This is a genomic window from Delftia sp. WSY_12, from assembly GCF_043104645.1.
Lineage (GTDB): Bacteria > Pseudomonadota > Gammaproteobacteria > Burkholderiales > Burkholderiaceae_C > Comamonas > Comamonas tsuruhatensis.
This window is the reverse complement of record NZ_JBICKW010000060.1, coordinates 56,756-113,796: the sequence shown is the minus strand read 5'-3', so window position 1 is coordinate 113,796 and position 57,041 is coordinate 56,756. Positions and strand designations below refer to the sequence as shown.

At 67.3% G+C, this 57,041-nt stretch carries 48 protein-coding genes (2 of these 48 running past the window's edge); 25 read left to right on the top strand and 23 right to left on the bottom strand.

Features of this window, described 5'->3' with window-relative positions:
- The 5 genes from ACF8LI_RS26430 to ACF8LI_RS26410 all read right to left on the bottom strand — a co-directional run.
- Positions 1-530, bottom strand: the 5' end (the start) of a protein-coding gene (locus tag ACF8LI_RS26430; RefSeq protein WP_392414539.1) for a DUF1513 domain-containing protein. 670 nt of this gene lie to the left of the window's left edge; only the first 530 of its 1,200 coding nucleotides appear in the window; its start codon is at positions 528-530; its stop codon lies beyond the left edge, outside the window.
- Complete coding sequence (locus tag ACF8LI_RS26425) at positions 514-1,608, bottom strand: imelysin family protein (RefSeq protein ID WP_392414538.1); 1,095 nt, start codon at positions 1,606-1,608, stop codon at positions 514-516. The genes ACF8LI_RS26430 and ACF8LI_RS26425 overlap by 17 nt, the downstream gene beginning before the upstream one ends.
- Positions 1,608-3,119, bottom strand: coding sequence for a di-heme oxidoredictase family protein (locus ACF8LI_RS26420; RefSeq protein ID WP_392414537.1), 1,512 nt, complete (start codon positions 3,117-3,119; stop codon positions 1,608-1,610). Before ACF8LI_RS26420 ends, ACF8LI_RS26425 begins: the two co-directional genes overlap by 1 nt.
- Before the next feature lie 105 nt (positions 3,120-3,224).
- Complete coding sequence (locus ACF8LI_RS26415) at positions 3,225-4,421, bottom strand: imelysin family protein (protein ID WP_312840199.1); 1,197 nt, start codon at positions 4,419-4,421, stop codon at positions 3,225-3,227.
- 247 nt (positions 4,422-4,668) lie between these two features.
- Positions 4,669-6,837, bottom strand: coding sequence for a TonB-dependent siderophore receptor (locus ACF8LI_RS26410; protein WP_016447977.1), 2,169 nt, complete (start codon positions 6,835-6,837; stop codon positions 4,669-4,671).
- Positions 6,838-7,573: 736 nt separating this feature from the next.
- Between ACF8LI_RS26410 and ACF8LI_RS26405 the strand changes: the two genes are divergently transcribed.
- Positions 7,574-8,731, top strand: coding sequence for an MFS transporter (locus ACF8LI_RS26405; protein WP_259649132.1), 1,158 nt, complete (start codon positions 7,574-7,576; stop codon positions 8,729-8,731).
- Positions 8,732-8,812: 81 nt separating this feature from the next.
- On the opposite strand, the gene ACF8LI_RS26400 is transcribed toward ACF8LI_RS26405, so the two are convergent.
- The 3 genes from ACF8LI_RS26400 to ACF8LI_RS26390 all read right to left on the bottom strand — a co-directional run bounded on the left by ACF8LI_RS26400 (position 8,813) and on the right by ACF8LI_RS26390 (position 10,639).
- Entirely contained in the window at positions 8,813-9,223 is a 411-nt protein-coding gene (locus ACF8LI_RS26400) for a hypothetical protein (protein ID WP_392414536.1), read from the bottom strand.
- Positions 9,224-9,316: 93 nt separating this feature from the next.
- Complete coding sequence (locus tag ACF8LI_RS26395) at positions 9,317-9,595, bottom strand: hypothetical protein (protein WP_209798878.1); 279 nt, start codon at positions 9,593-9,595, stop codon at positions 9,317-9,319.
- A 216-nt stretch (positions 9,596-9,811) separates the two neighbouring features.
- On the bottom strand, positions 9,812-10,639 hold the full coding sequence (locus ACF8LI_RS26390) for a TOBE domain-containing protein (protein ID WP_016447981.1): 828 nt from the start codon (positions 10,637-10,639) through the stop codon (positions 9,812-9,814).
- Positions 10,640-10,742: 103 nt separating this feature from the next.
- On the opposite strand from ACF8LI_RS26390, the gene modA reads away from it, so the two are divergent.
- From modA to ACF8LI_RS26345, 9 genes are all read left to right on the top strand, one after another.
- On the top strand, positions 10,743-11,504 hold the full coding sequence (gene modA, locus ACF8LI_RS26385; RefSeq protein WP_392414535.1) for a molybdate ABC transporter substrate-binding protein: 762 nt from the start codon (positions 10,743-10,745) through the stop codon (positions 11,502-11,504).
- Positions 11,505-11,593: 89 nt separating this feature from the next.
- On the top strand, positions 11,594-12,274 hold the full coding sequence (gene modB / locus ACF8LI_RS26380; protein ID WP_016453156.1) for a molybdate ABC transporter permease subunit: 681 nt from the start codon (positions 11,594-11,596) through the stop codon (positions 12,272-12,274).
- On the top strand, positions 12,271-13,401 hold the full coding sequence (gene modC / locus ACF8LI_RS26375) for a molybdenum ABC transporter ATP-binding protein (protein WP_392414534.1): 1,131 nt from the start codon (positions 12,271-12,273) through the stop codon (positions 13,399-13,401). Before modB ends, modC begins: the two co-directional genes overlap by 4 nt.
- A 52-nt stretch (positions 13,402-13,453) precedes the next feature.
- On the top strand, positions 13,454-14,374 hold the full coding sequence (gene fdhD, locus ACF8LI_RS26370) for a formate dehydrogenase accessory sulfurtransferase FdhD (protein ID WP_392414533.1): 921 nt from the start codon (positions 13,454-13,456) through the stop codon (positions 14,372-14,374).
- 73 nt (positions 14,375-14,447) lie between these two features.
- Positions 14,448-14,849 (top strand): hypothetical protein, encoded by a 402-nt coding sequence (locus ACF8LI_RS26365; protein ID WP_016447986.1) that lies wholly within the window; start codon positions 14,448-14,450, stop codon positions 14,847-14,849.
- 156 nt (positions 14,850-15,005) lie between these two features.
- Positions 15,006-16,334 (top strand): tRNA (N6-isopentenyl adenosine(37)-C2)-methylthiotransferase MiaB, encoded by a 1,329-nt coding sequence (gene miaB / locus ACF8LI_RS26360; RefSeq protein ID WP_016447987.1) that lies wholly within the window; start codon positions 15,006-15,008, stop codon positions 16,332-16,334.
- Between the two features lie 210 nt (positions 16,335-16,544).
- On the top strand, positions 16,545-18,833 hold the full coding sequence (locus tag ACF8LI_RS26355; RefSeq protein WP_392414532.1) for a hypothetical protein: 2,289 nt from the start codon (positions 16,545-16,547) through the stop codon (positions 18,831-18,833).
- The gene (locus ACF8LI_RS26350) at positions 18,830-20,047 is read left to right on the top strand and encodes a hypothetical protein (protein WP_016447989.1); all 1,218 of its coding nucleotides are present in this window, start codon (positions 18,830-18,832) and stop codon (positions 20,045-20,047) included. Before ACF8LI_RS26355 ends, ACF8LI_RS26350 begins: the two co-directional genes overlap by 4 nt.
- The gene (locus tag ACF8LI_RS26345) at positions 20,044-20,718 is read left to right on the top strand and encodes a DUF1266 domain-containing protein (RefSeq protein ID WP_392414531.1); all 675 of its coding nucleotides are present in this window, start codon (positions 20,044-20,046) and stop codon (positions 20,716-20,718) included. The genes ACF8LI_RS26350 and ACF8LI_RS26345 overlap by 4 nt, the downstream gene beginning before the upstream one ends.
- 22 nt (positions 20,719-20,740) lie before the next feature.
- Here ACF8LI_RS26345 and ACF8LI_RS26340 read toward each other — a convergent pair whose 3' ends face one another.
- From ACF8LI_RS26340 to ffh, 3 genes are all read right to left on the bottom strand, one after another.
- A complete protein-coding gene (locus ACF8LI_RS26340; protein ID WP_016447991.1) occupies positions 20,741-21,136 on the bottom strand; it encodes a helix-turn-helix domain-containing protein in 396 nt (131 codons plus the stop codon).
- An 86-nt stretch (positions 21,137-21,222) separates the two neighbouring features.
- Positions 21,223-21,777, bottom strand: coding sequence for a C40 family peptidase (locus ACF8LI_RS26335; RefSeq protein WP_133072301.1), 555 nt, complete (start codon positions 21,775-21,777; stop codon positions 21,223-21,225).
- 93 nt (positions 21,778-21,870) lie between these two features.
- Entirely contained in the window at positions 21,871-23,265 is a 1,395-nt protein-coding gene (gene ffh, locus ACF8LI_RS26330; RefSeq protein WP_016447993.1) for a signal recognition particle protein, read from the bottom strand.
- Between the two features lie 267 nt (positions 23,266-23,532).
- Here ffh and ACF8LI_RS26325 point away from each other — a divergent pair, with 267 nt between their 5' ends.
- The 10 genes from ACF8LI_RS26325 (at position 23,533) to ACF8LI_RS26280 (ending at position 39,289) form a co-directional block, all read left to right on the top strand.
- Positions 23,533-27,441 carry a response regulator gene (locus ACF8LI_RS26325; RefSeq protein WP_392414530.1) on the top strand — a complete coding sequence of 1,303 codons (3,909 nt, stop codon included), beginning with the start codon at positions 23,533-23,535 and terminating at the stop codon, positions 27,439-27,441.
- Positions 27,434-28,360: a diguanylate cyclase gene (locus tag ACF8LI_RS26320; protein WP_016447995.1), complete on the top strand. Its 927-nt coding sequence runs from the start codon at positions 27,434-27,436 to the stop codon at positions 28,358-28,360. Before ACF8LI_RS26325 ends, ACF8LI_RS26320 begins: the two co-directional genes overlap by 8 nt.
- Before the next feature lie 86 nt (positions 28,361-28,446).
- The gene (locus tag ACF8LI_RS26315; RefSeq protein WP_017407444.1) at positions 28,447-29,262 is read left to right on the top strand and encodes an inner membrane protein YpjD; all 816 of its coding nucleotides are present in this window, start codon (positions 28,447-28,449) and stop codon (positions 29,260-29,262) included.
- Positions 29,259-29,519, top strand: coding sequence for a PP0621 family protein (locus tag ACF8LI_RS26310; RefSeq protein ID WP_061288088.1), 261 nt, complete (start codon positions 29,259-29,261; stop codon positions 29,517-29,519). Before ACF8LI_RS26315 ends, ACF8LI_RS26310 begins: the two co-directional genes overlap by 4 nt.
- A 2-nt stretch (positions 29,520-29,521) precedes the next feature.
- Positions 29,522-31,285: a PAS domain-containing sensor histidine kinase gene (locus ACF8LI_RS26305; protein WP_310042479.1), complete on the top strand. Its 1,764-nt coding sequence runs from the start codon at positions 29,522-29,524 to the stop codon at positions 31,283-31,285.
- Complete coding sequence (locus ACF8LI_RS26300; protein ID WP_392414529.1) at positions 31,285-32,799, top strand: sigma-54-dependent transcriptional regulator; 1,515 nt, start codon at positions 31,285-31,287, stop codon at positions 32,797-32,799. The genes ACF8LI_RS26305 and ACF8LI_RS26300 overlap by 1 nt, the downstream gene beginning before the upstream one ends.
- Positions 32,786-33,427, top strand: coding sequence for a 1,6-anhydro-N-acetylmuramyl-L-alanine amidase AmpD (ampD, locus tag ACF8LI_RS26295; protein ID WP_034364222.1), 642 nt, complete (start codon positions 32,786-32,788; stop codon positions 33,425-33,427). Before ACF8LI_RS26300 ends, ampD begins: the two co-directional genes overlap by 14 nt.
- 529 nt (positions 33,428-33,956) lie before the next feature.
- A complete protein-coding gene (locus ACF8LI_RS26290; RefSeq protein ID WP_016448001.1) occupies positions 33,957-36,875 on the top strand; it encodes a ribonucleoside-diphosphate reductase subunit alpha in 2,919 nt (972 codons plus the stop codon).
- 206 nt (positions 36,876-37,081) lie between these two features.
- Entirely contained in the window at positions 37,082-38,176 is a 1,095-nt protein-coding gene (locus tag ACF8LI_RS26285; protein ID WP_017407450.1) for a ribonucleotide-diphosphate reductase subunit beta, read from the top strand.
- A 177-nt stretch (positions 38,177-38,353) separates the two neighbouring features.
- Entirely contained in the window at positions 38,354-39,289 is a 936-nt protein-coding gene (locus ACF8LI_RS26280) for a hypothetical protein (protein ID WP_392414528.1), read from the top strand.
- Between the two features lie 97 nt (positions 39,290-39,386).
- Here ACF8LI_RS26280 and ACF8LI_RS26275 read toward each other — a convergent pair whose 3' ends face one another.
- From ACF8LI_RS26275 to ACF8LI_RS26245, 7 genes are all read right to left on the bottom strand, one after another.
- Entirely contained in the window at positions 39,387-40,289 is a 903-nt protein-coding gene (locus ACF8LI_RS26275; RefSeq protein ID WP_392414527.1) for a carbohydrate kinase family protein, read from the bottom strand.
- 34 nt (positions 40,290-40,323) lie between these two features.
- Positions 40,324-41,664, bottom strand: coding sequence for a zinc-ribbon and DUF3426 domain-containing protein (locus ACF8LI_RS26270; protein WP_392414526.1), 1,341 nt, complete (start codon positions 41,662-41,664; stop codon positions 40,324-40,326).
- 75 nt (positions 41,665-41,739) lie between these two features.
- Positions 41,740-42,630, bottom strand: a complete 891-nt coding sequence (gene prmA, locus ACF8LI_RS26265) for a 50S ribosomal protein L11 methyltransferase (RefSeq protein WP_017404628.1) — start codon at positions 42,628-42,630, stop codon at positions 41,740-41,742.
- Positions 42,631-42,715: 85 nt separating this feature from the next.
- Positions 42,716-44,080 (bottom strand): acetyl-CoA carboxylase biotin carboxylase subunit, encoded by a 1,365-nt coding sequence (accC, locus tag ACF8LI_RS26260; protein WP_016448007.1) that lies wholly within the window; start codon positions 44,078-44,080, stop codon positions 42,716-42,718.
- Between the two features lie 132 nt (positions 44,081-44,212).
- Entirely contained in the window at positions 44,213-44,677 is a 465-nt protein-coding gene (gene accB / locus ACF8LI_RS26255) for an acetyl-CoA carboxylase biotin carboxyl carrier protein (RefSeq protein ID WP_016448008.1), read from the bottom strand.
- A 145-nt stretch (positions 44,678-44,822) separates the two neighbouring features.
- The gene (locus ACF8LI_RS26250; RefSeq protein ID WP_016448009.1) at positions 44,823-45,323 is read right to left on the bottom strand and encodes a TlpA disulfide reductase family protein; all 501 of its coding nucleotides are present in this window, start codon (positions 45,321-45,323) and stop codon (positions 44,823-44,825) included.
- 46 nt (positions 45,324-45,369) lie between these two features.
- Entirely contained in the window at positions 45,370-45,978 is a 609-nt protein-coding gene (locus ACF8LI_RS26245; protein WP_016448010.1) for a hypothetical protein, read from the bottom strand.
- A gap of 244 nt (positions 45,979-46,222) precedes the next feature.
- Here ACF8LI_RS26245 and mpl point away from each other — a divergent pair, with 244 nt between their 5' ends.
- Positions 46,223-47,662 carry a UDP-N-acetylmuramate:L-alanyl-gamma-D-glutamyl-meso-diaminopimelate ligase gene (mpl, locus tag ACF8LI_RS26240; protein ID WP_392414525.1) on the top strand — a complete coding sequence of 480 codons (1,440 nt, stop codon included), beginning with the start codon at positions 46,223-46,225 and terminating at the stop codon, positions 47,660-47,662.
- 83 nt (positions 47,663-47,745) lie between these two features.
- On the opposite strand, the gene ACF8LI_RS26235 is transcribed toward mpl, so the two are convergent.
- Complete coding sequence (locus ACF8LI_RS26235) at positions 47,746-48,063, bottom strand: hypothetical protein (RefSeq protein WP_016448012.1); 318 nt, start codon at positions 48,061-48,063, stop codon at positions 47,746-47,748.
- 247 nt (positions 48,064-48,310) lie between these two features.
- Between ACF8LI_RS26235 and ACF8LI_RS26230 the strand changes: the two genes are divergently transcribed.
- Positions 48,311-48,679 carry a YqcC family protein gene (locus tag ACF8LI_RS26230; protein ID WP_016453140.1) on the top strand — a complete coding sequence of 123 codons (369 nt, stop codon included), beginning with the start codon at positions 48,311-48,313 and terminating at the stop codon, positions 48,677-48,679.
- Positions 48,680-48,736: 57 nt separating this feature from the next.
- Here the strand turns inward: ACF8LI_RS26230 and ACF8LI_RS26225 are convergent, their stop codons facing one another.
- From ACF8LI_RS26225 to rodA, 4 genes are all read right to left on the bottom strand, one after another.
- Positions 48,737-49,894, bottom strand: coding sequence for a 3-deoxy-7-phosphoheptulonate synthase (locus tag ACF8LI_RS26225; RefSeq protein ID WP_016453139.1), 1,158 nt, complete (start codon positions 49,892-49,894; stop codon positions 48,737-48,739).
- Between the two features lie 442 nt (positions 49,895-50,336).
- Positions 50,337-50,957, bottom strand: a complete 621-nt coding sequence (locus ACF8LI_RS26220; protein ID WP_047326139.1) for a hypothetical protein — start codon at positions 50,955-50,957, stop codon at positions 50,337-50,339.
- A 97-nt stretch (positions 50,958-51,054) separates the two neighbouring features.
- Complete coding sequence (gene tldD / locus ACF8LI_RS26215) at positions 51,055-52,515, bottom strand: metalloprotease TldD (RefSeq protein ID WP_017404622.1); 1,461 nt, start codon at positions 52,513-52,515, stop codon at positions 51,055-51,057.
- 352 nt (positions 52,516-52,867) lie between these two features.
- A complete protein-coding gene (gene rodA / locus ACF8LI_RS26210) occupies positions 52,868-54,037 on the bottom strand; it encodes a rod shape-determining protein RodA (protein WP_016448017.1) in 1,170 nt (389 codons plus the stop codon).
- A gap of 212 nt (positions 54,038-54,249) precedes the next feature.
- Here rodA and ACF8LI_RS26205 point away from each other — a divergent pair, with 212 nt between their 5' ends.
- The 3 genes in view from ACF8LI_RS26205 to ACF8LI_RS26195 are tightly spaced (at most 55 nt apart) and all read left to right on the top strand, a layout consistent with a single transcriptional unit that may run on beyond the window.
- Positions 54,250-54,834, top strand: a complete 585-nt coding sequence (locus tag ACF8LI_RS26205) for a YqiA/YcfP family alpha/beta fold hydrolase (protein ID WP_392414524.1) — start codon at positions 54,250-54,252, stop codon at positions 54,832-54,834.
- Positions 54,835-54,889: 55 nt separating this feature from the next.
- Positions 54,890-56,956, top strand: coding sequence for a ribonuclease catalytic domain-containing protein (locus tag ACF8LI_RS26200; protein WP_392414523.1), 2,067 nt, complete (start codon positions 54,890-54,892; stop codon positions 56,954-56,956).
- Positions 56,957-57,004: 48 nt separating this feature from the next.
- On the top strand, positions 57,005-57,041 hold the beginning of the coding sequence (locus tag ACF8LI_RS26195) for an energy transducer TonB (RefSeq protein WP_016448020.1). The gene runs 827 nt beyond the window's last position; 37 of the gene's 864 nt are visible here — the first part of the coding sequence; its start codon is at positions 57,005-57,007; the stop codon falls past the right edge of the window.

Below are 57,041 nucleotides of genomic sequence, written 5' to 3'. Positions count from 1 at the left end.
TCCAGCAGCAACTGGTGCGGGTCCATGCCGCCCGTGCGCCATTCGGCGATCTTCTCCAAGGTGATGGCATCGCGCACGCCGATCAGGCCCTGGGCATCTTCCAGGTCGGTCTCGGTGGTGTAGAGATGGCGGCCGTCGGCACTTTCGATGACATGGCCGTTGAAGAAGCGGTCGGGCTCTATCCACTGCCACTGCGCATCCTCGGCGGCCTGTCCCGGCTTCAGACGCACCAGCCAGTCGCCGGGGCGGCGGCTGGCGAAGACCACGGAGCCGTCGCGCAGCGCGGCCATGCCATGGGCGCGCGTGGGCACATCCAGGGCCTGCAGCACCTGCAGCGGCCTGTCCACCTGCGCACTGGCCTGCACGATGCCGACACGCATCTGCTCGCCCTGCATCCAGGCCGCAGCCAGCGACCGTGCCGGTCCAGACGGCCTGGCCGCATGGGAGGTTGCCAGCGGCATGGCAGCCAGCAGACCCAGGCCCTGCAGCCAGCGGCGGCGATTCAGCGCCTGCTCAATCCCCGTCGGCATCCGAGAACCCGATGTTGACTTCCAGCGCAGGCGCCACCTCGCCTTCCATGAGGCGCTTGAGGCGCGAAAGCGGCTTGGTCGCGGCATCGACGGCCTTGGCACTCGGCTCGGTCAGGGCACGCATGCCGGCATCGGCCTCGTTGACGGCCTTGAGCCAGCGGTCGGCCAGCGGGTTGAGGCCACGGCCGCGCAGGTAGGACTCGATGGGCACGATGTCCACGCCGGGCCGGGGCACCTTGCGGTCCACGCTCACGGCCAGCGTGCGCAGGCCCTGCCAGTGCGCGCGCCAGACCTCGACGGTGCTGCCGCTGGCCAGGTGCTCCCAGGCGGGGGGCTTGCTGCCTGCACTGCCCGCACTGCGCAAGGGCTTTTCCATGTCCGCCCAGCGCAGGCGCTCCAGGCCGCCCACCCACTGGTTGATGAACTCGGCCATGGCTTCGGTGGTGGCATCGCCGTCCTCGGACCAGTCCTGGGCGGCAAGCTTGGCAAAGCCATTGCGGAGGATGCCCATCTCGGCGCCGATTTCCTCGGACACCAGGGTGGCATAGGCGCAGGCCGGCGTCTGCGGCTCCACGGGCTGGGTCCACAGCAGGTTCTCGAGCGCCGGGTATCCCTTGGCGGGTGCGCCGATGCGCTCCATGGCAGCCAGATCGGCGGGGGCCGACTGTATGGCCTTCTTGAGCAGGGCCGGGCGCATGGGGCGGAAGTCCACCAGGCGTGCCGAGCGGCGCTCCACCAGCGGCCCCAGGGCCACGGCCGAGAGGCTGCTCCACTGCCGCGACGATTGCACATAGGCCTGGCGCGCCGTCTGCAGCGTGGCGGCAGCCGATCCCGCAGGTGCCGCAGGTGCTGCGCAGTGCGCGCGCAGCGCCTGGCTCAGCGCCTGGGCGGATTCCTGCGCGGCCTTGGCCTGGGGCGAGAACCATTGGCCATACAGCCCCTGCACGGCATGGGCCGTGTTGTAGAAGGGGATGGCCATGTTGGCCTCCACTTCCTGGGCCTGGGCCGGGGTGGTGGCCAGCAGCGCCAGCGCGGCGGCACAAAGGATTTGGCGAGGGGTCATGCGCATGTCTTGCATCAGAGGGACTCCACAAATTTGACCAGGGCTTCACGGTCTTCGGCGCTGAACTGGCGCACCTGTTCGCGCGCGGCTTCGGCCTCGCCGCCGTGCCAGAGGATGGCTTCGAGCACGCCGCGCGCACGGCCGTCGTGCAGCAGGCGCTGGTGGTTGTTGACATCGGGCAGCAGGCCTATGCCCCACAGCGGCGGCGTGCGCCACTGGCGGCCTGAGGCCTTGAAGTCGGGCCGGCCATCGGCCAGGGCCTCGCCCATGTCGTGCAGCAGCAGGTCGGTGTAGGGCGCAATGGTCTGGCCCGACAACCCCTGGCTGCTGAGTGCCGGCGACAGCGCGGGGAACAGCGCCCCGCCCGTCTTGTACGAGGGCCGGTGGCACTGCGCACACTGGGCCTGGTGGAACAGTGCCTCGCCACGGCGCACGGCAGGGTCGCTGGCGTTGCGCCGTGCAGGCGGCGCCAGCGTGGCCTGGTAGAAGATCACGTCGTCCAGCACGCGGTCCTCGATCTCCACGCCCTCGGCGCCGTTGCCGTTGGGCGCGGCCAGGCAGTCCTTTTGCGCGGGCGTGCAGGTCTGGTGCGGGAAACGCTTCGATGTGATGCCGATATCGCCCAGGAAGGCCGAAGCCGTCTGGTGGGCAATGGAGGCCACGTTGGCCTTCCAGCCGAAGCGGCCCAGCATCATGCGTTCGCCGTAGGCATCCCAGACATAGTTGGGCTGGCCCTTGATGGGGCCGCCCAGGGCCGCCTGGGCGGCAGCGTTGGCCAGGATCTCGGACTCCGGGATGTGCTCCAGCAGGCCCAGGCCGATGACCTGGGGCGCAATGCGCGGGCTGGTCATCAGGTTGGCAGCCAGGGGGCCGTAGTTGAGCGCAGCCAGCTCGTAGACCGGCTTTTCCAGCGTGTAGGCCGTGCCGTCGGCAAAGCGGCCATGCACCTGTTCATAGCGGATGCGAAGCTGGCCCTCGCCCTTGACGCCCAGCACGCCCTCGGTGTTGAACTGGTCGCCATAGACCGGGTCCGGCACCGGGCTGCCGTGCGGGCCTTCGCCCGGAATGGACAGCCGCATGAGCAGGCCCGCGAACGGCTGGGGCTTGAGCGGGTTATGGAAGTCGGGCGGCTGGGCGCGGCCATCCTGCACATGGCAGCCGCCGCAGGAGCGCGCCAGGAAGTGCGGGCCCAGGCCATCGCGCGCCGTGGTGGAGGCCGGCGCCTGCACCCAGTTGCGCTTGAAGAAGGAGTTGCCGATGACGAAGCGCGTGCGCTCGGCATCGTCCAGGTTGGCGGCAGGCAGCGAGAAGGCGTTGCGGCCCGTGGCGTGGACCGTGGTCTGGCCGCCCGGGGGCAGGGGCTCGCCGGGTGCCGCGAACAAAAGAACTGGATCGGGAGCTGGATCGGGAGCAGGCTGCGGTGCTGGCGCGCGCGCTGGAGCGGCAGCCACCGTGTCCTGCTGTTGGGCCGAGCAGCCCATCAGGACCAGGGAGGCAGCGACCAGCAGCGAGGGGGAGAGATTCATGGGTGGGGACGTCCCTGGAAAAGCCAGGGCCGCCGAACCCTTTCGGGGGCGGCGGCCTTGGCGCATGGGCGAGAGAGGGGTTGGACGCTTGGGGTGAATGCTCTTTTAGTTGGCCTTGGGGTCCACCAGGTTGAGCTGGGTGATGCCGACGGCATTGGCCGCCTCCACCAGGTCCTTGCTCTGCTGGACCAGGCTGTCGATGGTGGCCTGGATCTTGGCGCGCGAGGCCGAGTCGCGCGCGCCCTGGATGGCCTGGTCGAACGGCGCGGGAATGGCCTGGGCCGCCTGCACCGACTGCGTGATCTGGCGCGTGGTCCTGTCGGCCAGCGCGCTGTCCTTGGAGGCCACCCAGTCCCTGATGCCCGGGCCTTGCAGCTCGCTGCCGTCCAGGCGCTTGTAGCTGCCCTGCCAGACGTTGAGGATGCCCTGGGCATTGGTCACGGCATCGCGGTGCGTGTTGTCCGAGAAGCAGGAGTGCTCGTCTTCCTGGTCGCGGCTGGCCAGCGCCACTTCCAGGCGCTCGCCGGCCAGCTCGCCGCGCGACAGCGAACCCAGGCCCACGAAGATGCGGCGCAGCGCGTCGTCGGGCTTTTTCTCGAACTGGGCGCGGAAATTCTTGGGCGAGCCGGGCTTCCACTGGTCGGCCACCGACTGCAGATCCTCGATCAGCAACTCGGTCACCACCTTCAGGTACTCACGGCGGCGGTCGGCATTGGATTTCTTGCCATCGACGAAGTCGGTGTAGGGACGCGCGCCCGGTCCCTTGTCATTCAGGTCCTGGCCCCAGAGCATGAACTCGATGGCGTGCCAGCCGGTGGAAACGTTCTCCTCGCCGTCATGCTCGTTGAGTTCGGCCAGGCGCTTCTTGGTGATGGCTTCCTTGCGGTTGTTGATGATGCCGGCATTGGGGTTGCCTTCCACATAGTCCACATAGGACTCGTCCATGGGCCAGGCGTTGATCTGGCCTTCGGGTCCTTCATCGTTGTCGATGGGACCGGCGTAGAAGCGGAAGGCCTCGGTCTGGCCGTAGTACTCGCGTGCATCCAGCCAGGCCTTGCGCGCATTGTTCAGGCCCTGTTCGCTGGGTGATGCGAGAAAGGCCCCGATGGCTTTCTGCATGGTCTTGGCCGAGCTGATGGAATCCGAGTAATTGGCGTGCACCAGGGTGCCGTAATGCTTGACCACCTCTGCAACGGAGAGGTTCTTCTTCACGGGCTGTTGAACGGTGCCGGCGGCTGCGGCCTGGCTCATCGGGGCGGCCGCGCCCAAAGCGAGGGCGGCTGCAATCAGGATGGGATGCATGGCAGAAAGGATCGGAGGTTGGAGAACTCGGAATGCCAAACTGTAATGAGAATTGTTTTTATTGGCAAAACCTGCGAGATATCGCCGCACTGCACCGCAAGGTCATAGACGGACCCGGGCGGCCAACGGGCAGTGAACGGACGGCAATGGGAGCGCTTGCGGCGCACGGGCCGCAGCGGGCGCCAGCCTAGCACGGCGCCCTTGGCGCCAGGGCCAAAGACCCCGCGCTGGCGCCAAGGGCCCGGCCTCAGAACTTGTAGTTCAGGCTGACATTCACCGAGCGCGGCTCGCCCCAGGTGTAGGTGCTGTAGTAGCTGAAGATGGTGTAGTACTTCTTGTCCAGCAGGTTGCGCACGTTGACGGTGGCCGACAGCTGTTTGCTGAACTCGTAGCGCGCCATCATGTCCAGCAGCCAGTAGCCCTTGACGGTGTGAACGGCCGTGCCGCCCGATGGCGTGGAGATGTCGCCCCAGGTCTTGTCCTGCCAGCGCGCGCCGCCGCCCACCGTCAGGCCGGAAAGCGGGCCGTCCAGCCTGTAGCTGGTGTGCAGGCTGAACTGGTTGGAGGGCGTGAGCGTGGCCACGCGCTTGCCTTGGTCGCGCGAAATGGCATGCGAGAAACCGGCCTGCAGTTGCCAGGCGGGCGTGATCTGGCCGGATATCTCCGCCTCGAAGCCGCGCGTCCTGACGCCATCGACGGCCCGGTAGGCCGTGGCGCCGCCGGGCGTCAGGCCGCCGGTCTCGATACCGAAGTTGTCTTGCTGAAGCTGGAACAGCGCCGCCGATGCATTGAGGCGGCCGTCCATGAAGGCCGCCTTGACGCCGACCTCGGCGTTGTTGCCGCGCAGCGGGTCCAGCGCCTTGCCGCTCTCGTTTTGCTTGGACTGCGGGCTGAAGATGCTGGTGTAGCTGGCGTAGACCGAATAGTTGCCATTGAGGTCGTAGATCGCGCCCACATAGGGCACGAAAACGCCGGTCTCGCGCTGACCCTGCACCTGGTTGCGATAGTTGGACCAGCGCCCGCCCGTGATCAGCTTGAGGTCGGCCGCCAGGTTCCAGCGCGCCGCCGTGTACAAGCCCTGCTCCTTGGTCACTTCGCTGTTCACGTAGTCGGGTGAGGCGCCCCACACCGGCAGGCGCGAATCGCCATTCCAGTGGTAGTAGTCATTGACCGTGGACACATAGTCGGCGGGCAGCTGCCAGTAGCCATCGTTCTTCCAGTGGCGCCTCGCTACGCTGGCGCCCAGCACCAGTTCGTGCTCGCGCCCGCCCAGCGAGAAGGGCCCGCTGGCGTAGGCATCGAGCGCATTGCTGGTGGTGCGGCCTATGTACTGGCCGCGCCACAGCGACACGCCGGAGCCATCGGCCGGGTTGGGGAAGCCCGCAGCCGCCGCGCCCAGGTTGGCGTTGTAGCCGTTGATCTGGTGGTTGAACTGCGCCTTGGCCACCCAGCCGTTGCCGAAGCTGTGCTCCAGCGTGGCAAAGGCCGTGCGCGTGTACTGGTCCCAACGGCTCCAGCGCGTGCCGTTGTTGTGCGAGCGCGGCATGTCATTGAATTGGCCATCGGCATTGAGCAGCGGAATGCCGCCCCAGGTGGAGTTGACCGGACGGTTGTTCTGCGCATCGCCGCCCAGCGTCAGCAAAGTGCGTGGCGTCAGGTCCATTTCCACAATGCCGTAGAGCGTCGCGGTCTTGCGCGAATAGCGGTCCATGAACGAGTCCTTGTCCTGGTAGGCGGCCACGCCACGCGCGCGCACGCTGCCGCTTGCATTGAGTGCGCCGCCCACATCCACCTCGGTGCGGTAGTTGCTCCAGCTGCCCGCAGAGATGGACGCATGCCCGCGGAAATCGCGCGTGGGCTTCTTGCGGATCAGGTTGATGGTCGCGCCCGGAGTGCCGCTGCCCGTGAGCAGGCCGGTTGCGCCCTTGAGCACCTCGACGCGGTCATAGATCGCCATGTCGCTGAGGGTGTTGCCGGCCGAGTACGCGGAGTCGCGCATCATCGGAATGCCGTCGTACTGGAAGTTCTGGATGGCGAAGCCGCGGGCGTAGTACTCGGTGCGCTCGCTGTCATAGGTGACGATGCTGATGCCGGGCGTGTGCTCCATCACCTGGTCGATGGAGGTGAGGTTGAAGTCATCCATCTTCTGGCGTGTGACCACGCTGATGGACTGCGGCGTCTCGCGCGGCGTCAGCACCATGCGCGTGGCTGTGGCAATGGTGCCCGGCGTATAGGAGCCCGAGCCTTCGGTCACCTCGCCCAACTGGTTGGAGATCACGTTGACCGTGGGCAGCGTGGCCGGGTTCTGCGTGTCCGGCAATGCCTGAGCCTGAGCGGACAGGGCGCCGATGGCAAGGGAGATGGCCAGCGCAAGAGGCGCAGGGCGATGGCCGGGTTGAAGGCGATGCAGTGGCATGAAATGCTCCGGGAGAACAGCAATACGGCAATAAAAAAACTTCCTCGCCATGCCCTCCGATGGGTCGAAGGGCATGAAGAGAAAGCGAATGCGATTTGTTCTCATTATCGTTTCTTCAATTGTCTGGGCCATCGGCAGCACAGGGGCTGCTGCATCCGCGCAACACCCGAATCCGTCCCGCGCCCGCCGGGCAGTACCAGCCGCCCATGCCGTAGAAGCTGTCTGGCAAGCCTGCCCTACTTGCCTTGTCCGGCCACTTCCCTTACCATTGCGCCCGCCCGCATGGGAGCGCCCTTTTCACCGGGCCTGCCCGCAGCCTCCAAGCCCTGATCGCCCAGCCGATTCAGGGCTTTCGCTTTTTGCAGAAGCGGTCTTTTGGCGCTGCACCTTGCGCTCTGTCTTTGCGCGCAGCCCCTGCCATGCTCCGGCATGCCGGCCGCCCAGCTTGTTTTCCCACCAGGACTCCCGTGCCCATCGCCTTCCCAGGATGCAGCACACGCGCAGCGTGCCCGCACGCCGGCTCAGCCGGCGGCGCAGGCGTTTTGCGCGGTGCCACACCCCAGTGAGAGCGCGCGCCGTCCTGGCTTTCAAGGATCTTCACGTGACCACCACTTCCTCCGGGGCGCTCGCAGCCAATGCTGCCGGCGCCAGCACAGACACGCATGCCGGCGCCCATGCCACCCAGGTCAATGGCTACAGCTGGAAGGCCCTGGCCGGCTCGGCCGTCGGCTATGCCATGGACGGCTTCGACCTGCTGATCCTGGGCTTCATGCTGTCGGCCATCTCGGCCGACCTGCACCTCACGCCGGGCCAGGCCGGCTCGCTGGTGACCTGGACGCTGATCGGTGCCGTGTTCGGCGGCATCTTCTTCGGCCTGCTCAGCGACCGCTACGGGCGCATCCGCGTGCTGACCTGGACCATCATGCTGTTCGCAGTCTTCACGGGCCTGTGCGCCTTCGCGCAGGGCTACTGGGACCTGCTGGCCTACCGCACGATTGCGGGCATCGGCCTGGGCGGCGAGTTCGGCATCGGCATGGCACTGGCCGCCGAGGCCTGGCCTGCCCGCCACCGCGCGCGCGTCTCGTCCTATGTGGCCCTGGGCTGGCAGATGGGCGTGCTGGGTGCGGCGCTGCTGACGCCGCTGCTGCTGCCCCTCATCGGCTGGCGCGGCATGTTCCTGGTGGGCGTGATCCCGGCCGTGGTGGCCTGGGTGATCCGCAACAAGCTGCACGAGCCCGAGGTCTTCGTGAAGCGCCAGCAGTCCGCCACGCCGTCGGCCCGCGTGCCGGTGCTGCAAAGCCTGAAGCTGCTGGTGAAGGACCGCGCCACGGCCAAGGTCAGCCTGGGTGTGATCGTGCTGACCTCGGTCCAGAACTTCGGCTACTACGGCATCATGATCTGGATGCCCAGCTTCCTGTCCAAGCAACTGGGCTTCAGCCTGACCAAGTCCTCGATCTGGACTGCCGTGACCGTGGTGGGAATGATGGTCGGCATCTGGGTCTTCGGCCAGCTGGCCGACCGCATCGGCCGCAAGCCCAGCTTCCTGATCTTCCAGCTGGGCTCGGTCATCATGGTCGTGCTCTATTCACAGCTGTCCGACCCTACGGCCATGCTCTGGGCGGGGGCCCTCATGGGCCTGTTCGTCAACGGAATGATGGGCGGCTACGGCGCCGTGATGAGCGAGGCCTATCCCACCGAGGCGCGCGCCACCGCGCAGAACGTGCTGTTCAACATCGGCCGCGCCGTGGGCGGACTGGGCCCGGTGGTGATCGGTGCGCTGGCCATGAGCTATTCGTTCCAGGTGGCCATCGCCCTGCTGGCGGCCATCTATGTGCTGGACATGCTGGCCACGGCCTTTCTGATCCCCGAACTCAAGGGTCGCGAGCTGTCCTGAGCGGTGCGGGCCACGGCCCTGCCATGCAAAGAGCTGCCGATGGCAGCTCTTTTTTTGTCCCGGGACCGGCCGGCCCGGGGCTCAGCCGCCCTCGCTGCATTCCAGGTTTTCGATGCGGTCTGCCGCCTGGCGGATGTCTTCCTGGAACTTCTGGTCTCCCAGCATCACGGAAACCTGGCCCTCAAAGCCGCGCAGCTTGACCAGCGCTGCCTCGTAGCCGCCGCTGCCCATGCGCTTGAGCCCGCACAGCGCATAGAGCTTGGCCACGGGCGAGCTTCGCGGATCGTCGATCACCGACAGCAGGACGGCATTGGCCTCGGGCCGCCTGAGCATGGCCTCCAGATGCCGCTCCGCTGGCGAAATCTCGCCGGCAAGGCCGGCCAGTCCCAGGTTGAACTGCGAGGCATCCAGCGGCGCCGGGTCCAGCGGACGGGCCAGGGCCGGGGCAGACAGGAACAGGCAGATCAGGGCGGCGGACAGGGTGGTCTTCATGGCAGGGGCAAGGCCGTGTGAGGCCTGGGAGGCAGTCGCAAAGGCTCTTCGACGCAAAGCATTGCGGCAGGTTCCCCTTCGGCACCATCGCGATCATCGACCGCCAAACAGCCAGCCTGCGACCAGCGTGCCGCCATAGAACAGGAGCAGGGTGACCGGCACCAGGTGCCAGCCCCAGACTCTGAACCACCAGTGATTGAACAGGGTCACCACGGCGCTGATGACGATGCAGATGGCCAGCGCACCCAGCCGCTGCTCCAGACTGTCCGCCACGTCCTTGGACGCGAAGAAGATGAACGCCGCGACGGACGAACACAGCAAGGCGGTGTAGAACGCCACTTTCTCTTGCCTGCGCAATTTCAGGATGCTCATGGGGGCCAGGGAGGTTTCGATGGATCGGTCGCCGGGAAAGCCTGCGCCACCGGAGCGCGCAGGTTGCGCTGCGGCACAATTTTTCGTATCCCGCCCGGGATGCGCCATAAGACCCGTCCGAATCTGCAGCCACTGCAGCGCACGCGCAACGCGCTGCGGCCTTCTCGACGCCCAATCGGCCCAATCAGCTCAATCGACCCTGTCAGGTCAGTCGTGTCAGTCGGCCACGGCCAGCACCACGGCGGACTCCGGCACCGACAGCCAGACCTTGCGTCCTGTGCGCAGCGTCCAGGGCTCGCCTTGCGCCTGCTGCGCCGCATACCCCACGCCGCTGCCGCCCCAGGGCAGCCTGGCCACCACTTCGCGCGGTCCGTCCCCCTCGGCACGGGCCAGGCGTTGCACCTTGGCAGGCCAGGCATTGGCCAGGCCCTGCGCACCGGCCAGCGGCGCCACTGGCAGCACCTGGACGGCAGTGGCCTTGCACAGCGCCATCACGGGCAGGCCAGGGGCCAGGCCCAGCAACTGGGCGCTTTCGGCGGTGATGCGTGCGGCAATGCCTGGTGCATCGCCACCGCCATCGGGCAGCATCCAGACGCGGACCTGGGCACCCTGCGCCTGCAGGGCCCCGACCCGGCAAGGCCACAGATTGCGCATGCTGGTGCGCAGGCCCAGCCCCAGTCCAGGAGCCGCCGAGGAAACGCCGGCCGGCCCGCCAAAGCGCTGCAGCACCTGTGCACGGGCCTGCTCCAGCGCATCGGCCATGGCCAGCAGGGACTGCCCGGCTGCGGTGATGCGCGCGCCGCCGCCGCCGGCGCCGCCGACCGAGCGCTCCACCAGGGCACAGCCCGCGAGATTGGTCAGCACATCCAGCGCCTGCCATGCCGCCTTGTAGCTGACGCCGGCCTCGCGCGCCGCCTGTGAAATCGAATGCCCTGCTGCGATATGGCGCAGGATGGCGAGGCGGCGGTCAGCCAGGTCATGGCCCAGCGCGGGCGCCAGATCGGAGGGTGAAGCAGGAGCGTCGGCAGTCATGCGCGACATCATGCCCGCCAAGCGTTATTTCCCACGAAGCAAAACGCCTGCACCCTGCATGCGCATTTTCAGGTCGCTACACTGCGCTATTCACCAACGGAATAGCGAGAGACCCATGAACGTGAACCAGCCCCTGCGTGCCACCGCCTTTGCCGCCCTTGCCCTGTTGGGCGGTGTCGCTGCGCAGGCTGCCGAAGTGTCGGTGGCCGTTGCCGCCAACTTCACGGCGCCCATGCAGAAGATCGCCGCCGAGTTCGAGAAGGACACCGGCCACAAGGCCCTGCTGTCCTTCGGCGCCACGGGCAAGTTCTATGCGCAGATCGTCAACGGCGCGCCCTTCCAGATCCTGCTGGCCGCCGACGACACCACGCCCGGAAAGATCGCCAAGGAAGGCCGTGGCCTGCCCGACTCGCGCTTCACCTACGCCATCGGCCAGCTCGTGCTGTGGAGCCCCAAGCCCGGCTATGTGGACGACAAGGGCGAGGTCCTCAAGACCGGCGACTACAAGCACATCGCCGTGGCCAATCCCAAGCTGGCGCCCTACGGCACGGCAGCCATGGAAGTGCTGGACAAGCTGGGCATCACGGCCCAGGTGCAGCCGCGCATCGTCATGGGCGAGAACATCGCCCAGACCTACCAGTTCGCGGCCACGGGCAATGCCCAGCTGGGCTTCGTGGCCCTGTCGCAGGTGATGGAAAACGGCAAGCTGCGCGAAGGCTCGGCCTGGCAGGTGCCCGGCTCCATGCACGAGCCCATCCGCCAGGACGCCATCGTGCTCAATAGCGGCAAGGACAACGAAGCCGCCACCGAGCTGATGAAGTACCTGCGTGCTGATAAAGCGCGTGCCATCATCCGCTCCTACGGCTACGGGCTCTAGGCTCCCCCTGAGGCGCTGACGCGCCTTCCCCCTCTCGCTGCGCGGTAGGGAGACGACACCAGCGCTGCGAACCACTGAATTCCTCCAGCATGATTCTTACCGCCGACGACTACGCCGCCATACGTCTGACGCTGAAACTTGCCAGCGTGACCACGGTGCTGCTGCTGGCGCTGTGCACGCCGCTGGCCTGGTGGCTGGCCCATACGCGCTCGCGCTGGCGCGGCCCGATTGGCGCCGTGGTGGCGCTGCCCCTGGTGCTGCCACCCACGGTGATCGGCTTCTACCTGCTGGTGACCATGGGGCCCAATGGCCCCGTGGGCCAGTTGACGCAGGCGCTGGGGCTGGGCACCCTGCCCTTCACCTTTGCAGGCCTGGTCATCGGGTCCCTGGTGTATTCCCTGCCGTTCACGGTGCAGCCGCTGCAGCGCGCCTTCGAGTCGCTGGGCACGCGCCCCATGGAGGCCGCGGCCAGCCTGGGCGCGGGGCCGCTGGACCGCTTCTTCACCGTGGCGCTGCCGTTGGCGCGCCCGGGCTTCATCACCGCAGCCGTGCTGACCTTCGCGCACACCGTGGGCGAGTTCGGCGTGGTGCTGATGCTGGGCGGCAATATCCCCGGCGTGACGCGCGTGGTCTCGGTGCAGATCTACGACCATGTGGAAGCCATGGAGTACGCCCACGCCCACTGGCTGGCCGGCGGCATGGTGGTGTTCTCCTTCCTGGTGCTGCTGGCCCTGCACCTGTTGCAGCCGCGCGAGGAGCGCCGCGCATGATGACTGACTTCTCTCCCGTTGCTTCGGCCGGCGCCGTGCCCGCCGCGAGCCCTTCGCAAATCCTTGCTGCGCTGGCGCTGGAGCGTGCCGACTTCCGCCTCGATGTGCAGCTGCAGCTGCCCGGGCGCGGCGTCACCGCCCTGTTCGGCCCCTCGGGCTGCGGCAAGACCACCTGCCTGCGCGCGCTGGCAGGGCTGGAGCGCGCACGGGGCCGTGTCGCCGTCAATGGCGAGGTCTGGCAGGACGATGCGGCCAGCCAGTGGCTGCCCACGCACCGCCGCGCCCTGGGCTATGTGTTCCAGGAAGCCAGCCTGTTCCCGCACCTGAGCGTGCAGCGCAACATCGACTACGGCATGCAGCGCACGCCCGCCGAGCGGCGCAAGGTGTCCCAGGAGCAGGCCGTGTCCCTGCTGGGCATAGGCCATTTGATGGACCGCATGCCCTCCACCCTGTCGGGCGGCGAGCGCCAGCGCGTGGCCATTGCGCGCGCCCTGGCCACCAGCCCCCGCGTGCTGCTCATGGACGAACCGCTGGCCGCGCTGGACGCCCAGCGCAAGGCCGAGGTCCTGCCCTACCTGGACCAGCTGCGCCGTGAACTCGACATTCCCGTGGTCTATGTCAGCCACTCCATCGACGAGGTAGCGCGCCTGGCCCAGCACCTGGTGCTGCTCAAGGCAGGCGGCATCGTCGCGGCCGGCGCCACCAGCGAACTGCTGGCACGGCTGGACCTGCCGCTGAGCATGGGCGACACGGCAGCGGCCATGCTCAGTGCGCAGATCCGGCAGCACGATCCGGATGCCCACCTGAGCACGCTGTCCTTCGACGGCGGGCGCCTTCGCCTTGTCATGGCCCGCCCGCGCCCCATCGGCGAGAGCGTGCAGCTGCGCGTGCAGGCGCGCGATGTGAGCCTGAGCCTGCAGCACCCGCAAGACAGCAGCATCCTCAACATCCTGGCGGCCACCGTGCAGGATCTGCGCGAGGACGGCCCGGGCCAGGTCATGGTCTCGCTGCAGCTGGGCCCGTCCCGCCTGCTGGCGCGCATCACCCTGCATTCCGCCCGGCAGCTGGGCATTGCGCCGGGCATGCATGTCTTCGCCCAAATCAAGGGCATGGCATTGCTGGACTGAAGCTGCGCGGCGGCACCGATATCATGCGCAGGCCGCCTGCGCGGCCCACGCCATGAACGCCACCACCGAACACGCTCCCGCACCCGCCCCGGACTCGGGCCCGGCAGATGCTGCCTGCGCCACCACGCCCGCCATTGCCGCACTGCGCACGCATGCGGTGGTGCGCCACCGGATCGCCGATGGCGGCGCCGTCAGCCTCCAGCCCGAACCCCAGGTGCTGGCCAGCGAAGTCCCCATCGCCCTGGTGTTCAATGGCATCTCGCATGCCGTGATGATGGGTACGCCCTCGGACCTGGAAGACTTTGCGCTGGGCTTTGCGCTTACCGAAGGCATTCTGGACAACGCTGCCGACTGCTACGGCATCGAGGTGCGCACCGTGGCTGCACAGGCCGCAGGCCTGCCGGCCGGCATGGACGGCATCGAGGTGCAGCTGGACGTGGCCTCGCGCTGCTTCGCGCGCCTCAAGGACCGGCGCCGCAGCATGAGCGGGCGCACAGGCTGCGGCGTCTGCGGCGTGGACAGCTTCGCGGCGCTGGACCTGTCCTTCGACCCGCTGCCCGCGCACGACTGGATCGCCCGTGTCGATGCCGACACCGTCTGCGCAGCCATCGCGGCACTGCCGCCGCTGCAGTTGCTCAACGCCGAAGCCGGCGCCGTGCATGCCGCAGGCTGGGCAGGGCTGGACGGGCAACTGACGGATGTGCTCGAGGACGTGGGCCGCCACAACGCGCTGGACAAGCTGGTCGGCCGCCTCTCCCGCACCGGCCGCCTGGGCGAGGCCGGTTTTGTCGTGCTCTCCAGCCGGGGCAGCCATGAGCTGGTGCGCAAATGCGCCAGGGTCGGCATGGCCGCCCTGGCCACCATCTCCGCCCCCACGGCCATGGGCGTGCAGATGGCCGAGCTGACCGGCCTGCGCTTCTGGGGCCTGTGCCGCCCGCCCAAGGCGGTGCTGTATGCGCCGGGCCGCACCTGACCCAATGCCCGAGTGCTGCGCCTGCGCGGCGGCAAGTTCGTAGAATCGCGGGTTCAGCCCCTGGATGTACACCATGAACCGCTGCAAGCCCCATTTCTCTGCCGTCCGCCGCCTGTGCGCCGGCGCCCTGCTCGCCGGCCTGGCCTGCGCCAGCCTGGGCGCGGCCGCGCAGGGCCTGCCCTCCAACGAGACACGCAACTTCCCGCCGCAGGCCCAGTTCGGCGAGCTGGTCGTGACCGCGCAGTTTCCCGTGGTCGAAATCGACGGCAAGACCATTCGCACCAGCCCGGGCTTTCGCCTGTTCAGCCCCGAGCGCACGCTGGTGCAGGCCATCAACTACCAGGGCAGCAAGCTCGTGGTGGGCTATGTGATCGAGCCGCAGACGCAGTGGCTGCACCAGGCCTGGATCCTGACCAAGGCCGAGGCCGACAAGCACTACAAGCCCAAGTCGATGCTGCACCGCTTCTTCAACTGAGGCCGGCGCACACCGCACGCACACGATGGATGCGGCCCGCAGCTTGCGGGGCGCAGCGGCTCGGGCCAGGGAGCACAGCGCCCGCCCTGGCCCGGCCATCTTCTTTTTTTGCGGACCGCCGCTTGCAGTGCGGCGGCTGCCTGACGGAACCCCACCATGTCCAAGAAAGTCTTTATCAAAACCTTCGGCTGCCAGATGAACGAGTACGACTCGGACAAGATGGCCGATGTGCTGGGCGCAGCCCAGGGCTACGAGTCCACCGACGACCCGGAGCAGGCCGACCTGATCCTGTTCAACACCTGCTCGGTGCGCGAGAAGGCGCAGGAGAAGGTGTTCAGCGACCTGGGCCGCTACAAGCACCTGAAGGAACGCGGCGTGCTCATCGGCGTGGGCGGCTGCGTGGCCAGCCAGGAGGGCGAGGAAATCATCAAGCGCGCGCCCTATGTGGACGTGGTCTTCGGCCCGCAGACCCTGCACCGCCTGCCCGAGCTGCTCAATGCACGCGCCGCCAGGCACAAGCCCCAGGTCGATATCAGCTTTCCCGAGATCGAGAAATTCGACCACCTGCCACCGGCGCGCGTGGAAGGCTCCTCGGCCTTTGTCTCCATCATGGAAGGCTGCTCCAAGTACTGCAGCTACTGCGTCGTGCCCTATACGCGCGGCGAGGAAGTCAGCCGCCCGTTCGAGGACGTGCTGGTCGAGGTCGCGGGCCTGGCCGACCAGGGCGTGAAGGAGGTCACGCTGCTGGGCCAGAACGTGAACGCCTACCTGGGCAAGATGGGTGACACGGCCGAGATCGCCGACTTTGCCCTGCTGCTGGAATACGTGTCCGAGATCCCCGGCATCGAGCGCATCCGCTACACCACCAGCCATCCCAACGAATTCACGCCGCGCCTGATCGAGGCCTACGCTCGGCTGCCCAAGCTGGTCAGCCACCTGCACCTGCCCGTGCAGCACGGCAGCGACAAGATCCTCATGGCCATGAAGCGCGGCTACACGGCCATGGAATACAAGAGCACCATCCGCAAGCTGCGCGCCATCCGGCCCGAGATGGCCATGAGCAGCGACTTCATCGTGGGCTTCCCCGGCGAGACCGAGGAAGACTTCCAGAAGATGATGAAGCTCATCCACGACGTGCGCTTCGACAACAGCTTCAGCTTCATCTTCAGCCCCCGCCCCGGCACGCCGGCCGCCAACCTGCACGACGACACGCCGCACGAGGTCAAGCTGCGCCGCCTGCAGGAGCTGCAGGCCGTGATCAACAACAACATCAAGGACATCAGCGACGAGCGCGTGGGCACGGTGCAGCGCCTGCTGGTGGAAGGACTGTCCAAGCGCGATGGCAGCGAACTCATGGGCCGCACCGAGTGCAACCGCGTGGTCAACTTCCCGGGCAACGAACGCCTGATCGGCCAGATGATCGATGTGAAGATCACCGAGGCACGCACCTTCACGCTGCGCGGCGAAGTCGTGGTGCGCCACTGATCCCAACCCGATCCCTGCGGCTCCGGTGGCCCAGCGACCTCTTGCGTAACGAAAGCCCGGCAATGCCGGGCTTTTTGCGTGTAACAGGACGTGAAAATATCCCGGCCACACTGGCCTGGCGCGGGCCGGCCCGCTAGCATCGCGGGTTGCCGCCCTGAGGTCTGTCGGCCTGCATGGCTTTTCCAGCTTCGCTTGCTTGCTATCGATTCCATGAACACCTCCCAGCCCGCCAACGCCCAGGCCATCCTTGAGGGCGAAGCCCTGCATGCCTTCATGGACCAGGCGCACGACCTGCTGCAACAGGAAGATGAAACCAGCCCCATCGCCCCGGCCGAACGCCAGGCGGCCGTCATGGAGCTGCTCTCGCAGCAGCGCTTCGCGCCGGCCACGGTGAGCGAACTGGAGCGTCTGCACGATCTCTGGCTCGACCTGGAACGGCCCGAGACCGCCAACGCCCTGCTGCGCGAGCACCGCGATGCCACGCTGCAGCACCTGCAGGGTGACAACCACCTGCTGGCCACGGCCAGCCTGGCGCTCAGCGACATCCAGAGCCGGCTGCGCTTTGACCGCGAAGGCGGCGTGGCCCTGCTCGCGCCTGCCGCCGATCTCATGGGCCGGCTGCCGCACACCGGCGAGCCCTATCGCTACTGGAATGGCTGGCACTACCTGGCCCGCGAGGCCCAGGCCTGGGAACTGGCCGAGCAAGGCGTGGACCTGCAGCGCAGCCACGAGCGCAGCGACCCCGACGGCGAGGCATCCCCTGCGCGCCGCGACGCGCGTGCCAGCCTGCGCAAGGCCGAGCTGGCCCGCCTGCGCGGCGATGTGCCGGCCACCGTGCGCCATGTGCAGGCCGCCACGGCGCAGTTGGCCCTGGCAGACGCCGACCAGAACGTGGACTTCGACGACTGGCTGCACCTTGCGCGCGAAGTGCTGCCGCTGGCCCCGCAAAGCGTTCCGGCCGTGCTGATGGCGGCGCAGCAGCACCTGGCCCGCACGGAAAGCCCCGCCGCATCGCAGGCGGTGCGCGCGCACCGCAAGGTCCATGAGGCACGGCTGCAGGCCATGGCCTGCCATGCCATGGGCCAGCCAGAGGCCGCGCTGCAGCTGGCCGAGCTGGGCCGCTTCGGCCTGGTGGACGACTCCGACGACGCCTTCAGCGGCCTGGTGCTGCAATGGCTGCAAGAGGCGGGCCGCCTGGCCGATGCAGCGGACCTGGCGCTGGAGAGCGTGTTGCACAGCCGCCCCGGATCGGCCCGCCAGGGCTATGAGCTGGCACTGCGCATGGTGGACAGCGACACCGCCCACGCCCCCGCCTGGGCGCTGATCCTGGCCTGGGCGGGACTGGATTCCGACATGCAGGAGATCCTGGAAGACAGCCCGGCTGCTGCGCGCAGCGCCGACGACTACCTGGCCCTGGCGCGTGCCCAGGCGCCCGGCCATCCGCTGCTGGACATGATCGACGGCTGGCGCCTGGCCAGGAACCACCAATGGGAACAGGCCCTGCCGCTGCTCGAGCGCGGCGTGGGCGAGCAGCCCCGGCACGCCAACTCCGAACTGCTGCCCATGCTCTGGGCCGCGCGCTTTGCCGCGCTGCCGGCCGCACAGGCGCTGCAGCGGCCCTTTCCCCAGGGCTTCGGCGCCCACTGGTGCTATGCGGCGGGCGTGACGCTGGATGACGAGGACGACCTGGCCGCCCTCATGGGCGAAGGCCGTCAGGTGCCGGACGACGAGGTGCGTGAGCCGCTGGTGCAGCGCTACTACGAAGAGGGCCTGGCCCGCTTCGAAGCCTTCTGGGCCAGCGGCCAGGGCAGGTACAAGGACGCGCACCTGCACGTCTACTCCATGCTCTGCAACAACCTTGCCATCAAGTACCGCTCGCAGCAGCGCTATGAAGAGGCTGCAGCCCTGCACCACAAGGGACTGTCCAGCAGCCCCTTCGCCGAGCACCATGACGGCCTGCTGTGGTGTGCCATCCGCCGTGACGACCGACCCGGCATCGTCACGGCGGCAGAGCAGCTGTGGCACTTCACCCAGGACTACGGCTACAGCCGCCACTGCCCCACCGACTACTTCCCCAGCGTGGCGCTGGCGCTCTACCAGCTCGGCCGCGCGGGCGAGATCGGCATCTGGCTGGAACGCCTGGACCAGTGGTTCGAGGAACTGGACGCAGACGAGCAGCGCGAACAGCGGCGCGACTACCTGGCGGCCCTGATGTCCCTGCTCGACTTCTTCTCCGAAAGCCATGGCGACGTGGTGCGCCCCCGCCTGGAGGCCCTGCTGCCCGAAGTGCGCGCCCTGGGCGAGTGCTACACGCTGCGCCGCCTGGCCTGCGCCATGGAAAGCTGCGGCCCCATCGATCAGGCCGTGGCCCTGCACCGCGAGGCCATCGCCAAGCTCACCCCCGATGACAGCGAGGCCGAGCACAAGATGGCCAGGGACGGCCTCCAGCGCTGCCTCAAGCTGCACTCGGACAGCAAGCCCTGGTGGAAGCTGTGGTGAACCCGGGAGCCGCCACGGCAGCCAGCGCCTACCGCCCGCGCGACGTAGTCAATGCGCCGGACATCAAGCAGCGCATCCGCGAGCGCAGCGCGGCGCGCGGCGACAGTCAGGAGATCGCGGCCTGGCTGGCCAACCACTTCTACCGCCACGTGATCGGCAACCTCGACGCCGATCCGCCGGCCGTTCAGCCCATCTCCACGCAGGCCGAGCTGCTGCGCCTGCACCGGCGCACCGAGCCTGCCGCCTGGGCGCTGGAGCGCCTGCGCGCGCATGCGGCCCGCCAGCCACCGCCACATGAAAGCCCTGCGGCCGGCGCCAGCGCACCGCTGTGGTGGGTGGAGCCTGACAGCGCCCCGCTGCTGGCGCTGGAAAGCCGGCTGCTGGAGTTCCTGTCCACCCGGCGCGGCACGGCGCTTGAGGGCAAGCTGCAGCGCATCAACTGCCCGCAGGCCCTGGCGCGCTGGACGCTGGAGCACCTGGCCTTCGCCAGAAAAAGCGAAAGCGGCTGGGCCGAGCACCGACCCGGCGCCGTGCGCCCGCTGCTGCGTGGCCAGCTGGGTGTCTTCGTCGAATTCGATGCCCAAAGCCCGGACCTGCGCGCCGAAATGGCCTATGAAAGCCAGATGATGCGGCACTGCCTGGGCCAGTTCAGCGCGCGCGGCGCGCTGCGCGGCGGCTATGGCGAGCACTACGCCGAAGCCTGCGAGCAGGGCCGGCTGCGGCTGTTCAGCTACCGCACGGGCACGGCCCAGCCGCGCATCACCGTCAGCGCCCAGGTGCTTGACGGCGGGCGGCTGCGCATCGACCAGATCAAGGGCAAGCAGAACCGCCCGCCGATTGCGCGCTACCTGGCCGACGTGCTGGCCCTGCTCAACCACCTCGATGCCGATGGCGAGGCGCCAGCGGATGCCCTGGCCATGGGCATCGTGCGCCGTCCGGCGCATCTGCTGGCCTCGGGCCACACCGGCGCCTGGTGCGCGGCCAGCGAGCTGCACACCGAAGCCGAGCAATTGTGGCTGCTCCAGGCCCACCCGGCGCTGCTGGAGCAGCTGGATATCCGGTCGCCCCTGATGCAATGGCTGGTCGCGGCACGCCGCGACACCGTGCCCGTGCCCGCCTTCGAGCGCATGCCGCGCAGCGCGGCCCTGCAGCAGTCGCTGGAGCTGGCGCGGCGCCGGGCAGGATCGCCGGGCAGGACAGGAAATCCGCGATGAACGCCTTCACTCTTGTTGTGCTGTCTGCATTGGTCTGGTGGGCAGTGCGCGCCGGCCTGCGCCGCAGGCGTGCGGCGCGCCAGCGCGGCGACTTCAGCAGCTACCGCAGCGGCGATGCGGCGCTGGACTGGGCCCTGGCCCTGGCCCATCCCATGGCCTTTCACGCCATCCAGGGCGGCTTTGCAGACCGGCAGCTCCATGGTGCCGACGACGCCCTGACCACCCAGCTGCGCCCCATGGTGCTGCACCACCTGGGCCTGCGCACCGACCTGGACGATGCCCAGATCGCACGCCAGTTGCCCGACGGCCTGCGCCAGCGCTGGTTCACGCTGGACCTGCAGCGCCTGCAGTCCGGCGACGATCCCCATGCCGCCATGGCCTTTGCCTGCGCGCGCGTGGCCTTCCACGTGCGATGTGCCTGGCTGCTGGGCTGGCTGGACGAGGCCTTGCACCAGCAGATCCTTCACCTGAACGCATGCCGCGCGCGGGATTGCTTTGACAGCTGGCAGGCCTTCGGCCAGGCCTATGCGCGGGGCCGCAGCCAATGGCTGGCCCGTGGCCGGGCCGACGTGCTGGGCCGCAGCGTGACGCCCGAGGAGGTGCAGCAATGGGTGGCCGATCCGCGCCATCCCTGGCATGCCATGCCCTGGCAGCCGCAGGCGGTGCGGTGACGGCTGCCAGGTGGCCCGGCCCTCAGCCTTCGCCGTGCACCTTGGCGAAGGTCAGGATCACCTCCCGCACCACCTGGCGTTGCGGCGCGGGCAGCCTCAGAAAGGCGTCGAAGGTTTCGCGTTCAAGATAGCCCACGCCCGGTTCCTGGCATTCGTGCTGAGGCGGCAGTGACCGCTGGGCAGGGTCGCCAAAGCGCAGCACTTCAGGCTCGATCCTGAGCAGCTCGGCCAGCAGCACCAGCTTGTCCTGCTCGGGCACGGCCTCGCCGTTGAGCCAGCGCGCAACCGCCTGGAACGAAATCGGCCGACCCCAGTAACTGGAATTGAACAGATTCAGCAGCACGCTGGGCCGCGGCTCCAGACCCGCAGCCTCGATGGCCTGGCGCAGGCGCTGTGCGAATTCGAGCTTGTTATCCATTCCGAAACCCTGGATTTCTATGGAGCTCTCATTGGACCATCGATTCAAGAGCCGGCGCCAAGCCCGGCGCCTTGCCTGGCAGGCGCTCAGGCGAAGATGCTGCGCGCCTCGGTGAAGCGCCTGGCGAAATAGGGGTTGTCCATGCGCACGCGCTGCACCGTGCCGCCGCTGGACGGCGCATGCACGAACTGGCCGTTGCCCACAAAGATGCCCATGTGCGAGTAGCGCGCACCCAGGGTATTGAAGAACACGAAGTCGCCGCGCTGCAAGCTGCGGCTGCCCACGGGATTGCTGAACTGCGCCCACTGGGCCGTGGTGCGCGGCAGGCGGCTTTCGGTAATGCCGCCCACAGCCCACTGGATCAGGCCGCTGCAGTCGAAACCGCCGTCGGGCGAATTGCCGCCGTAGGTATACGGCGTGTTGACCACGAGCATGGTGCGCGCCAGCAGGGCCTCGCGCAACTCGCCATCCAGGTTCAGGGCCTGCGGCGAAGGAGCAGGCCCGGGACCCGCGCCCTTGCGGGGAGCAGACGAGCAGCCGGCCAGCAGCGCAGCCGCCGCCAGCAGGCCCCAGTCACGGCGAGACAGCCGCGATGCAGTCACGCGGGAAGCCGCAAGGGAAGTCGAAACGCCAGCCTTCATGGCGCCGCATGTTCTCACAAAGCCCCGCAGCGGCCAAAGAAAAGCCGCAGGCTGTGCTGCGGCTTGACTGTCCATCGGCGGGGCCCGGCCCGCTCAGAACGGCAGCTTGGGCATGCCGCCGCCACCGCCCATCATTCCCTTCATGGCCTTCATGCCGCCCATGCGCTTCATCATCTTCATGAGGCCGCCGCCCTTCATCTTCTTCATCATCTCCTGCATCTGCTCGAACTCCTTGAGCAGGCGGTTGACTTCCTGGACCTGCACGCCCGCGCCGTCGGCAATGCGCTTCTTGCGCGTGGCCTTGATGATCTCGGGCTTCTTGCGCTCCTTGGCGGTCATCGAGCAGATGATGCCTTCCTTGCGGCGGATCTCGCGCTCGGCCTTGTCCATGTCCACCTGGCCGGCCTTGGCGGTGAGCTGTGCCGGCAGCTTGTCCATGAGGTTGGACAGGCCGCCCATCTGCTTCATCTGCTGGATCTGGGCCAGGAAGTCGTTGAGGTCGAAGCCGTCACCGCTCTTGACCTTCTCGGCCAGCTTCTGGGCGGCCTCCATGTCCACGCCCTTGGTGACCTGCTCGACCAGGGCCACGATGTCGCCCATGCCCAGCACGCGCTGCGCGTGGCGGTCGGCGTCGAAGACTTCCAGGCCGTCGATCTTCTCGGACACGCCGGCGAACTTGATGGGCGCGCCCGTGATCTGGCGCACCGACAGCGCCGCGCCGCCGCGCGAGTCACCATCGAGCTTGGTGAGCACGATGCCGGTCAGGGGCAGGGCCTCCTTGAAGGCCTTGGCCGTGTTGATCGCATCCTGGCCCTGCATGGCATCGACGACGAACAGGGTCTCGACCGGCTTGAGCGTGGCGTGCAGATCCTTGATCTCAGCCATCAGCAGCTCGTCGATGGCCAGGCGGCCGGCCGTATCGACCAGCAGCACGTCAAAGAAGTGGCGCTTGGCGTAGTCCAGCGCGGCCACGGCAATGTCGTGGGGCTTCTGGTCTGGCGTGGAGGGGAACCACTCGGCGCCAGCCTGGCCGGTCACGGTCTTGAGCTGCTCGATGGCGGCCGGGCGGTACACGTCGCCCGACACGGTCAGCACCTTTTTCTTGCGCTTTTCAATCAAGTGCTTGGCCAGCTTGGCCGTGGTCGTGGTCTTGCCGGCGCCCTGCAGGCCGGCCATGAGGATGACGGCAGGCGGCTGGGCGTTGAGATTGATGTCGGCCACGCCCTCGCCCATGGTGGCGGCCAGTTCCTTGTTGACGATGGACACCAGCAGCTGGCCGGGCTGCAGGGAGCCCAGCACCTCCTGGCCCAGCGCTTTTTCCTTGACGCGCGCAACGAAGTCGCGCACCACGGGCAGGGCCACGTCGGCCTCGAGCAGGGCCATGCGCACTTCGCGCAGCATGTCCTGTACGTTGGATTCGGTGATGCGGGCCTGGCCGCGCATCTCCTTGACGAGTCGCGAAAGTTTGTCGGTCAGAGCGGAGGCCATAAGCGGGGAGGAACTGGAGTCGTCGGAAAGGAAAAGGTGTGCTGCAGCGAGCCAGCCGGGGCCAGGTTGCCGAATGGGGCCAGGCGGGGCCGGGTCGCGGCACGGACCCTGCAGATCCCGACGATTCTACCCGCTGCCCCTGCAGGGGTAAGTACCGGCCTTCCCTGCCGCGCAGCGGGCACCGGCCGGCAGTAACATCCACACTGTTTCCATAGATTATGGCTATCGCCTTGTGCAGTGCCGGCTTGCTACCGCCTAGGAGTCTTCATGCCCGATACGCCGTATGGCCAGTTCCTGGACCGTGTGCCCGACGGTTTTCTTCTGTTTGACGAGCAGGGCTGCCTGCTCGATGCCAATGCCCATGCCTGCGCCAGCCTGGGCCATCACAAGGCCGCCATGCTGGGGCTGGGCATCATGGACGTGTGGCCCGACGCGGACGGACTGAGGCGCGGTCCCTGGCAGGACATGGCCGTGGACAGCCAGGCCCATCTCTGCGGCCGACTGATCCGCCGCGACGGCACCAGCTTCCCCGCCGAGCTCCATATCTATTGCCAGTCGCTGTCGGGCAGGCGGCTTTTCTTCACCACCTGGCACGAGCTCAGCGAGCGCACCGGCCAGGACGAGCCGATCGGCCAGCCCGATGCGCAGCTGGAGCCGCTCCTGCGAAAAAGCACCGGGCCGTGGCAGGATTCGACGCGCCTGCTGGAAGCCGTGATGCACGAAACGCCCGACCTGGTCTTCGCCAAGGACCGGCAGGGCCGCTACACCTTCGTCAACCCCGCCGCCGCGCGCTTTTCCGGGCGCACGCCCGAAGACATCGTGGGCAAGACCGACCAGGAACTGTTCCCCGACAGCAGCTTCACCCACAGCGACCGCCGGGTGCTGGACAGCGACGCCCCCGTGGTGTCGGAGGATCATTTGCTGGTCAACGGGCAGCGCCGCCTCTTCCAGTCCACCAAAATTCCTTACCGCAATGACGAGGGCCGGACCGTGGGCGTGCTGGGCATTGCGCGCGACATCACCCTCATGCGCCAGACCGAGTCCCAGCTGCAAAAAAGCTACGACGTGCTGCGCCAGGCCGAACAGCTGGCGCGCCTGGGCAGCTGGACATGGGAGCTGGACACCGAACACTTCCAGGCCTCGGAGATGATGTATGTGATGAACGGCCTGGACCCCCAGGGTCCGCCGCTGACGCGCCATGCCCTGCGCGCCATGCTCGGACCGCAGGATCTTGCCCGGCTCACCGCTGCCGTGCAGCTGTGCATCGGCACCGGCCAGTCCTACAGCCTCGATGTCGTGCACCACTGCCCGGACGGACGGAGGTTCGCGGCCCGCCTCATGGGCCGCGCCCTGCGCGACGAGCAAGGCCGCATCGTCGCGCTCAGCGGCACGCTGCAGGACCTGTCCGAACGCGAGGACGCACGCATGCGCCTCGAAGCCCTGGCCGACAACCTGCCCAGCGGCGCCATCTACCGCCTGGAAGGCGGCCTGGCGCAACTGCGGCTCAGCTACATCAGTGCCGGCATAGAGAACCTGATCGGCGTGCCGGCCCACGCCATCATGGCCGACCGTCAGGCCTACCTGAATGCCATCCATCCCGAGGACCTGCCGCATTACCAGCAGATGCTGCAGTGCTCGGTCGATACGCTGCGGGTCTTCGACTGCCGCTTCCGCGTGATCAGGCCCGATGGTGAGGTCCGCTGGCTGCGCTGCCGATCGGCCCCCCGGAGCAGCCACGAGGGCATGGTCTGGGACGGCATCATGCTGGACATCACCCGCGAGCGCGAGGCCGAGCAGGCGCTGCAGCAGGCCAAGGAGGCCGCAGAAGCGGCCGAACGGGCCAAGTCGGATTTCCTGGCCATCATGAGCCACGAAATCCGCACCCCCATGAACACCGTCATCGGCATGACGCGCCTGGTACAGCAGACCGCGCTGACATCACGCCAGCGCGGCTACCTGGAGAAGGTGGAGCGCTCGGCCAGCGCCCTGCTGGCCGTGATCAACGACGTCCTCGACTTTTCCAAGATAGAGGCGGGCATGCTGGCGCTGGAGGAAGTGGATTTCGCCCTTGACGATGTGCTGGAGACCGTCTCGGCCTCCACGGCGCTGCGCGCAGAGGAAAAGGGGCTGGAAGTGGTCTATGCGCTGGACCCGCACCTGCCGCCCCGGTTGCGCGGCGACCCGCTGCGCCTGGGCCAGGTGCTGACCAACCTGGTCGGCAATGCCATCAAGTTCACCGAGCATGGCGAGGTGGTGATCTCCCTGCATCTGGAGCCGCCGCTGGCGTGCGCGCCGGTGGAGGCCGACGCGCACGCCACGGCAGCGCCCCTGCACCACCTGTGCGTGAACGTGCGCGACACCGGCATAGGCCTGGATGCATCGCGGGCCGAACGGCTGTTCCAGCCTTTCACCCAGGCCGACATCCAGACCACGCGCCGCCACGGCGGCACCGGCCTGGGCCTGGCCATCTGCCACAGGCTGGTGCAGCTCATGGGCGGCGAGATCAGCGTCTGCAGCCAGCCCGGCCAGGGCAGCAACTTCCGCTTCACGGCCAAGGTCCGGCCTGCCACGGATGCGCCGCTGGACGGCCACGACAACCTGGGCAGCACCGGCGTTCTCATCGTCGATGACAACGCCAGCGCGCGCGAGGCCCTGGCCGCCATGGTGCGCAAACTGGGCATGCGCTGCGATACGGCGGCGGACGGCATGCAGGCGCTGCACATGCTGCAAGAGGCCGCACGCCAGGAATCCCCCTACGGCCTGGCCCTGCTGGACTGGCGCATGCCCGGCATGGACGGGCTGGACCTGGCACGCCGCATGCGCGAGCAGCAGGACCTGGCCAAGACCCCGGCTGCGCTCATGGTCACGGCCTTCGGGCGCGACGAAGTGCAGCTGCAGGCCGCGCAGTTGGGCCCGCGGGGCCTGCTGATCAAGCCCTTGACCGCATCGGCACTGCGCTCGTGCATCCGGGAGGCACTGCGGGACCCCGAATCGCCCCCGCCGGAAAGCCCGGCGGCCGGCCCCTCGCCACAGCAGCGCTACCCGGGCCTGCCTGGGCGCAGGGTGCTGGTGGTGGATGACAACGTACTCAACCGCGAGGTGGCCACCGAGCTGCTGGAGCAGGCCGGCATATCGGTACAGACTGCGCAGGACGGTCTGCAGGCGCTGCAGCTGCTGGACACCCAGCCTTTCGATGCCGTGCTCATGGACGTGCACATGCCCGGCATGGACGGCCTCAGTGTCACGCGCACCATCCGCACGCGCAGCGCGCTGCGGCATCTTCCGGTGATCGCGCTGACTGCGCAGGCCTATGTCGAGGAGCGCGCCCGGATCGAGGCCGCAGGCATGAATGCCCATCTGACCAAACCCGTTGACGATGTGCTGCTGTACGAGACACTGCAGCGCTGCCTGCGCGCGGGCCCTCCTCCAACGGCAGCGCTTGCGCCGGCCGCGCCCTTGCAGCCGACGCCGTCAAGCCCTGCCCAGGCCTGGGATCCGGCACGGCTGCGGCAACGCCTTGCCGGCCAATCGCCGCGCATGCTCCACGCCATCGAAGGCTTTGCCCAGGACTTTGCCGATGCGCCGCAACGGCTGCGCGATGCCGTGCGCAGCGGCCATTGGGACACCGTGGCATCGCTGGTGCACACCTTCAAGGGCAGTCTGGGCTACCTGGGCGCGGACCTGCTGGAGCAATGGTCGGCCATGGCCGAGACCGGTGCGCAAGCCTGCCTGTCAGGCGACGGCAATGGCGGCAACGCCCGGCCCGGCGGCGATCTGCAATCCCTGGTCCAGGCGCTGGCCGATGGACTGCAGGGCCTGCTGGCGGAAATCGCCCGGCGGTCCGGGCAGACGGCCGTAGTGGCCGTGGCGTCCGCGGCCGCCGTGACCGCCGTGACCACTGCCGCGCCCCCCCCGCAGCGGCAGCCGATGACCGCGGAAGAAGTCTCGTCCACCCTGGCTCGGCTGCGGCTGCAGATTGCCGACAGCGACTATGCCGCCATGGCCGAACTGGATCGGCTGCGGCCCCTGGTCGACGGGCGCCATGCGTCCGTGCTGCAGCGCATCCAGCGCTGCACCGAGTCCCTGGAAACCGAGGCGGCGCTGCAGGCGCTCGAACAGCTGGCGCGGAGCATGGCCGTGAACCGGACGGTCCTACCGGGAGCTGCAGATGTTTGAAGCCTTGACCGGGCCGGAACTGCCCACGGTCCTCATCGTTGACGACGAACGGCTGAACCGCAGCATGCTGGCCGAGCTGCTGAGCCCCCACTACCGTGTGCTGCTGGCCAAGGACGGCCCGGGTGCGCTGGTGATCGCCCAGCGCGAAGCCCACCGGCTGCAGCTGATCCTGCTGGACCTGGCCATGCCCGGCATGAACGGCTACGAGGTGCTGGGTGCGTTGCGCGCCCAGGAGCGCACCGCCCATATCGCCGTCATCTTCATCACCGGCCAGAGCAATGCCCAGGCCGAGGAATACGGCCTGCGCCTGGGCGCGGCCGACTATGTCTCCAAGCCCATACGTCCCGCCGTGGTCGAGGTGCGCGTGCGCAACCAGATACGCCTGGCCCTGCAGCGCCAGGCCCTGGAGCGCCTGGCCATGGTGGACGGACTGACAGGGCTGGCCAACCGCCGCCACTTCGACGACATGCTGGAGCGCTCCCACCGCCGCAGCCTGCGCACGGGCGAGTCCGTGGGCCTGGCTCTCATTGATATAGACCACTTCAAGCAATACAACGACTGCTATGGCCATGTGCAGGGGGACGAGGCGCTCAAGGCAGTGGCCGCCACGCTGCAGCGCCATGCGCGCCGGCCCTACGACCTGGCAGCGCGCTTTGGCGGCGAGGAATTCGCGCTCATCCTCCCCGGCGAAAGCGACGCCCAGGTCATGGCCGAGAATTTCCGCCAGGAAGTGCTGCGCCTGTCCATCGCCCACGCCGCCTCTCCCACGGCGCCGCTGCTCACCGTCAGTTGCGGCGTACTCACCGTGCGGCAGCCGTCTGCCGCGCCTTTGGAAACCTGGCTGCAGAAGGTGGACGGCCTGCTCTACCAGGCCAAGGCCCTGGGGCGCAATCGCATCGAGGCAGCCATCGAGCCCTGAAGAAAATGCGCTCCGAACCACGGCACGGCGCCCGGATTCTGAGCCTGCACAACCGGCGGCAGGAAAGCCACAGCTATCATAGAAAGATGCTCTCCGTCCCCCTGATTTCCGCCAACGCATCGCCCCTGGGCTGGATGCTGGCGCTTGCCGCAGCCGTGGCCTATGCCGTGCCGGCCGCCGGTGCCCGACGCATCAGCCATGCTGGCGCCCGCGCCGCATTGCGCCTGGCCTGGGTGCTCCACGCCCTGGCCCTGGCCTGGGGCCTGCTCGGGGAACAGCCGCACTTCGGGTTCGCGCCAGCACTGTCCATGACGGCCTGGCTGGTGCTCACCGTCTATGGGGTCGAACAGCAGTTGTTCCCCAAGATGCGCGCGCAATTGGCGCTGTCAGCGCTGGGCACGGCCGCCGTGCTCCTGGCCGCGCTGTTTCCGGGAACGCCCCTGCATGTCAACGCCTCGCCCTGGCTGCCGCTGCACCTGGCGCTGGGCATTGCCTCCTACGGACTGTTCGCCGCCGCCGTGGTCCATGCCTCGCTGATGACACGCGCCGAGCAGCACATGCGGCTGGGCGGCGGCGGGCATGACAGCGGCCTGCCCCTTCTCACGCTGGAGCGCCTGACCTTCCGCTTCGTGTCCGCAGGCTTTGTGCTGCTCACGGCCACGCTGGCCGCAGGCTGGCTGTTCGGCGAACAGCTCTACGGCAAGGCCTGGGTCTGGAACCACAAGTCGGTGTTCTCGCTGCTGTCGTGGCTGACCTTTGCCGTGCTGCTGATCGGCCGTGCGCGCTTTGGCTGGCGTGGCCGCAGCGCCGTGCGCGTGCTCTACGCAGGCGCCGCGCTGCTGCTGCTGGCCTATGCGGGATCACGCTTCGTGATGGAAGTGCTGCTGGAGCGCGCCGCATGAAGTACCTGCTGGTCCTGATCGTCATCGTCATTGCCGTCGGCGTCTGGCGCAGCCAGCGCCGTGCCGAGGCCCGCGAGCGGCGCCAGGCGGCTGCGCCGCGCAACCCGGCCAACCCGGCCAACGCGCCGCTGGCGGCACCGCAGGACATGGTCGAATGCGCGCACTGCGGACTGCACCTGCCGCGCAGCGAAGCCATCGAGGCCGCAGGCCGCAGCTATTGCAGCGCCGAGCACCGGGCCCTGGCGCAACGGCGCTGAGCATGCAGGACGCCGCCCGCTCCCAGCCGCCCACCATCGACGAGGCCACGGCGCAGTCGCCGCACGACGCCAACGCCCCCTTCGTCCGGCTGTGGCAGGGATTTCTGACGGGCCGTGTTCTCATCGCCACTGCGCTGCTGCTGCTGCAGCTGGCGCTGCTCAGCGTGCAGCCCGGCGGCAATCCCCTGGTCTGGCTGGTCTGCCTGGGCTACCTGGGGCTGACGCTGCTGGTGCGGCTGACCGCACGCGAGCAGCCGCCCTCTGCCCGCGCCGGAGTGCACTGGCTGCCCGTGATCGGCGTGGACATCGCGGCCATCTGCCTGCTGCAGGTGTTGCAGACAGGCCCGCTCAACTACTCGGCCCTGCTGGCCATCCCCATCCTGATTTCGGCCGTGCTGGGCAATCTGACGCTGGCGCTGGCCACCACGGCCAGCGTCACGCTGCTGACCCTGGGCTGGGTCGCATGGCAGGACCTAGCGGGCCGCATAGAAAGTACCCAGGCCTACTACCAGGCCAGCTTTGCCTGCGCAGGCTATTTCGCCGTGGCCTATCTGACGCACGAGCTGGCGCGCCGCGTGCGGCGCGAGCGGCACCTGGCACAGCACAGCAGCCGCAAGGCCCAGGCCCAGGAGCAGGTCAATGCCCTGGTGATCCGCCACCTGGGCGAAGGCGTGCTGGTGGTTGATCCCCAATTCCGCGTGCAGCAGGCCAACCCGGCCGCGCTGCACCTGCTGGGACTGGCCGACGCGCATGCCCTGCCCTTCGCCCTCAAGGAACACGCCGGCTGGCAGCGGCTGCAGGATGCCGTGGCCCAGAGCTTTGCCCAGAACCTGCCGATATCGGCCGCCATCCATCTGCAGTCCATCGGCCAGGAAGGCATGACGGGACTGCATCTGCGAACCTGGCTGACCGAGGTCGCCACCCCGTCCGACGCCACCGATGCCGCCGAGCCCGCGCTGCTGCAGCAGCTGTGCGTGGTCTTTCTGCACGACCTGCGCGAAATGGAGGCGCGGCTGCGCACGGAAAAGCTGGCCTCCATGGGCCGCATGTCCGCCGCCGTGGCCCATGAGATCCGCAATCCGCTGGCCGCCATCACCCAGGCCAACGCCCTGCTGGCAGAAGATCTGGCGCAGAACCCGGCCCAGCAGCAGCTGTGCCGCATCGTGGGCCAGAACGCCGAGCGGCTGGCGCGCACCGTCGAGGACGTGCTCAACATCGCGCGGGCCCAGCAGCACATTGGCGAGGCCCACGCCGGCCTGCTGGACCTGGACCAGCATGTGGCCCAGGCCTGCCAGGAGTGGCAGGCCCAGGGCCAGCCTGCGCGCAGCGTCCAGCTGCTGCTGGACGCGCGCGCAAGGACCGTGGTGTTCGACGGCGAGCACCTGCGCCGCATCCTGGTGAACCTGCTGGACAACGCCCAGCGCTACCGCAGCAACGCCCAGCAGCCGCATACGCTGCAGGTGCTGACCGGCGCGCCGGCCGCAGGCCAGATCTGGCTGCAGGTCTGGAGCGACGGCGCCGCACTGGAGCCCACGGTGCAGCGCCATCTGTTCGAGCCCTTCTTCTCGTCGGAAAGCCGCTCCAGCGGCCTGGGCCTGTACATCTGCCGCGAGCTGTGCCAGCGCTACGATGCAGGCATCAGCTACCAGCGGCTGTCGCGGCCCGCGCCGCACGGCCCTGTCGAGGGCAATGCCTTCAGCATCGTGTTCCGCGCCGGCGCCGCATCGGCTCTGCCGGCCTCCCTGTTTGACCAGATTGTGGTGTGATGCCCTTGAACTCCCTGCCCGCTGCCGCATCGATTCTTGTCGTGGACGACGAGCCGGATCTGCGCACCCTCTATGAACTGACCCTGCTGCGCGAAGGCTACCGCGTGGAAACCGCCGCCAGCGTGGGCGAGGCGCGCGAACAGCTGCAGACCCAGCGCTTCGACGTGGTCATCACCGACATGCGCCTGCCCGACGGCATGGGAATGGAGCTGCTGCAGGACCTGCGCAACCAGCAGCGGCGAGAACGCTGCGTGGTCATGACCGCCTACGGTTCGGCCGAAAATGCCGTCGAAGCCCTGCGCTCGGGCGCCTTCGACTATCTGACCAAGCCCGTGGACCTCAAGCAGTTCCGCCTGGTCGTGGCCTCGGCCGCCCAGGGCGTGGGCGGCGTGCCGCCCCCCGGCGTGATGCCGGCGCGCAGCCCCTCGGCGGCGTCGGCCGCAAGCCCCGTGCTCAGCGGCGGCGGGGCGCTCGACGCCATGGTTGGGGAGTCGCCCGCCATGCAGGCCGTCAAGCAGCGCATTGCCAAGGTGGCGCGCGGCATGGCGCCGGTGCTGGTGCACGGCGAGTCGGGCACGGGCAAGGAGCTGGTGGCGCGCGCCCTGCACGCCTGCAGCCAGCGCGCCCACGGCCCCATGGTGGCCGTGAACTGCGGCGCCATCCCCGAAAACCTGCTGGAGGCCGAGTTCTTCGGCGCCCGCAAGGGCTCCTATACCGGAGCCACCCAGGACCGCGACGGCTATTTCCAGGCGGCACGCGGCGGCACCCTGTTCCTCGACGAAATCGGCGACCTGCCGCTGCCCATGCAGGCCAAGCTGCTGCGCGCCATCCAGGAACGCCGCGTGCGCCCCCTGGGCTCGGCGCAGGAGGAAGCAGCCGACGTGCGCATCGTCAGCGCCACCCACCGCGACCTGGCCGCCGACGTGCAGGCAGGACGTTTTCGCCAGGACCTGTACTACCGCCTCAACGTCATCGAAGTACTTCTTCCGCCGCTGCGCGAGCGCCGCGAGGACCTGCCCGCGCTGTGCCGTGCATTGCTGGCACGGCTGTCGCAGGAGTCGGGCCTGCCCATGCCCGAGATCGACGAGCGTTCCCTGGAGCAGATCGCCCGCCTGCCCCTGCCCGGCAATGTGCGTGAACTGGAGAACCTGCTGCACCGCGCCATCACGCTGGGCGAGGAAGGGCCGCTGCGCATAGACCCCGAGATGCAGCTGCCCTGCGGCACTCCGCCGGCTCCACCCGCATCGGCGCAGACCCAGGCGCACGACGGCGCCGCACCGCCGCCGGAGCCTGCCGACATGGAGCTGCCCCGCGACCTGCAGGCCTGGCTGGACGAGCGCGAGCGCAGCATCCTGGTGCAGGCGCTGCAGGAAAACGGCTTCAACCGCACGGCCACGGCCGCGCGCCTGGGGCTGAGCCTGCGCCAGATCCGCTACCGCATCGACCGGCTGAACATCGCCCTGCCCGGCGACGCCAGCGCCGAGGCGGACGGAGGCGGCCATGGCGAAGCCTGATCCGCAGGCACCAGCTACCACGACCACGGCCCCGGCCTGGACCTGGCAAGGCGGCTGGCTGCAACAGGCACGCCACCTGCCCTCGCCCAACTTCGGCGAGCGCCCGGCCCAGGCCCTGGTCGATCTGGTCGTCGTGCACTCCATCAGCCTGCCCCCCGGCGAGTACGGCACGGGGGCGGTCCAGCAACTGTTCACCAACCAGCTCGACTGGGACGCCCATCCTTACTACCAGGGCATACGCGGCCTGGAGGTGTCGGCGCATTTCTTCGTCACGCGCCTGGGCGAGGTCTGGCAATTTGTGGACTGTGACGCGCGCGCCTGGCATGCGGGCGCCTCCAGCTGGCGCGGCAAGGATCGCTGCAACGACGACTCCATCGGCATAGAGCTGGAGGGCCTGGAGGGACTGCCGTTCGAGCCGGCGCAATATGCGGCCCTGGAGAACCTGTGCGAAGCCATCGCCGCACGCTACCCCGTCGCCCATCTCGCAGGCCATGAGCACATTGCGCCCGGCCGCAAACGCGATCCCGGCCCCGGCTTCGACTGGCCCCGGCTGCGCGGGCTGCTGTCCCGTCACCAGGCCACGGCGAACTGGCAGCTGCCGCCCCGCGCCGGCCAGCCCTCCACGTAAGCACACACCCTCCTGCCGGACTGCGCCAGGCCTTGCACGCAGGCCGGCTTGTCCACAGGCCCAGGAAAAGTGCGCTGTCAATCCAGAAAGCAACCCATGTGGCGCGCAGGCGCACGCCGGGCCGGCCTGATCTTTTTTTACAAATTCACGCATGTGTCGCAGCCCCACTGTTCATGGGGCTTTCGGCGGTCCGACCGGCGCAGCGGCAAGGCTGTAGCGGCTTGCGACAGGCCATCGCCCGCCAGCCACCGCGCAGCGGTGATCTGCTGCTATGGGCTTGCATGCTGGGCACTGTTTTGGCGCAGCGCAAACAGCGGTTTTCCGGCCGTGAGTACCCCGTGTACATGAGACGGCGATACACTACAGGTAGTGCCTGAGAGCACGCCGGACACCATATCTAGTGTTCACAAGCTGTGCACACCCTGTGAAAACGGTGTGCACATCCGGCCATCGATTCCATCTCCCAGCAAGCCTGCCCCCAGTGCAGGTCCGCGTCCGTTCTATCCACAAACACCCGTTGAGGAAACTCATGCAAGAAGCACTGAATTCTTTGGCTCCCGCTGCGCACGGTGATGCTGCCAATCCTTCCTCCGCCCATCACCTGTCCGTGCAGGACGGCTACCAGATCATCCGCCGCAGCGGCGACGTGGTGCCCTTCACCCCGCAAAAGATCGCCGTCGCGCTGACCAAGGCCTTCCTGGCCGTGCGCGGCGCCCAGGGCGCTGCCTCCGCCAGCGTGCGCGAGACCGTGGACGAGCTCACCCAGGCCGTGGTGCGCGCCCTGCTGCGCTCGCGTCCGGGCGGCGGCACCTTCCATATTGAAGACGTGCAGGACCAGGTCGAGCTGGGCCTGATGCGCGGCGGCCACCACGACGTGGCGCGCGCCTACGTGCTGTACCGCGACCGCCGCAACCAGGAGCGTGCCGAGCAGAAGAAGGCCGCCGAGGCCGCTGCCGCCGCTGCGGCCGCGCCCGCCCCCGTGCTGCATGTGACCGACAACGGCCAGCGCGTTCCTCTGGACCAGGCCCGCCTGCTGGCCCTGATCGAGGCCTCCTGCCGCAACCTCAATGCCGACATCCAGGCCGCGCCCATCGTTGCCGAGACGCTGCGCAACCTGTACGACGGCGTGCCGATCGAAGAAGTCTTCAAGGCCTCCATCCTGGCCGCGCGCACGCTGATCGAAAAGGACCCCGACTACACCTACGTCACCGCCCGCCTGCTGCTGCACACCATCGTGCGCGAGGTCATGGGCCATGACGTGCAGCCTGCCGACATCCAGTCGGCCTACGCCGCCTACTTCCCCGGCTTCATCCAGAAGGGCGTGGACAACGAGCTGCTCAACCCCGAGCTGCTGAACTACGACCTGCCCCGCCTGGCTGCCGCCCTCAAGGCCGAACGCGACCAGCAGTTCGACTACCTGGGCCTGCAGACCCTGTATGACCGCTACTTCCTGCACGTGCGCAAGACGCGCATCGAGCTGCCCCAGTCCTTCTTCATGCGCGTGGCCATGGGCCTGGCGCTGCAGGAAGAGGACCGCAACGCGCGCGCCATCGAGTTCTACGAACTGCTGTCTTCCTTCGACTTCATGAGCAGCACGCCCACGCTGTTCAACAGCGGCACGCTGCGCTCGCAGCTGTCTTCGTGCTACCTGACCACGGTGCCCGACGATCTGGACGGCATCTATGAGTCGATCAAGGAAAACGCCCTCCTGTCCAAGTTCGCCGGCGGCCTGGGCAACGACTGGACGCGCGTGCGCGCCCTGGGTTCGCGCATCAAGGGCACGAACGGCGAGTCGCAGGGCGTGGTGCCCTTCCTCAAGGTGGTCAACGACACGGCCGTGGCCGTGAACCAGGGCGGCAAGCGCAAGGGCGCCGTCTGCACGTACCTGGAGACCTGGCACCTGGACATCGAGGAATTCCTCGAGCTGCGCAAGAACACGGGTGACGACCGCCGCCGCACGCACGACATGAACACGGCGAACTGGATTCCCGACCTGTTCATGAAGCGCGTCATGGAAAAGGGCCAGTGGACCCTGTTCTCGCCCTCCGATGTCGGCGACCTGCACGACCTCTTCGGCGCAGCCTTCGAGCGCGCCTACACGGCCTACGAAACCAAGGCCGACACCGGCGAACTCAAGCTGTTCAAGCGCATCCCGGCCGTGGACCTGTGGCGCAAGATGCTGTCCATGCTGTTCGAGACCGGCCACCCCTGGGTCACCTTCAAGGACCCCTGCAACGTGCGCTCGCCCCAGCAGCACGCCGGCGTGGTGCACTCGTCCAACCTGTGCACCGAGATCACGCTGAACACCAGCGACACCGAGACCGCCGTCTGCAACCTGGGCTCGGTCAACCTGGCGCGCCACATCACCAACGGCGCCATCGACCACGGCAAGCTGCGCAAGACCATCACCACGGCCATGCGCATGCTGGACAACGTGATCGACATCAACTACTACGCCGTGCAGAAGGCCAAGGACTCCAACCTGCGCCATCGCCCCGTGGGCCTGGGCCTGATGGGCTTCCAGGATGCGCTCTATGAAATGCGCATCGCCTACGCCAGCGACGCGGCCGTCGAGTTCGCCGACCAGTCGATGGAAGCCATCTGCTACTACGCCTACTGGGCCTCCACCGAACTGGCCAGGGAACGCGGCCAGTACTCCAGCTACAAGGGCTCGCTGTGGGACCAGGGCATCCTGCCGCTGGACACGCTGAACCTGCTGGAGAAGGCCCGCGGCGGCTACGTGGAAGTGGACCGTTCCTCGCGCCTGGACTGGGATGCGCTGCGCGCCAAGATCGGCCAGCACGGCATGCGCAACTCCAACTGCGTGGCCATCGCGCCCACGGCGACCATCTCCAACATCGTCGGCGTCGATGCCTCCATCGAGCCTTCGTTCGGCAACCTGTCGGTCAAGTCCAACCTGTCCGGCGAGTTCACCGTCATCAACCAGTACCTGGTGCGCGACCTGAAGCGCCTGGGCCTGTGGGACGACGTGATGGTCATGGACCTCAAGCATTTCGACGGCTCGCTGCGCCCCATCGACCGCGTGCCCCAGGACGTCAAGAACCTGTACGCCACCGCCTTCGAGGTCGAGCCCACCTGGCTGGTCGAGGCCGCTGCACGCCGCCAGAAGTGGATCGACCAGGCCCAGAGCCTGAACATCTACATGGCCGGCGCCTCGGGCAAGAAGCTGGACGACACCTACAAGCTGGCCTGGCTGCGTGGTCTGAAGACCACCTACTACCTGCGCACCACCAGCGCCACCAACATCGAGAAGTCCACGGTGCAAAGCCGCGTGCTCAACGCAGTGCCCACGGCTGCCGCCCAGCCCGCTGCCGTGAGCACCTCCAGCGCCCTGGAAGCCGCGGCAGCCGCCGCACGCGCCCAGGCCCCGGCGACGGACATCAAGTTCTGCGCCATCGACGATCCCGGCTGCGAAGCCTGCCAGTAAGCCGCGCAGCGCGGGGCCTCGCCACGGCGCAGTCCCCGCGCCCTGCCCGCCAGCCAGCGCCATGCGCAGGATCTTCGCCATGGACCTTGGGCCTGCTCAACATGCCAGGCCACCCATGGTCCTACATTGACCGGAGCAGAAAGAGAGGCCTCTTTCGCACCGAATGAACTGAACATATGCCTCAGGGCATGCCGGAGAAAATTGCAATGCTGACCTTTGACGACGACGCCACCCTCTCGAACACGCCGACCGGCGCAGGAACTGCCCCCGCCACCGGCACACACCAGCGCGTCAACGCCGCCGACAAGCGAATCATCAACGCCAAGACCGACGTCAACCAGCTGGTGCCCTTCAAGTACAAGTGGGCCTGGGAAAAGTACCTGGCCACCTGCGCCAACCACTGGATGCCCCAGGAAGTGAACATGAACCGCGACATCGCCCTGTGGAAGGACCCCAACGGCCTGACCGAGGACGAGCGCCGCATCGTCAAGCGCAACCTGGGCTTCTTCGTGACGGCCGACTCGCTGGCTGCCAACAACATCGTGCTGGGCACCTACCGCCACATCACCGCACCCGAGTGCCGCCAGTTCCTGCTGCGCCAGGCCTTCGAGGAAGCCATCCACACCCACGCCTACCAGTACATCGTGGAGTCGCTGGGTCTGGATGAAGGCGAGATCTTCAACGCCTATCTCGAGGTTCCCTCCATCCGCGACAAGGACGAATTCCTGATCCCCTTCATCGAGGCGATCATGGACCCCAGCTTCAAGACCGGCACCTTCGAGACCGACCAGACGCTGCTGAAGTCGCTCATCGTTTTCGCCTGCCTGATGGAGGGCCTGTTCTTCTACGTGGGCTTCACGCAGATCCTGGCCCTGGGCCGTCAGAACAAGATGACCGGCGCTGCCGAGCAGTACCAGTACATCCTGCGCGACGAGTCCATGCACTGCAACTTCGGCATCGACCTGATCAACCAGCTCAAGCTCGAAAATCCGCAGCTGTGGACACCCGAATTCAAGGAAGAAATCACGGCGCTTTTCGTCAAGGCCGTCGAGCTGGAATACCGCTACGCAGAGGACACCATGCCGCGCGGCGTGCTGGGCATGAACGCATCGATGTTCAAGGGCTACCTGCGCTACATCGCCAACCGCCGCGCCACGCAGATCGGCCTGGAGGCCCTGTTCCCCAACGAGGAAAACCCGTTCCCCTGGATGAGCGAGATGATCGATTTGAAGAAGGAACGTAACTTCTTTGAGACACGCGTCATCGAGTATCAAACCGGAGGCGCACTTTCCTGGGATTAATCGCTTCTCTGCAGGCACAATGCGAACCATGACGCGCTTCACGCTTTTGCAATACCGATGGTGTTGCGGCGTGGGGCGTCTCCGTGTTCATTGCGATGCGTCACTCCACATCGCATTGAATCGCTTCGGAGCCCCGTACCCCGAAGTGTTTTGTGCAAATCAACGAAGGAGAAGATGATGGCAACTGCGAAGAAGACGGCCTCTACCAAGGCCCCCACCGACAAGAAGACCACCGCCAAAAAGGCGGCCGCCCCCAAGGCTGAAGCCGTGAAGAAAGCCACGGCCACTGCCAAGGCAGCGCCCGCCAAGAAGGCTGCGGCTCCTGCTGCAAAGAAGGCTGCCGCTCCCGCCAAGAAGGCTGCTGCTCCTGCTGCCAAGAAGGCTGCTGCGCCTGCTGCGAAGAAGGCCGCTGCTCCCGCCAAGAAGGCTGCAGCTCCTGCTGCCAAGAAGGCCGCCGCTCCTGCCAAGAAGGCTGCTGCTCCTGCTGCAAAGAAGGCCGCTGCTCCCGCCAAGAAGGCTGCTGCTCCTGCTGCAAAGAAGGCCGCTGCTCCCGCCAAGAAGGCTGCTGCTCCTGCTGCCAAGAAGGCCGCCGCTCCCGCCAAGAAGGCTGCTGCGCCTGCTGCAAAGAAGGCCGCCGCTCCTGCCAAGAAGGCTGCTGCTCCTGCTGCAAAGAAGGCCGCAGCTCCCGCCAAGAAGGCTGCTGCGCCTGCTGCAAAGAAGGCCGCTGCGCCTGCTGCCAAGAAGGCCGCAGCGCCCGCCAAGAAGGCTGCTGCGCCTGCTGCAAAGAAGGCTGCCGCTCCTGCCAAGAAGGCTGCTGCTCCTGCCGCCAAGAAGGCCGCAGCTCCCGCCAAGAAGGCTGCAGCTCCTGCGGCCAAGAAGCCCGCCGCTGCACCGGCTGCCAAGCCCGCAGCAGCACCCGCCAAGGCTGCAGCAGCTCCTGCCGCTCCCGCCAAGAAGGCTGCAGCGCCGAAGAAGGCCGCTGCTCCCAAGAAGGCCGCAGCAGCTCCCGCCGCTGCCGCGCCTGCAGCTCCCGCTGCCGCACCCGCGCCCATCGCGCAAACCCGCCTGGCACCCCAAGCCGCATGGCCCTTCCCCACAGGCAGCAAGCCCTGAGACTTCTCCGGTCTCAAAGCAAAAAGCCCGGCTCTTTCGAGTCGGGCTTTTTTCATTGCGACGATGGCGGCTGTACCGCCACCCGGCGATCACCGCCTCAGGGCTTGGCGAAGTCCAGCACGTAGTTCTGCGGGCCGCGGCTGGCAATCTTGAGCGCACCCAGGCGGTTGCCCAGTTCTGCACAACGCACCAGATCCCAGCCACGCTCCAGGCCGAACAGCAGGGCGCCACGCCACGCGTCGCCACAGCCCGTGGGGTCGACCACGGCAGCGGGCTGCACAGGCGCCACCGGGGTCTTGGTGCCTTGCACCCAGACCTCGCAGCCTTGCGCGCCCAGCGTCACCACCAGGCCCTGCACCTGCCCTGAAATCTGCTCCAGGCTCCAGCCCGTGCGCTCGCTGAGCATGCGGGCTTCATAGTCGTTCACGGCCACCCAGTCGGCCTGCTCGATGAAGCGACGCAGATCCTGCCCGTCGAACATGGGCAGGCCCTGGCCCGGATCGAAGACGAAGGGAATGCCTGCAGCCTTGAACTGCTGGGCATGCTCGATCATGGCCTCGCGGCCATCGGGAGCGATGATGCCCACGCGCACCTGCTCCCTGAGTTCGGGCGTGATGCGGTTGCCGTGGGCCTGCATCATGGCACCCGGGTGGAAGGCCGTGATCTGGTTGTTGTCGCGGTCGGTCATGATCATGCACTGGGCCGTGTGCGTGTCCTGCAACTGGCCGATGTGCGCCGTGTGCACGCCCAGCTCCTGCAGGCGCTGCACATATTCGGCACCGTCACTGCCCACCATGGCCATGGGCCAGGCATCGCCCCCCAGCAGCCTCAGCGCATAGGCGATGTTGCCCGCGCACCCGCCGAAATCGCGGCGCAGCGTGGGCACCAGGAAGGACACATTGAGGATGTGCAACTGGTCAGGCAGGATCTGGTCGGCAAACCTTCCGTCGAAGGTCATGATGTTGTCGAACGCAAGCGATCCGCAGATGAGAGCGGCCATGGTGTGTCTCGGCTTTCTTGAAGAGTCAGGGGAATCAGGGATAAAAAACCAGGGCGCGGTAACCGGCAACGGCGGACTCCAGGCCCTGCACTTCGACCGGGGCGGTCACGCTCCATTCGCCATGGCCCTCGATCTGCGCGGGGGCACCGAACTGGTCGAGCCGGATCACGCGCCGCAGCAGCAGCTTGTCCTGCGCATCGGTGAGCGTGAGTTCGACAGCGGGCATGGCCACGGGGAAGTCGGAACGGTTCTCCAGGCTCAGGCTCCATTGGTACTGGCCGTTGCGCGGCAGCTGCCGAAAACCCGAACTGCCGATCACCACATCGCCGATCTGTCGGCGCGGCTGCAGCTCGCAGCCCGCCATGGCGCACAGGGTCTGCAGCGTGGGCGCCAGCGAAGGATGCTGCACGGCCAGCGCATCGCGCTGGCCCCACATCACCTGGCCTGCCAAAGCGCCCGCGCCCAGCAGGCAGCCCAGCACAAGGGCCACGCGTACGGCAGGCCGGCGCCAGAAGGCCTTGCGCCGCGCCTGACGCACAAAGCCGGGCTCGGCCTCGGGCAGCGCAGGCTGGTCGTCGCTGCCACCCTCGCCGTCGCTGTCGGGCCAGCGGGAGAACTCCGGCGAAGGCACGGATACCTGCGCCTGCCGCTCCGATTCACGGACCAGGCCCGTCGGGACGGACAGCGAAGGCGCATCGGCTTTCTGGGACGGCACGGCACCATCCACCTTGTGCGGCGATGGCGCGGAAACAGGCTTGTGTTCAGGCTCGGGCTGGGGTTCAGGCTCGGGTTCGGGCTCCAGGCTGGGCGGGGACGCCACCGCCGGCCCATGCCGCGCGTCAGGCTGGGGCTGCGCCGCTGGTGCAGCCACGGACGCCGCCAGGATCTCGTCCACCAGCGACGCGCCAGGCAGCTCGCGGCCCGGATCGTCGGCGGCAGAAGCCGAAGGGGTCTGCGCAGGCGGTGCCGTGGACGTGGACGCGGGCGCCTGCGGAGCCGCAGCTTCGGCAAGCGGCACGGCAGGCGAAGGCTCGACCCTGGCAGCAGGCGCCGTGCTTGCAGCAGTTGCCGTGGCTGCAGCCGGTGCCGGAGCACCCCGCCCCGGCAGCCCCACGGGCGCCGTCGGCAGCCACATGGACTCCCGGAATTCGCGGATGTCATCGTCCTCGAATTCCGGCCCATCGAGCGATGCCCCGCCCGCCACGGGATTGCCGGCGGCATGCGCAGGCGTGGCCGGCAGGGGCTGCAGATCCTCGGAGGCATCGAACACTTCATGGCAGACGCCGCAGCGCACCCACCCCTGCGAAATTCGCAGCTGGTCGGCCACCACTTTGAAACGGGTTCCACAGGCAGGACAGCGGGTGACTTGGCTCATCAGCGATCGATTGTAGGCAGCTGCTCGCGGCACGCGCCATGAAGGCGGCAGCCGCGCAGGGACTCGTGGCGCAAATCAGGCCGCGCGGCGCGCGGTCATCAGGATCCAGCCATCTTCGCTGTCGGCGACTTCGAGTGCCAGGTACGGCGCGTAGGCCTGCTTGAGTTCGTCGGCCTGGCGCTCCAGGATGCCGGCCAGCACCAGGCTTCCACCCTCCGCCACGCGGGCGCACAGCAGCGGCGCCAGCACCTTGAGCGGCGTGGCCAGGATGTTGGCCAGCACGGTGCGGTATTCACCCGTCACGGCATCGGGCAGGCCGGCCTTCAACTGCACGGCGTTGGCATCGGCGTTGTAGCGCGTGGACTCCACGGCAGCCGGGTCGATGTCCACCGCGTCGATGTCGGTGGCACCGAACTTGGCCGCACCGATGGCCAGGATGCCGGAGCCGCAGCCGTAGTCCAGCGTGCGCCCCAGGCTGCCCTCGGGCTGGCGTGCGATCCAGCGCAGGCACATGCGCGTGGTCGGGTGCGTACCCGTGCCGAAGGCCAGGCCCGGGTCCAGGCGGATGCTCACGCGCGCCTGCGGCGGCAGTTCGTGCCAGGTGGGAACAATCCAGAATTCGGGGGTGATGTCCACGGGGGCGAACTGCGACTGCGTCAGGCGCACCCAGTCCTGCTCGGGCACCTGCTTGACGGCGATGATGCTGCAGCCCTCGAAGAAGTCCTGGGGCAGCAGCAGATCACGTGCCTCTTCGGCCGCTTGCTGCGTGGGGAACAGCGCCACCAGGCGGCTGCGCTGCCAGCCGTCCTTGGGTGGCGGCATGCCGGGCTCGCCGAACAGGGCCTGCTCGGCCTCGGTCTGCGCGTCGGCGTCCTCGACCGATACGCTCAGGGCGTCCAGCGCATCCAGTGCATCGCTGATGGTTTCGACCCGGTCTTCCGGGCACAGCAGGCTCAACTCGAACATGGGCCCATCCTTTTCTAAGCAATCAATGAAAAATGCCGGCCGCCGTCGCCGGGGGCCAGCATGCATGGTCGATCGGGTGACCCGCTCAACGCTTGTTGGCGTTGCGGTGCGCCAGCCACTCTTCCAGGTAGTGGATGTTGGTGCCGCCTTCCATGAACTTGGCGTCCACCATCAGGTCCTGGTGCAGCGGGATGTTGGTCTTGATGCCTTCGACCACGGTCTCCAGCAGCGCAGTGCGCATGCGTGCCAGCGCCTGCTCGCGCGTGTCGCCGTGAACGATGATCTTGCCGATCATGGAGTCGTAGTTCGGCGGCACGAAGTAGTTGTTGTAGACGTGCGAGTCCACGCGCACGCCCGGGCCACCGGGCGCATGCCACATGGTGATGCGGCCTGGCGAAGGCATGAAGTTGTAGGGGTCCTCGGCATTCACGCGGCATTCGATCGCATGGCCCTTGAGCTGGGCATTGATCTGGCGCTGGGTGAAAGGCAGCTTCTCGCCTGCGGCCACCATGATCTGGGTGCGAACGATGTCCACGCCCGTGATCAGTTCCGTCACCGGATGCTCCACCTGCACGCGCGTGTTCATCTCGATGAAGTAGAACTCGCCGTTTTCGTAGAGGAACTCGAAGGTGCCTGCGCCACGGTAGCCCAGCTTCTTGCAGGCTGCAGCGCAGCGCTCGCCGATCTTCTCGACCAGGCGGCGGGGAATGCCGGGAGCCGGCGCTTCCTCGATGACCTTCTGGTGGCGGCGCTGCATGGAGCAGTCGCGCTCGCCCAGGTAGACGGCATTGCGATGGTTGTCGGCCAGGATCTGGATTTCCACATGGCGCGGGTTCTGCAGGAACTTCTCCATGTAGACGGCCGGATTGCCGAAGGCCGCACCGGCCTCGGCCTTGGTCATCTGCACGGCATTGATCAGCGCCGCCTCGGTATGCACCACGCGCATGCCACGGCCACCGCCGCCGCCTGCGGCCTTGATGATCACCGGATAGCCCACGGCCTTGGCGATGCGGCGGATCTGCACCGGATCGTCGGGCAGTTCGCCGTCCGAGCCCGGCACGCAGGGCACGCCCGCCTTGATCATGGCCTGCTTGGCCGAGACCTTGTCACCCATGGTGCGGATGTTGTCGGGCGTGGGGCCGATGAAGGTGAAGCCGCTCTTTTCCACGCGCTCGGCAAAGTCGGCGTTCTCGCTGAGAAAGCCGTAGCCAGGGTGGATCGCCTCGGCGTCGGTCACCTCGGCGGCCGAGATGATGGCCGGCATGTTGAGGTAGCTCAGCGGCGAAGGAGCGGGGCCGATGCACACGGCCTCGTCGGCCAGCTTGACGTACTTTGCGTCACGGTCGGCCTCGGAATACACCATCACCGCCTTGATGCCCAGTTCACGGCAGGCGCGCTGGATGCGCAGGGCGATCTCGCCCCGGTTGGCAACCAAAATTTTCTTAAACATGAAGGTCCTCGCGGCTTGGTGCCTGCGGCGGTACGCAGGCCGAAGCCGTCAGTTGAGCCAATTGCTCTGTCGCGCCGCGGCATGCGTTCGCGCCAGGGCGTCGTGCCGCTTGCGGCATCGCTCGCCTGCAGGTTACTCGATCACGAACAGGGGCTGGCCGTACTCGACGGCCTGGCCGTTTTCACCCAGGATGCGGGTAATGGTGCCGCTCTTGTCGGCCTCGATCTCGTTGAGAATCTTCATCGCTTCGATGATGCAGATGGTCTCGCCTTCCTTGACCTGGTTGCCCACTTCCACGAAAGGCTTGCCGCCAGGGCTGGATGCGCGGTAGAAGGTGCCGACCATGGGCGACTTCACCACATGTCCCGCGACGGCTGCCTCGGCAGGGGCTGCCACGGGCGCTGCTGCAGGAGCGGCCACAGGTGCTGCCACGGGCGCAGCCATCGGAGCCTGCATGGGCGCAGCCACGTAGTGCTGCACCACGGCGCCTTCGCTCTTGACGATCCGGACCTTGCCCTCTGCTTCGGTGATCTCCAGTTCCGACACGTTCGATTCGGACACCAGATCAATGAGGGTCTTGAGTTTTCGCAAATCCATGGGAGCTCCAGCGGCTAACAACTAAATAGGGCGCGAATTTACTCCAATTTCGCCCTTCTGCGTGCTTTGAGGCATATTTTTCATCAACGTCGCCATGGAATTCGGGGGATTTCCTGAGCCTGCACAGGCTCGGTCGCTGCGGAAATCAGCCTTTTGCGCTCCAGGAAGCCAGATCTTCGGTAGTAAGCTCACCTATTTTACGTTGCCGCACCAGGCCATCCTCGCCGAGCAGCACGGTGAAGGGCAGTCCGCCCTGCAGATTGCCGAGCGAGCGGGTCAGGCCCAGACCGCCTTCCACCGCCAGCGCCACGGGGAAACGCAGGGGTGTGCGGCCCAGAAAGCGCTGCACTGCCTCGGGCTTGTCCACGGCCAGGCCAATGACCTGAATGCCATGCTGGTCTTGGCGTGCCGAGAAGGCATCCAGCATGGGCAGTTCGCGCACGCACGGCGGGCACCAGGTGGCCCAAAAATTGACCAGCACCGGCTTGCCACGCCAGCGCGACAGCGTCATGGCCGAGCCATCCGGCGTGATGAAACGCTGCTGCCACAGCTGCTCTTCGGCGCTGGACTCCATGGCATGGGGCTGAAATCGCCACCAGGCCAATCCGGCGCCACCCAGTCCCGCAGCGGCGGCAACGCCGCCCATCAACCAGCGGCGGCGGGAAGATGTGTTTTGACCTGCATCCACGGAATCAGCCACGGTCGGCCTCCCCTTCGTCCTGGTTCAACAGTTTGCGCAATGCCTCTGCGCTGCCACGCGGGCTGCGCCCCTGTCCATCGGGCTTGAGCGCGCCGCGCAGATCGTCAAGATCATGGACCAGCAGGTGCACACCCACATCCTCGTTCAGCGGGCGGCAGAAGGCATGGATGCTCAGCGCCTCCACGCTCTGGCCGGTGAATCCCGTCACGGTGCTGGGTTCGTAGTTCACATGCTGGTTGATCAGTGCGATCTCTGCCGATTTGGGGTCGTCGCAAAACAGTTGCAGATAAATATCGGACAGGCGCGTGGCCGTGCCGCGCCAGACGGCGCCGGCCAGGTGGGGACGGAACTCGGCCAGGCGATCCATCCATTGCAGAGCCAGCTCGCGCAGGGCCTGCAGTTCCTGGGGCTGGGTGTCGGCGCAGAACAGGGCGATGTATTCGCGCACAGCCTCTTCCACCAGGTCATTGCCCGGCAGCGCAGTGCGCGAGGGCAGTCCCAGCTGGCGCACAGCGCGGTGCTTGGCAGGCCCCCATTCCAGACCTTCCTCGACCACGAGGCGGGCCGCAGTCTGGGCAATTTCGGCAGTGGCTTGGTCCATGGCTTTACGATCCGCTGTATCCCTACATATATATAAGAGGCCTTCCCTGCGGATGGCCCCAAGCCATTGTGACCCAAGCCGCGGCAACGCCGGCCGCTGACGGGCTTTGCATGTTCCTGCCAGCGCCTTGCACCGGCGATTTCGCAACCTTGTGTTTCCGGGACCCGGTGCCTGCTGGGCCGCAAGCTCCTGTTTTTGCAGGCCAGCCATCCCGGACATGGCGGCAACCGTAGAATGCCCGGCCATGCACATACATATTCTGGGCATCTGCGGCACCTTCATGGGCGGACTGGCCGCGCTGGCGCGCGAGGCTGGGCACCGCGTCACAGGCTGCGACGCCGGCGTCTACCCGCCGATGAGCGATCAGCTGCGTGCACTGGGCATCGAGCTGATCGAGGGCTACGGCGCCGACCAGATGACCCTGCAACCCGACATGTATGTCGTAGGCAACGTGGTCAGCCGCGCGCGCCTGCCCGACGGCAGCCCCAAGTTCCCGCTGATGGAGGCAATCCTCGAAAGCGGCGCTCCCTACACCAGCGGGCCGCAATGGCTTTGCGAACATGTGCTGCACCATCCGTCCTGCCCGCGCCATGTGCTGGCCGTGGCCGGCACGCATGGCAAGACGACCACGACGTCGATGCTGGCCTGGATTCTCGAATGCGCAGGCCTGGCTCCGGGCTTTCTGGTCGGCGGCGTGCCGCTGGACTTCGGCGTCTCGGCCCGCCTGGGTGCATCCAGGCGCCCGACGCCAGGCGAGGGCCCGGCCGGCGCGGAGCCCGTCTTCGTCATCGAGGCCGATGAATACGACACGGCCTTCTTCGACAAGCGCAGCAAGTTCGTGCACTACCGCCCGCGCACGGCCGTGCTCAACAACCTGGAGTTCGATCACGCCGACATCTTCGAGGATCTCGGTGCCATCGAACGCCAGTTCCACCATCTGGTGCGCACCGTCCCCGCTTCGGGCCGGCTTGTTGTCAACGGTATCGAGGAAAGCATCACCCGCGTGCTGCACCAGGGCTGCTGGAGCGAGGTTTCCAGCTTCGGGGCGGTGGTCAGCGACTTCAGCGCAGAGGGCGATCCGGGCGCCTTCGACGTGCTGCACCGTGGCCGCAAGGTGGCCCGCCTGGAATGGGCGCTGACCGGGGAACACAACCAGCTCAACGCGCTGGCCGCCATTGCGGCAGCCGAGCACGTGGGCGTGACGCCGGCACAGGCCTGCGAGGCGCTGGCGCGCTTTCAGAACGTCAAGCGACGCATGGAGCTGCGCGGCATGGCGGGCGGCGTATCCGTCTACGACGACTTCGCCCACCACCCCACGGCCATACGCACCACGCTGGACGGCCTGCGCCGCAAACTCGGCAGCCAGGCACGCATCCTTGCGGTGTTCGAGCCGCGCAGCAACACCATGAAGCTGGGCACCATGAAGTCGCAACTGCCCTGGTCCCTGGAAAGCGCCGATCTGGTGTTCTGCCACACGGCCGGCCTGGACTGGGACGCCGCCGAGGCGCTGCATCCCCTGGGCGTGGGCCCTGGCCGCAAGGCGCAGGTGGCAGGCGACATGGACACGCTGATCGGACAGATCCTCGCAGCCGCCCGGCCGGGCGACCATGTGGTGTGCATGAGCAACGGCGGCTTCGGCGGCATACACCCCAAGCTGCTGGCCGCCCTGCAGGCCGCAGGCTGAACAAAGCGCAAGCAAGCCCCACCCCAATGAAAGAAGCCCGGGACATGCCCGGGCTTCTTTCATGTGCCTTCGCCTGTCAGCCGTCAGTAGCTGATGGACATGGCGGGCACGTCGACACGGATCAGCGGCTTGGACAGCACGGCCTGGGCTGCAACGGCATAGCTGTTGCGCCACTGCTCGTCGTCGAACAGCCCGGCACGCGAACGCGCCGCGCGCGCCACCACCACCAGCTTGTCGGCCAGCAGTACCTTGCCGCTGGCACGCAGGGGTTCGCAGTCCATGGAGATGAACTGCTGGTCCAGCCAATGCCGTCCTTCATCGGAACTCATGGGGGTGAGCCCGTTGGTGTCCGTGCGGTACTCTTTTCCGGCATCCAACACCACAATCACTTCGCTGCGCATGGAACTCCTCTCGTCATTACTGGATACAACCCCGTGCCTGCTCGCGCGGACAGGGCCGTTACTCATACCGCGAGCTTAACCGCAAGCGCCTTTTCCACACCCCGGGCAAGCTGACATGGCGCAAGCGCCGCAGCCTGGGGCTGGCACTGCCAGCAGCAGGTGTTTCATGGCGGCACGGCGCCCGCTTCAAGGTGCAAACGTACAATAGCCTGCAGATTGGACCCCGAATCTTCATCAACCGCATCGCATGACGACCGACACCACACACCAGAAACTGCTTGACCAGCTGCAGCAGCTCGAAGATGAGCTGCGCGGCCAGAGCCTCTGGTCGGCCGTGGCGCCAAGCCCCGAGGCCATGGCGTCGACCATGCCCTTCATGTACGACACGCTCAAGCTGCAGCAATGGCTGCAGTGGGTTTTCCTGCCCCGGCTGCGTGCCGTGATCGAGGCCGGCGGCCAGCTGCCCTGCCAAAGCCACGTGCATCCGCTGGCCGAACATGAGTGGAGCCAGCCCGTGGAATTCGACAAGCGCCAGTTGCTGGCCCTGCTGCAGGGCATAGACGACACGCTGAACCAGTGCGGTCTGACTCCGCCGGACGCCACATCGTCCCACTGACCACGGAGCGGCCAGGCACGAAAAACGGGGCGCAGACGCCCCGTTTTCTTTTGCGCCTCAGGCAGCCACCAAGGCTGCTGCCGCCTCGGTCTGCTTGACGCGGCGCTGCAGCACGGCGTCGGACAGCTCGGCCAGCGTGGCCAGGGAATCATCCCAGCCCAGGCAGGCGTCGGTAATGCTCTGGCCGTAGGTCAGGGCAGCCACTTCGTCCTTGCCGGGCGTGAACTTCTGGGCGCCGCCCACGAGATGGCCTTCGATCATCACGCCGAACACGCTGCGCGAGCCGCCGCTGATCTGTCCGGCGATGTCGCGGGCCACGTCCTTCTGGCGCTCATGCTGCTTGGAGCTGTTGGCGTGACTGCAGTCGACCATCAGCGTGGGCGTCAGGCCCGCCTTTTCGAGGTCCTCGCAGGCAGCGGCCACGTTGGCGGCGTCGTAGTTGGGAGTCTTGCCGCCGCGCAGGATGACGTGGCAATCCTGGTTGCCCGCCGTGTTCACGATGGCAACCTGGCCATTCTTGTGCACCGACAGGAAGTGGTGGCCACGGCTGGCCGACTGGATGGCGTCGGTGGCGATGCGGATGTTGCCGTCCGTGCCGTTCTTGAAGCCGATGGGCGCCGAGATGCCCGAGGCCAGTTCACGGTGGACCTGGCTTTCCGTGGTGCGCGCACCGATGGCGCCCCAGCTGATCAGATCGGCGATGTACTGGGGAGAGATCACGTCCAGGAACTCGCTGGCGGCCGGCACGCCCAGGCGGTTGATGTCGATCAGCAGTTGCCGTGCAATGCGCAGGCCCTCGTCGATGCGGTAGCTCTGGTCCAGGTAGGGATCGTTGATCAGCCCCTTCCAGCCCACGGTGGTGCGCGGCTTTTCGAAGTACACGCGCATCACGATCTCCAGCGTGTCCTTGTACTGCTCGCGTATGGGCGCCAGGCGGCGCGCGTACTCGATGGCGGCCGCCGGATCGTGGATGGAGCAGGGGCCGACGATGACCAGCAGGCGGTCATCCTCGCCAGCCATGATGTTGTGGATGGTGCGGCGGGTATCGCCGATCAGGGTTTCGACGGCCGTACCGCGGATGGGGAAGAAGCGAATGAGGTGCTCGGGAGGGGGCAACACGGTGATGTCCTTGATACGTGCGTCGTCGGTTTGGCCAGTCTTTTGGGAACCGCCGCGATACCAGGAATCGGCGAGGGAAGCTTGATGAGCAGTCATTGCTTGCTTTCGTGAGGAAAGATGGATCGTGGAAAACGGAGCGAAGAATCGGGAGGGGGGAAAACAAAAAACCGCCGGGCTCTGCAGCTTCGGCGGTTCTGAGGGAGGTTTGTTCGGGTGCGCGCGCTTACCTCTCTTCCGCCGGGGAGGAGAACCAAAAGTAAAAGTAGAAGGAGGTACGGGCTTGCATGGGAGCTGAATGTAGCACAGTCATTTTTCGCAGTGCAACATGGCCATGGCAGCACGGGGGGCGCACTTCACAGTGCCACAGAGAGAAACCTCAAAATCCTCCACGCACTTAAACTGCTTTTTTAACCGTTCAACGCAAAAATATTTCATCATCACGGATAAAAACACGATGGCATGCAGTTTTCTTGCATTCACCTTTGAAAACGTGCAAACTCCAGAAAATGACGCTTCCGCGCATCGCGGCAGGCCCGCCTCAACGCCGCAGCAAGGAGTCGCGCAGCCTGCGCAGTGCTCGGCGCAGGGCGCTCCAGGGACGCCAGCGACGCGTCCGGTACCAAGGCTGCATTGCGGCGGCATCGAACCCGCCGGCAACAGCGGCGGATTCCGCAAACATGTCTATCAACAGGCATGCATCTCCCAGCAGGCGCCAGCCCAGACGCTCGCAGCGGCGGAAATGCTCGGGCTCCTGGGCATCGCCCACCAGCACGGACTGCTGCCAGGCGTGCACGACCTCCCTGAACCCCTTGAGCAGGCGCTGGTAGGCGGGAAATTCGTAGAGGGCGTGCCATACCGCCCCCAGCGTGGTGAGGAAGTGCTGGTGGTCCAGCACGGCCAGGTCGAGTTGCTGTATGGCATCTTCCACGGCAGGGCGTGCACTGCCCGCATAGCGCACGCGCACGGCCTCGTCCAGCGCAACGGCCAGCAAGGCCAGTTGCTGGTGCATGGGCTGCAGATCGCCCACGATCAACTCGTTCAGCCAGACGCGGTTCAGCCGCGACTCGCCGGCCCAGGTGCGCCAGTGTTCCGGCAGGCTGCGCAGGGGATGGGCAGAAGTCTGCAGGCCTGGCCGGGAAGGAAAGGAAAGCTGGGTCATGGAATCGGCGCCGGGCGGCGCCCACGGAGCGCGGCGGGCCGCGTCAGGCAGGACAGAGGACCCGCCCCCTGCCATGCAGGGCGCGGGCATGCGACGGTCAGGCCGTGCCGCCCACCGTCAGGCCGTCGATGCGCAGCGTAGGCTGACCCACGCCCACGGGCACGCTCTGGCCTTCCTTGCCGCAGGTGCCCACACCGCTGTCCAGGCGCATGTCGTTGCCGATCATGGTGATGTGCTTGAGCGATTCCGGGCCGCTGCCCACGATGGTCGCGCCCTTGACGGGGTACTGGATCTTGCCGTTCTCGACCCAATAGGCCTCGCTGGCGGAGAACACGAACTTGCCGCTGGTGATGTCGACCTGCCCGCCGCCGAAGTTGGTGGCGTACAGGCCCTTCTTGATCGAGGCCACGATTTCCTGCGGATCCTTGTCGCCACCTAGCATGTAGGTGTTGGTCATGCGCGGCATGGGGATGTGGGCATAGCTTTCGCGGCGGCCGTTGCCCGTGGGCTTGACGCCCATCAGGCGGGCGTTCATCGCGTCCTGGATGTAGCCCTTGAGGATGCCGTCCTCGATCAGCACATTGCTCTGGCTGGTGCAGCCCTCGTCATCGACGTTGAGCGAACCGCGGCGATCGGCCAGCGTGCCGTCGTCCAGCACGGTGACGCCCTTGGCCGCCACGCGCTGGCCGATGCGGCCGCTGAAGGCGCTGGCGCCCTTGCGGTTGAAGTCGCCTTCCAGGCCATGGCCCACGGCTTCGTGCAGCAGCACGCCGGGCCAGCCGGGGCCAAGCACCACGGTCATTTCGCCTGCCGGCGCGGGGCGCGACTGCAGGTTGGTGAGGGCCGCGCTCACGGCTTCGTCCACATATTGCGTGATCTGCTCATCGCTGAAATAGGCCAGGCCAAAACGGCCACCGCCGCCGGCCGAACCCACTTCGCGCCGACCCTTTTGCTCGGCGATCACGGTGACGGAAAGACGCACCAGCGGCCGCACGTCGGCAGCCAACGTGCCATCGGCGCGGGCGACCAGCACCACGTCGTACTCGCTGGCCAGGCCGGCCATGACCTGGACGACACGCGGGTCCTTGGCGCGGGCCAGGGTTTCGACCTTGCCCAGCAGCTCGACCTTGGCCGTGCTGTCCAGCGTGGCAATGGGATCCAGCCCCGGATACAGCGAGCGGCTTTGCGCGATCTTGGACGCGTTGGCGCGCACGCGCTTGCTCTGGGCCGCGCCCGAGATGGAGCGCACGGTGCGTGCCGCATCCAGCAGGGAGGCTTCGGAAATATCGTCGGAATAGGCAAAGGCCGTCTTCTCGCCGCTGACCGCCCGCACGCCCACACCCTGGTCGATGCTGAAGCTGCCGGTTTTGACGATGCCCTCTTCCAGGCTCCAGCCTTCGGCGCGGGTGTACTGGAAGTAGAGGTCGGCGTCGTCGACCTGGTGGCTGCGGATCTCGGCCAGTGCGCGCGCGAGATGGGTTTCATCGAGCCCGAAGGGCTCAAGCAGCAACTGGCGCGCTGTGGCCAGGCGTTCAATGGTGGGTTCGCGGGAGATCATTCGCCCATTGTAGAGAGCCGGCCATGCCCTCGCCGTGCAACGGGGGCAGCCAACGGTTCATGGGCCTGCAAAAAAGAACGGAATGCCGCCCCACCAGGCTGAGCGGCATTCCGTAGGCATGCATCCGCGTGGATGGCGAACATGCTGGCCCATGTCCGCGCTTGCTTTGTAGCGCGCCTCGGCGTCCGTGGCAAGTGCACGGTCATCCCGCAGACGTTATGGAAACAGGAGCATGCCAGTCTCATGCAGGCTTGGCTTGCTCGCCAAATCATGGAAAGAAACGGAGCTTTCCGGCAGCAGGCATCCAGACTATTTGACATTTGCAGGCGCCTTGGGCGCCGCAAACTGGTGTTCAGAGCGGGCCGCCGCCCTCGCCCGGCAGTTGCCGCTGCGAACGCGCCACCGACATCAGCACCCCCAGCGCCAGCCCCAGCGTGACCATGGCCGTGCCGCCGTAGCTGATGAAGGGAAGCGGCACGCCGACCACGGGCAGGATGCCGCTGACCATGCCCATATTCACGAAGGCATAGGTGAAGAAGATCATGGCCACGGCCGCCGCCATGAGCCGCGCGAACAGCGTGTTGGCCTGGATGGCGATGGCCAGCCCGCGCCAGACCAGCAGCAGGAAGGAGACGATGATGAACAGGTTGCCGACCAGGCCGAACTCCTCGGAATAGGCGGCGAAGATGAAGTCGGTCGTGCGCTCGGGAATGAACTCCAGGTGGGTTTGCGTGCCTGCCATGAATCCCTTGCCCCAGACGCCACCGGAGCCGATGGCGATCATGCCCTGGATGATGTGGAACCCCTTGCCCAGGGGGTCGCGCGTGGGGTCCAGCAGGGTGCAGACACGGGTCTGCTGGTATTCATGCAGCACGGGCCAGCGCACGCCGTCGGCGCACAGCTGGGGTTCGTACCAGACGATGAGGGTGATGCCGATCACACCGGCCAGCACGGGCGGAACGATGAGTTTCCAGGGCAGGCCCGCGAAGAAGATCACCGACAGGCCGGCCGCCATCACCAGCAGGGAGGTCCCCAGGTCGGGCTGCTTCATGATCAGCCCGACAGGCACCATGAGCAGCACCATGGCGATCACGAAGTCCGTGCCGCGCAGCTGGCCCTCGCGGCGCTGGAACCACCAGGCCAGCATCAGCGGCGTGGCGATCTTCAGCAGCTCGCTGGGCTGGATCACCACGCCCACGTTGACCCAGCGCTGAGCCCCCTTCTTGGTGATGCCGAACAGCGCCACCGCCACCAGCAGCGCCACGCCCAGCATGTACAGCGGCACGGCCACCTTCATGAGCTGCTGGGGGGGAATCTGGGCCACGACAAAGAGAATGGCCGCCGCGATCAGCATGTTGCGCCCGTGGTCGGTGAAGCGCGTGCCGTGGTCGAAGCCCGAGGAGTACATGGCGATCAGCCCCGCCGACGCCAGCATGCCCACGAACAGCAGCAACCAGAAGTCAAAGCCCCGCAGCAGCGGGGCAACACGTTGCCAGAGGGAGGGCTTGTCGAATTCGGTCACGGGGATGGTCGGTCGCGGGCACGGGCCGCCATTATCCCGTGGCGCATGCGGCCCAGCCCGGCGCAGGGTTGCCCACGGAGGCGGTTGTCATCCAGCTGTCGGCCCGGGCCTTCCCTGCTGGGCGCCGCCCGCCGCAGCGGCCACAATGGGCCATGAGCCGTCCGGGCCGCATCCGGCGCCCGGCCCCAGCAACGCAAAGGAGAGCGCCCGCCATGACCACCACCCATTTGCTGTATCTGCACGGCTTTCGCTCCTCACCCCAATCCACCAAGGCCCGGCGCATGGCCGAACATGTGGCCACGCGCCATCCCCATGTGCGCTGGTGGAGCCCGCAATTGCCGCCATCCCCGCGCGAGGCGGCCGCCTTGATTGCCGACGGCATAGGCAGCTGGCCGCGAGAGACCATGGCCGTGATCGGCTCCTCGCTGGGCGGCTACTACGCCAGCTGGGTGGCCCAGCTGGCGCGCTGCCGCAGCGTGATGATCAACCCGGCCGTGAACCCGGCGCGCGATCTTGAAAAGTACATTGGCGAGCAGACGTCCTGGCACAACCCCGAGGAACGCTTTTTCTTTCGCCGCGAGTACATGGAAGAGCTGCGCGCGCTGGACACGCGCTCCATGACACCGGCCGCGCCCGAGATGCTGCTGGCGGCCGAGGGCGACGAACTTCTGGACTGGCGCGAGATGAGCGCGCGCTACCCGCATGCGCTGCAGATCATCCAGGAAGGCGGCGATCACGCGCTGAGCAACTTCGAGGAGTACCTGCCCCAGCTCGACGAGTTCCTGAATCTGGCCTGATGCCGCACACGCCTGCGCGGCAGCTGCCAGCCGCAGCGTGGGAGAATATCGGGCTATGCACGCATTGTTTGAAGAAGCCGGCAAGTTCCTGGCCGGCCGCATCCTCTCCGAAGCCGACACCTCCGCCCAGGTGGAACTGGACTCGGGCAAACGGGTCAAGGTCAAGTCCGCCAACATCCTGCTCAAGTTCGACAAGCCGGCGCCTGCCGAGCTGATCGCCCAGGGCCAGGCAATGGCCGCCGAGATCGATCTGGACCTGGCCTGGGAATTCGCCCCCGAGGAGGAATTCGGCTTCGCCGACCTGGCACGCGACTATTTCTCGGACAATGCCACGCTGGCCCAGCAGGCCGGCGCGCTGTTTCGCATCTACGAGGCGCCGCACTACTTTCGCCGCGCCGGCAAGGGCCGCTTCAAGAAGGCGCCGGCCGAAATCCTGCAGCAGGCGCTGGCCGGCATAGAGAAGAAAAAGCAGATCCAGGCCCAGATCACGGCCTGGGCCGAGCAGCTGGGCGCTGGCGAATGCCCCGGCCCCATACGCGAACAGCTCTACAAGATCCTGTTCCGCCCCGACAAGAACGCCGCCGAATACAAGGCCGTGGTCGAGGCCAGCCGCGCCACGCGCCTGGCACCGCTGGATCTGCTGCACAGGGCCGGCGCCATTGAATCGGCCTACGAATTCCACTGGAAGCGCTTCCTCTTCGACCACTTCCCCAAGGGCACGCAATTTCCGCCGCTGGAGGCGCCCCAGCCTCCGGCAGAGCTGCCGCTGGCCGATGTCCAGGCGTTTTCCATCGACGACTCGGCCACCACCGAGATCGACGACGCGCTGTCGGTGCGCGGCCTGGGCACGGGCACGGTCACCGTGGGCATCCACATCGCGGCCCCCGGCCTGGCCATCGTGCCGGGCACGCCGCTGGACCAGCTCGGCCGCTCGCGCCTGTCCACCGTCTACATGCCCGGCTACAAGATCACCATGCTGCCCGACGAGGTGGTGCAGATCTACACGCTGGACGAAGGCCGCGCCAACCCCGCCGTGTCGCTGTACGTCACCGTGGACGAGGCCACGCTGGAGACCACGGCCAGCGAGACGCGCCTGGAGCGCGTGCCCGTGCAGGTCAACTTCCGCCATGACAAGCTGGACCACATCGTCACCGAGCAGTGGCTGGCCGACCCCTCCTTCGAGGTCGAGGGCACGCCCGAAGTGCTGCAAGGCAAGCGCGCCGAACTGACGTTCCTGCAGCGCTGGGCCAGGCACCTGAAGGCCGGGCGCGAACTGGTGCGAGGCAAGCCCGAGAACTTCAACCGTCCCGACTACAACTTCCGCCTGGTGGGCAACGGCAGCGCCGAGCCCCGCGGCAACGAGCAGGTCGAGATCACCGTGCGCAAGCGCGGCGCACCGCTGGACCTGATCGTGGCAGAGGCCGCCATCGTGGCCAACAGCACCTGGGGCGGCTGGATGGCCGATCTGGGCGTGCCCGGCATCTACCGCAGCCAGGCCAGCCTGGCCCCCGGCATCAAGGTGCGCATGTCCACCAAGGCGCTCCCCCATGCGGGCATCGGCGTCAAGAGCTATGCCTGGGCCACCTCGCCGCTGCGCCGCTATGTGGACCTGGTCAACCAGTGGCAGATCATTGCCTGCGCGCGCCACGGCAAGACCGCCGCACTGGCCGCGCCGTTCAAGCCCAAGGATGCCGAGCTGTTCGGCATCATCAGCAGCTTTGACGGCGCCTACAGCGCCTACAACGGTTACCAGGCAGGCATGGAGCGCTTCTGGACGCTCAAGTACCTGCAGCAGAACGCCATCACCGAGCTGACGGCCACCGTCATCAAGGAAGGCATGGGCGGCGGCCTGCTGGTGCGCGCCGACGACCTGCCGCTGGTCTTCCCCGTGCTGGGCGTCACCGGTCTGCCGCGCGGTGCCCATGTGCGCGTGCGCCTGGGCGAGATCGACGAGATCGCGCTCGATGTCTCGGGCACGCTGATCGAGCGCCTGGACAGCGACGCCGCCGCTGCCGACGATGGAGCGGAGGACGACGAGGAGGCCGTGGCCGGCCCCATCGCCATCGCCGTGGACATGAACGAGACCGACGGCACGCCCGCGGCCGATCCTGCCCAGCCCTGATCTGCCCGCGCCCCTGCCTCGCATCCAAGCCACTGCCTTAGATCTGACGTGAAACTGCCTACCGCCTTCCGTTCCCTGAGTACGC

What these genes read in the sequence shown, in the direction of transcription:
- ACF8LI_RS26425 (WP_392414538.1), bottom strand. Translation starts at nt 1,608, where the DNA reads ATGCAAGACATGCGCATGACCCCTCGCCAAATCCTTTGTGCCGCCGCG.
- ACF8LI_RS26420 (WP_392414537.1), bottom strand. Translation starts at nt 3,119, where the DNA reads ATGAATCTCTCCCCCTCGCTGCTGGTCGCTGCCTCCCTGGTCCTGATG.
- ACF8LI_RS26415 (WP_312840199.1), bottom strand. Translation starts at nt 4,421, where the DNA reads ATGCATCCCATCCTGATTGCAGCCGCCCTCGCTTTGGGCGCGGCCGCC.
- ACF8LI_RS26410 (WP_016447977.1), bottom strand. Translation starts at nt 6,837, where the DNA reads ATGCCACTGCATCGCCTTCAACCCGGCCATCGCCCTGCGCCTCTTGCG.
- ACF8LI_RS26405 (WP_259649132.1), top strand. Translation starts at nt 7,574, where the DNA reads ATGGACGGCTTCGACCTGCTGATCCTGGGCTTCATGCTGTCGGCCATC.
- ACF8LI_RS26400 (WP_392414536.1), bottom strand. Translation starts at nt 9,223, where the DNA reads ATGAAGACCACCCTGTCCGCCGCCCTGATCTGCCTGTTCCTGTCTGCC.
- ACF8LI_RS26395 (WP_209798878.1), bottom strand. Translation starts at nt 9,595, where the DNA reads ATGAGCATCCTGAAATTGCGCAGGCAAGAGAAAGTGGCGTTCTACACC.
- ACF8LI_RS26390 (WP_016447981.1), bottom strand. Translation starts at nt 10,639, where the DNA reads ATGATGTCGCGCATGACTGCCGACGCTCCTGCTTCACCCTCCGATCTG.
- modA (WP_392414535.1), top strand. Translation starts at nt 10,743, where the DNA reads ATGAACGTGAACCAGCCCCTGCGTGCCACCGCCTTTGCCGCCCTTGCC.
- modB (WP_016453156.1), top strand. Translation starts at nt 11,594, where the DNA reads ATGATTCTTACCGCCGACGACTACGCCGCCATACGTCTGACGCTGAAA.
- modC (WP_392414534.1), top strand. Translation starts at nt 12,271, where the DNA reads ATGATGACTGACTTCTCTCCCGTTGCTTCGGCCGGCGCCGTGCCCGCC.
- fdhD (WP_392414533.1), top strand. Translation starts at nt 13,454, where the DNA reads ATGAACGCCACCACCGAACACGCTCCCGCACCCGCCCCGGACTCGGGC.
- ACF8LI_RS26365 (WP_016447986.1), top strand. Translation starts at nt 14,448, where the DNA reads ATGAACCGCTGCAAGCCCCATTTCTCTGCCGTCCGCCGCCTGTGCGCC.
- miaB (WP_016447987.1), top strand. Translation starts at nt 15,006, where the DNA reads ATGTCCAAGAAAGTCTTTATCAAAACCTTCGGCTGCCAGATGAACGAG.
- ACF8LI_RS26355 (WP_392414532.1), top strand. Translation starts at nt 16,545, where the DNA reads ATGAACACCTCCCAGCCCGCCAACGCCCAGGCCATCCTTGAGGGCGAA.
- ACF8LI_RS26345 (WP_392414531.1), top strand. Translation starts at nt 20,044, where the DNA reads ATGAACGCCTTCACTCTTGTTGTGCTGTCTGCATTGGTCTGGTGGGCA.
- ACF8LI_RS26340 (WP_016447991.1), bottom strand. Translation starts at nt 21,136, where the DNA reads ATGGATAACAAGCTCGAATTCGCACAGCGCCTGCGCCAGGCCATCGAG.
- ACF8LI_RS26335 (WP_133072301.1), bottom strand. Translation starts at nt 21,777, where the DNA reads ATGAAGGCTGGCGTTTCGACTTCCCTTGCGGCTTCCCGCGTGACTGCA.
- ffh (WP_016447993.1), bottom strand. Translation starts at nt 23,265, where the DNA reads ATGGCCTCCGCTCTGACCGACAAACTTTCGCGACTCGTCAAGGAGATG.
- ACF8LI_RS26325 (WP_392414530.1), top strand. Translation starts at nt 23,533, where the DNA reads ATGCCCGATACGCCGTATGGCCAGTTCCTGGACCGTGTGCCCGACGGT.
- ACF8LI_RS26320 (WP_016447995.1), top strand. Translation starts at nt 27,434, where the DNA reads ATGTTTGAAGCCTTGACCGGGCCGGAACTGCCCACGGTCCTCATCGTT.
- ACF8LI_RS26315 (WP_017407444.1), top strand. Translation starts at nt 28,447, where the DNA reads ATGCTCTCCGTCCCCCTGATTTCCGCCAACGCATCGCCCCTGGGCTGG.
- ACF8LI_RS26310 (WP_061288088.1), top strand. Translation starts at nt 29,259, where the DNA reads ATGAAGTACCTGCTGGTCCTGATCGTCATCGTCATTGCCGTCGGCGTC.
- ACF8LI_RS26305 (WP_310042479.1), top strand. Translation starts at nt 29,522, where the DNA reads ATGCAGGACGCCGCCCGCTCCCAGCCGCCCACCATCGACGAGGCCACG.
- ACF8LI_RS26300 (WP_392414529.1), top strand. Translation starts at nt 31,285, where the DNA reads ATGCCCTTGAACTCCCTGCCCGCTGCCGCATCGATTCTTGTCGTGGAC.
- ampD (WP_034364222.1), top strand. Translation starts at nt 32,786, where the DNA reads ATGGCGAAGCCTGATCCGCAGGCACCAGCTACCACGACCACGGCCCCG.
- ACF8LI_RS26290 (WP_016448001.1), top strand. Translation starts at nt 33,957, where the DNA reads ATGCAAGAAGCACTGAATTCTTTGGCTCCCGCTGCGCACGGTGATGCT.
- ACF8LI_RS26285 (WP_017407450.1), top strand. Translation starts at nt 37,082, where the DNA reads ATGCTGACCTTTGACGACGACGCCACCCTCTCGAACACGCCGACCGGC.
- ACF8LI_RS26280 (WP_392414528.1), top strand. Translation starts at nt 38,354, where the DNA reads ATGGCAACTGCGAAGAAGACGGCCTCTACCAAGGCCCCCACCGACAAG.
- ACF8LI_RS26275 (WP_392414527.1), bottom strand. Translation starts at nt 40,289, where the DNA reads ATGGCCGCTCTCATCTGCGGATCGCTTGCGTTCGACAACATCATGACC.
- ACF8LI_RS26270 (WP_392414526.1), bottom strand. Translation starts at nt 41,664, where the DNA reads ATGAGCCAAGTCACCCGCTGTCCTGCCTGTGGAACCCGTTTCAAAGTG.
- prmA (WP_017404628.1), bottom strand. Translation starts at nt 42,630, where the DNA reads ATGTTCGAGTTGAGCCTGCTGTGCCCGGAAGACCGGGTCGAAACCATC.
- accC (WP_016448007.1), bottom strand. Translation starts at nt 44,080, where the DNA reads ATGTTTAAGAAAATTTTGGTTGCCAACCGGGGCGAGATCGCCCTGCGC.
- accB (WP_016448008.1), bottom strand. Translation starts at nt 44,677, where the DNA reads ATGGATTTGCGAAAACTCAAGACCCTCATTGATCTGGTGTCCGAATCG.
- ACF8LI_RS26250 (WP_016448009.1), bottom strand. Translation starts at nt 45,323, where the DNA reads ATGGGCGGCGTTGCCGCCGCTGCGGGACTGGGTGGCGCCGGATTGGCC.
- ACF8LI_RS26245 (WP_016448010.1), bottom strand. Translation starts at nt 45,978, where the DNA reads ATGGACCAAGCCACTGCCGAAATTGCCCAGACTGCGGCCCGCCTCGTG.
- mpl (WP_392414525.1), top strand. Translation starts at nt 46,223, where the DNA reads ATGCACATACATATTCTGGGCATCTGCGGCACCTTCATGGGCGGACTG.
- ACF8LI_RS26235 (WP_016448012.1), bottom strand. Translation starts at nt 48,063, where the DNA reads ATGCGCAGCGAAGTGATTGTGGTGTTGGATGCCGGAAAAGAGTACCGC.
- ACF8LI_RS26230 (WP_016453140.1), top strand. Translation starts at nt 48,311, where the DNA reads ATGACGACCGACACCACACACCAGAAACTGCTTGACCAGCTGCAGCAG.
- ACF8LI_RS26225 (WP_016453139.1), bottom strand. Translation starts at nt 49,894, where the DNA reads ATGACTGCTCATCAAGCTTCCCTCGCCGATTCCTGGTATCGCGGCGGT.
- ACF8LI_RS26220 (WP_047326139.1), bottom strand. Translation starts at nt 50,957, where the DNA reads ATGACCCAGCTTTCCTTTCCTTCCCGGCCAGGCCTGCAGACTTCTGCC.
- tldD (WP_017404622.1), bottom strand. Translation starts at nt 52,515, where the DNA reads ATGATCTCCCGCGAACCCACCATTGAACGCCTGGCCACAGCGCGCCAG.
- ACF8LI_RS26205 (WP_392414524.1), top strand. Translation starts at nt 54,250, where the DNA reads ATGACCACCACCCATTTGCTGTATCTGCACGGCTTTCGCTCCTCACCC.
- ACF8LI_RS26200 (WP_392414523.1), top strand. Translation starts at nt 54,890, where the DNA reads ATGCACGCATTGTTTGAAGAAGCCGGCAAGTTCCTGGCCGGCCGCATC.